Origin of the sequence: Metabacillus herbersteinensis, from assembly GCF_042433335.1 — a bacterium.
In the GTDB taxonomy this organism is placed as follows: Bacteria; Bacillota; Bacilli; order Bacillales; family Bacillaceae; genus Metabacillus; species Metabacillus herbersteinensis.
In genome coordinates, this window is record NZ_JBHLVO010000029.1 from 1 (window position 1) to 57671 (window position 57671).

Consider the following 57671-nt stretch of genomic DNA (forward strand, 5'->3'; position numbering starts at 1 on the left):
AAAGACTTACCCGTCACAAGAAAAAGGCAGAACATTTTCTAGGTAGAATTTCGGAACAAAATCCCAAACTCTTTAAACATTGGGATATAGGTATCAAACCTACGGCTGAATAATGGGAGCCGGATGAGCTGAGAGGTTCACGTCCGGTTCTGAGAGAGACTACTGGGGAGGTTCCTGTGGTCTACTTGCCTTTTCCCTGAGTTCTCTAAAGTAGAAAAAAAGGTTATTTACGGCAAAATAACAAATAAGATACAAGCAGATTTATATAAAGATGGTATATGGGAAGCTGATTATAAACGAATTAGAATTGTTGCGATTAAGAAAAGATAGTTACTGTTACAGTATGGTATGTTGAACAGACTTGGAATTATGTGATCTATCAAAAGTTGGTCGGCAACCCTCTTTTCCTTATTAAGCTAACATTGCAGTAAAGTTGAATAAAAGGTTACTACAAAAAGATGTAATGTTATACTTTGAGAAAGGGGGAGAATGTATGATATTGGAAGCTGTTATACTTCAAGTAAAACAAGGTATGGAAGAGGAATATGAAGAAGCATTTCGTCAGGCGTCAGAAATCATTTCTGCAATGAAAGGTTACATATCTCACGAATTACAGCGTTGTATGGAAGTTAAGGGGAAATATCTTTTATTGGTGAAGTGGGAAACATTAGAAGACCATACAGTTGGATTTAGACAATCAACCGAGTATCAAGATTGGAAAAAGCAATTACATCAATTCTATGACCCATTTCCAACAGTTGACCATTTTGAGAAGGTTCATCTTTCATAAGGCATTATTGTTTAAAAAGTGTTCGTTCCTATTTTACCAGGAACGAACACTTTTTCACTAAAGAGGCAGTTTCCTTAACCATGAAAGCCATTGTTAATATCGGTTAAAGGATATATTTGAAAACAACGTACCAGCCTTCAGATATTACTTGATTTCAGTATTCTCGTTATCATAAATGAGGGTACGATTCTTCTCCCCAAGTATAGGTAAATAAAAACTCCATGGCATCATTTATTTGCAACTTCAACAAATTGTTTTCATCTTGTATTGACACTCTTCGCTTTTATATAGAATTACTTTTATTACTCAAGGTTTATCGCCCTTGTTCATGGATTGGGATATTTTTTCCAAAGAAATCTATTTTTTACCGCTATTAGTGAACAGTTCGAGAATACTTTATTAAATTTAAACCACTCGCTGGCTCCATTTTTTTACATGTGTTTTTTACTAGAAAAATTTCACCTTTTGTAAAGGTTGATCAACAGGACGAATATTGATGGACAGCTTTAATGTAAGCAATGATGATTAGAGTTCTCAAATCAGGCAAAATAAGCACGGCAATCGAAACCGAATAAAACAAGTAAATTATCTTTGAACGACTGAAAAGGTAATGACGGTTAGATTCTTTTTGACTTAAATGCTCACACCCGCATTTATTAGTTAGGACCAGAAGTTTGACTACTAAAACATTGAATTGTTACGATAGCATAAACTAAGTATTTTGAAGTGACAGGATTGATATATATATAGCATAATAAGTTTATGGATGTTGCTCATTACATTGAATGAAACCAGGCAAATGATGTGAAACCTATGATTGTGTTTAGACTTTAGTACAATTAAATTCTAAATTAAATTGATAATAAAGGAGAAATATAAAATGAATTTTGTTACATTAAACAACGATTTAAAAATGCCACAGCTTGGATTTGGTGTTTGGCAAGTTGAAGATGATCAAGCAACCTCTGCAGTTGCTAAAGCACTTGAAGTAGGCTATACATCAATTGACACGGCGATGATATATAAGAATGAAAAAGGCGTTGGGAAAGCTATTAAAGAATCTTCTGTTCCACGCGAGGAGTTATTTATTACAACAAAAGTTTGGAATAGTGATCAAGGCTATGAAAATACATTACGAGCATTTGATGAAAGCTTAGAAAGATTAGGTCTTGAATATGTTGATCTTTATTTAATCCACTGGCCTACTCCTCAATTTGATGAGTATGTTGATACATATAAAGCATTAGAAAATCTTTATCATGAGGGGCGAGTTAAAGCTATTGGTGTTTGTAACTTTGAAATTGAACATTTAGAACGCATCATAAAGGAATGTGATGTTGTGCCTGTTTTAAACCAAATCGAGTGTCATCCATACCTTGTACAAAATGAGTTAAAAGAGTATTGTGCAAAACATGATATTTTTGTAGAAGCGTGGAGTCCACTTGACCAGGGTGGAGAAGTGTTAAAAGACATAGTTATTGAAAAGATAGCTGAGTCACATAGCAAAACTCCCGCTCAAGTTGTGTTGCGTTGGCATTTGCAAAATAAAACGATTGTCATTCCTAAATCTGTAACACCATCGAGAATAGAAGAGAACTTTAATGTATTTGATTTCGAACTAACTGCGGATGAATTGCAGGAAATTAATCATCTAAATCGCAATAGACGTAAAGGTTCACATCCAAACGAAATGAAAACTCGCTAAGTTTATATAAAAAACAGTGAGTTTCACTTTCTGTTTCAGTCTGTAGTCAAAGCCCATTCCAGCTATCAGCAGGTATGGGCTTTGACGGTTTTTGGGTTATTTGAATAGGTACATGGATGACTTGCCAAAAAGGATCCAGGTATGATCGTTGATAGCAAGAGAGATGACAGACGTCATGCTTTGATAGAATTACGTTAAAAAGAGGACTTTTTATAAGTTGGTTAAAGAATACGAAAGTGATTTAAAAAGTAGCAATATATAAAAGAGGAAACTCATGAAAAAGAAGCCTTTGCTCTATGGAGCAGAGGCTTCTTTAGGGATAGGACTATTTCATGCTAACTGGTTATCTCCGAGGAGTGCTTCTGTAGAATAATGGGAATGATAAATTTAACTAAACTAAAAAGGAGAGAGTTATATGGAGTTTTTAAGTAGAGAAGAGGTTGTTAGAGATTTAACGGATTCAATGCAGTCGATTATGGTTCAATATGATGTTGAAGATATTGGAGTATATGAGGAAGAGGGCGAAGGTAATCAATATTATATGGGGTATACGATTAGAAAAAATGGAAAGGTTTATATGATAAATACTCCATATGTAAAAAATGAAGATCATGAATTAGCTCAACAAAATCAGATATGGACCATTCAAGAGGGAACGGGAGAATCCAAGGGTTATCAGTCTCTTAGCGATGTTTTTAAGAAAATAAATGAAAGGAATTTGCACTAATCTGATTAAGGGATAATCATGTTCAAAAAATATAAAAAAGAAAAAAGGTCCTTTGAGATTAAAAGCGAAAAGGGGAAGAAATATCATGTAGCTAATAATTAATTTGAAAAGAATAAAATTAAAAAAGGTGGAGGTTTATTCACCTTTTTTTGCTATGTAAAAAAGTATATATAAATTTCATCTCAGTAGACCAAAACACCCCTTTTCAGAATAATCATTGACAATGAAAATCATTATCGTTTAATATTGTAATTGCTAATGAAAATCATTATCAATAAAAATGATTTTATAGGAGGATACGATATGTCTACTTTAATTAAACAACCCATTTCCAATAAAACATTGCTTTCCATGCAAAATATCCGTGAATCAAATGCAAGGTCTTACCCTAGACGTTTACCAATAGCGATTAAAAAAGCAGAAGGTGTCATCGTAACGGATATGGATGGAAAAGAATATATTGATTTTTTAGCAGGAGCAGGTACGTTAGCTCTTGGTCATAACCATGCTGTTGTTCATGAAGCGATTCAAGAGGTGCTAGCGAATTCGACTCCTTTACATACATTAGATTTTACGACGCCTGTAAAAGAAGCATTTGTCGATGAAGTATTTGCGATTTTACCAGAGGCATTTGCAAGAAAAGCCAAAATTCAATTTTGCGGACCAACAGGTGGAGATGCAATTGAAGCTGCACTTAAGCTCGTAAAAACAGCAACAGGTAATCGCACAATTTTATCCTTTCAAGGAGGGTATCATGGCTCTACGCACGGCACTTTAAGTATTAGCGGAACAACGAGTCCGAAAAAGCATATTCATGCGCTAGTGCCAGATACGCATTTTTTCCCTTATCCATATGAATATCGCTGCCCGTTTGGAATTGGCGAAAAAGGACATGAGTTTATTAGTACGTATCTTGAAAACACTTTAGATGATCCTGAAAGTGGAATCGTCACACCAGCAGGAATAGTCGTTGAAATTGTTCAAGGTGAAGGCGGATCCGTACCGGCGCCAGTTGAATGGTTAAAACAATTGCGACGCATTACAAAAGAAAGAAACATTCCCCTTATTATTGATGAAGTACAAACAGGCATCGGTCGCACAGGAAAGATGTTTGCATTTGAACATGCTGATATTGAGCCAGACGTGCTCGTATTATCAAAAGCAATTGGCGGAAGTCTACCCCTATCTGTTGTTATTTACGATAAACGTTTAGATCAATGGGAAGCAGGTGCTCATATCGGAACATTCCGAGGCAATCAACTTGCAATGGCAACAGGAAGAGCAACACTACAATTTGTCAAAGAACATCATTTACCCGAACATGCTCATAAACTTGGACAATATATTCAAACACAATTAAAAAACCTTCAGCAACGAGTGAAATCGATTGGTCATGTACGCGGTCGTGGTCTTATGCTTGGTGTTGAAATTGTTGATAAGACAAAGATTCCTAATTCAATCGGAAGTTACCCAGCGGACGGAGAACTTGCAAGAGCTATTCAAAAAGAATGTTTTGACCGCGGCGTCATTTTAGAAGTAGGTGGAAGGCATGGGGCAGTTATTCGCTTCTTGCCGCCGTTAATTGTGACAAAGCAACAAATAGACGAAGTTCTTTTTCGTTTTGAAGACGCGATAAAAGCTGCTGAAAATAAATGGGTGAACTAAAATATGAACTCGTTTAATAAATGGTTTTTATCATCAGCTTCAAATGGCTTAGAGAATTATCATCAGTTTATGACAGAAGCAGTAAAAATAGTTGAGACTCACTATAAAAGTCTTGGAAAGCCCTATGAACATATTGATACCTGTGACATCCAAAAGAATATAAAAAAGCATGTGAAATTTGAAAACGAAGGGAAATCATCGGATGCTGTTTTAACATCAATGCAGCATCTGGTGATGGATCATTCGCTGCATATTTCACATCCGGGTGCGATGGCTCATTTACATTGTCCGCCGATGATACCAGCACTTGCTGCTGAAGTAATCATATCTGCTTTAAATCAATCGATGGACTCATGGGATCAAAGTCCTGTAGCGACTTATATAGAAGACGGTGTCATTCAGGAGATGATTAAAGAAATAGATTATCCCAATGATGCTTCAGGTGTATTTACAAGTGGTGGAACACAATCAAACTATATGGCATTGTTGCTAGCGCGTAATGAATATTGTTCAAACCATTTTTCTATAAATGTAAGCAAACAAGGATTACCAATGGAAGCTAAAAAATTACGAATTTTTTGTTCAGAAAAAGCTCATTTTACGGTACAGCAATCTGCCGCTCAATTAGGGCTCGGTATGGACTCTGTTGTCAGTATAAAAACAAACGAACGCTATGAAATATGCACAGATGCTTTAGACGAAGAAATTGCAAAAGTAAAACAGCAAGGAAATCTCCCTTTTGCTGTGGTGGCAACGATTGGAACGACTGATTTTGGGAGTATAGATTCACTTGGTAAAATATGTAAATTAACCGATAGGGAGAATATATGGTTACATGCGGATGCTGCTTACGGAGGAGCCTTACTATTTTCAAATCAGTATAGTCATCTAATATCTCATCTGAAAAAAGCAGACTCAATTACCATGGATTTTCATAAATGGTTTTATCAGCCTGTTAGCTGCGGTGCATTTTTTGTGAAAAACACTTCTAGTTTTGAACATATCCAGTTGCACGCTGACTATTTAAACCCAGAAGAAGATACACATCTTCATTTAGTTGATCGCAGTATTCAAACGACGAAGAGATTTGATGCATTAAAAGTATGGATGACGTTTCAAACAGTCGGTAAACAAGAGTTTGGTGACATGATTGATCACACGATAAAAATGGCTAAACAAACGGCCGATTATTTACAAAAACGAACGGACATTGAAGCACTTAATAACCCGGTTATGAACGCGATTGTCTTTCGCTATCTTCCGAAGGTTATTTACACAGATAACCAAGAACAAAAATTATACGAAAATGACATAAATCAATCCATTCTGCAGTTGCTCTATGAACAAGGGCAATTGATTATGGCGAAAACAAAGTTTGAAGGAAAGTCCTATTTGAAACTAACGATGTTAAATCCGTTGATTACATTTGATGAAACTGTCAACCGGTTAGATGAAGTAATCAACCTTGGAAAAGAACTCGAAAAAAAGGAGGAGCAATTACGTGAACGCTCAGTTATCGGCTCATTTTAATACAATGCAAAATCTGATCAATTGCTATATTCGTGAAACAGGACAAGGTGTATGGCAATCGGTAAAAGAGAGAACTATTGAAGAAGAGTTAGTAATTAAATTGAAAAAGCAACCTGTCACTTTATATTTTCCCGTAAAATATCGCTCAGTAACAGGGCGTCACTTGTTCAAGCGAGAGTTAAGTTATCAAATTCATCATCATGAGATGCAAAAGCTTGATATTGTGACACTGCTATCACTTTTAATGAAAGAAGTAACGGATAATGTATTACAAGTAAATGATTTAATCGTACGTGTTCTTTTAAGTTATGAAAATATGAATCTATTTATTGAAAAAAGAAAGCAAGAGTTAGAAGAGTGCTACAAGTGGGATAAAACATTTTTACAGTCAGAGCAATCTTTATTAATCGGTCATCAACTTCATCCAACGCCAAAAAGTCGTCAAGGAATTTTACCTGAAGAAGAATCCTTATTTGCACCAGAATTAAAAGGGGGATTTCAACTTCATTACTTTAGAGCGCATGGTGCGCTCGTTAGGGAGCAATCGGCTTACAATCTGACTGCTACAAATATAATTAAAATGCAATTAATGCAAGATGATACGATACCAAAAGAATTTACCTTGCGATATTGTCAAAATGATGAGTATACGCTTATTCCGATGCATCCACTACAAGCTCGTTTTTTACTAGGAAAAGAAGAGGTGGGAAATTGGATTCAACAAGGACACCTCTCATACTTAGGTCCGCAAGGTGAACTGTTTTATCCAACTTCATCTGTTCGTACGTTGTACAGTCCTCGTGCTGATGTAATGTATAAGTTCTCAATTCCCGTTAAAATCACAAACTCTTTACGAGTAAATAAAGTGAAAGAATTGAATCGCGGTGTGGAAGTAACGAGATTACTTCAAGCGAGTATTGAAAGTGAGCTACATGCTCATCATCCTAATTTTCAAATTATCAAAGACCCAGCATACGTTACGTTAGGTGATGAAGAGCTTGGGTTTGAAGTGATGATTCGTGATAATCCGTTTAAAGAAAAAGATGGAAACAACACAACACTTTTAGCAAGTTTATGTCAAGACCACGTAAACGGTGAAGCATCTCAGCTAGCAAACATCATCAACAGGATTTCGAAAAGTGAAATCCTTACAACTGAACAAGTGAGCGAAATTTGGTTTAAGCGTTACATCGAGATTACGTTAAAACCAATGATGTGGCTCTATACGCAAAAAGGAATTGCATTAGAAGCACATCAACAAAATTCAATCATTAAACTAGATCAAGAGGGATATCCATTAACTTTTTATTATCGAGATAATCAAGGCTACTATTTTATGAAATCAAAAGAAGCGGAGTTGCGTGAACTGTTGTCATCATTAAATGGAGAAAGTGATACCGTATGTGAAGATGCTGTTGCTGAAGAGCGATTCCGTTATTACGTATTCTTTAATCATTTATTTGGGCTAGTTAATGCTTTTGGTGTGAGTGAACTTATAGATGAAAAGAAGCTTTTAACACTTTTAAGAGATGAACTTGAACAATATCTTTCTCAAGATCATACAAAGCTCGTTTCTTCGCTTCTTGAAAATAAAGAACTTCCGTGCAAAGCGAATTTATTAACGCGTGTACATGACATGGATGAATTAATTGGGTCTTTAGAAACACAATCGGTTTATGTGAATGTAGATAATCCATTGTATAAGATAGTTGCTGTGAAACAATGACAGCTATGTTACAAACCAATTATCCATATACAATAGAAGACTTTCAAGTGAAACAGGACATTACGTTTCGTCCTGTATCTTTAAAAGAAGATTTTGAACGTTTATACAAATGGATGCATGAACCGCATGTAATACCTTATTGGAAATTGAACATTGATAGAGATGCCTATCAACAGCATCTACAAACATTTTTAAAGGACTCTCATCAACAATTATTAATTGGTGAAATCCAAGGGGTGCCGATGAGCTACTGGGAGTCCTATACGGTCGAAGGAGATGTAATTAGCAAGTACTATTCATACGATCAAAACGATCAAGGGATTCACTTATTAATTGGTGAAACAAGCTATCTAGGTAAGGGCTATATTTATCCATTGCTTTTGACCATTTTGAAGCGGAAATTTGAACTAAACGATACGAAAAGAGTAGTTGCAGAACCGGATATTCGAAATAAAAAAATGATTGCGGTCTTTAAGAAATGCGGTTTTCAGCCTATAAAAGAAGTGAATTTATCTGATAAAACAGGATTACTGCTTAGTTGTGAAAGAAATGTGTTCGAAAGGAGGTGGAGTGAATGGAACAACGGCACATTTTAGACATTATTGGCGTAGGGGTTGGTCCATTTAATTTAGGATTAGCAGCCCTACTTGAAAAAACAGATTGTACATATATATGCTTTGAACAAAAGCCAAAGTTTGATTGGCATCCTGGTATGCTCCTTGAAGGAACGACCTTACAAGTTCCGTTTATGGCTGATATTGTCACAATGGTCGACCCCACAAGTCCATATAGTTTTTTAAATTATTTACATGAACATGAACGGTTGTATCAATTTTACTTTTTTGAGAAATTTCATATTCCTCGTAATGAATACAATCACTATTGTCAGTGGGTAGCTAACAATTTAAGCGGTTTGCAGTTTAGCAGTGAAGTGAAAAAAATAACGCTTCATACAGAAGAAGACACTTATTATGAAGTAACGATTCAACAAGGAGAGGTCACTAAATCTTATTACAGTCGTCATGTTGTGATGGGAGTTGGGACGAAACCAATGATTCCAAAGGACTTTCAATCGATGCAAAGCGATCAATTTTATCATTCTGCTCACTTTAAAATGAAGCGAGAGCAAACGTTACAAGCAAAAAGTATTACGGTTATCGGTTCGGGCCAAAGTGCAGCTGAAATTGTGTATGATTTATTACAGCAGCAAAGTGAGCTCAAATATGAGTTGAGTTGGTACACACGTTCCAAAGGATTTTATCCAATGGAATATTCTAAACTTGGTTTAGAGCATTTTTCACCGGACTATACCCGATACTTTTATCATTTGGAACACGAAAAAAAACAACGTGTGTTAAAAAATCAAGCGCTACTTTATAAAGGCATTAGTTTCGAAACGATTAGTGATATTTATGAACTTTTATATGAACGTACGGTTGGCGGTGGAAAAATACCCATTACGATGCAAGCACTAACTGAATTAACGAATATCGAACAAAAAGAAGATCGTCATGAATTAACATTGTATCAATATGAACAAGAGGCTTATCAAAAAACAGTGAGTGACGTGGTGATTATGGCAACCGGCTATCAAAATACCTTGCCTCCCTTTATGGATGAAGTGAAAAATCATTTGCAGTTTGACGGTAATGGTCAGTTAGAAATTGATGAACAATATAAAGTCAAAACAAGTGTTGATGGGGGTTCGTTGTTTATTCAAAATGGTGAACTTCATACGCACGGAGTAGGAGCACCTGATTTAGGGCTTGGTGCTTACCGAAACGCGGTTATTATTAATCAAATTGCCGGAAAAGAAGTTTATAAACTTTATAAGCGAACTGTCTTTCAGCAGTTTGGATTTTAACGAGTAAGGATATGAACGCATAGTCGTAGCCGTATGTGCAATGACGATACGTAACAAACCACTAGAACTTATAAACAAGTAAAGGAGAATGAAGGATGAATATTGTGAAAACCGATCTTTCTATGTTTACAAAACAGTCGTGGGAAAAAGCAAATCAACAGCTGCTTGCGAAAATGCTCCAAGAGTTTATGTATGAACAAATTATTGAACCAAAGGAAATACAAAAACAATTAGATGTGACGATGTATCAATGGGAAGATCAAAAAGGAGTGACGTACACGTATCAAGCAAAAGAAAAGTTATTTGATAGCTTTTATGTTCTTTCTGACACGATACAAGTAACAGCTGAAGGTCGAGAGATTGGACTTTCCAAAGCGCTACAGCTATTGATTGGATTGTCAGAAGAAAAGGGAATGAACAACTCGACAGCAGGACATTTAGCTAAAGAGTATTTTCATACATTAGTTGCAGACTTGCATTTGCAGAACCGAAAATCCGCAGATGAACTGGCTGAAATGGATTATGCCGAGTTGGAAGGTGAAATGACGGGCCATCCGTGGATTACATATAATAAGGGAAGAATTGGGTTTGGCTATGATGACTATGTTCGATTTGCTCCAGAACAGAAGAATCATATTCAGCTGTCATGGATTGCTGTTGCCAAACAAGTAAGTTCATTTCAATCAGTAGCTACGTTGTCATTTGAAAAAGTGATGAAACAAGAACTAAGCGAAAATACACTGAAATCATTTGCCAATCAATTGAATGAACGTCAACTAACACTGAATGATTACTATTACATACCTATTCATGAATGGCAATGGATGAATGTCATCGTTCCACTTTATGCAGAGTATATTTCCAATGACCTAATTGTACCGCTCGGAGAAAGTGTGGACAGTTATTTACCACAACAGTCAATCCGTACATTTGTGAATACGACTCACCGGGGAAAATATCATGTGAAGCTACCAATGAGTATATTAAATACACTTGTTTACCGTGGGTTGCCGAGTGAACGCACTGTTATTGCGCCTCAAGTAACAGAACATATTAAAGGAATTCGAGACCAAGATCCCTTTTTAAAAGATACGTGCAAGATTGGATTGCTTGGTGAAGTAGCAACGTTAAATGTAAGTCATCCAACGTTTACAGAAATAGAAAATGCTCCTTATCAATATTTAGAAATGCTTGGTGTTGTATGGAGAGAAAGTGTCTACGAAGATTTAGGAGAAGAAGAGCAAGCGATTACATTAGCCGCTCTTTTACATGTTGATCATTCAGGAAAAGCGCTTGTTTCAACATACATTCAAAAAGCTGGTTTGACACCACAAGAGTGGATAGATGCTTTGATGAATGCAATACTGCCGCCACTCTTACATTATTTATATCAATACGGTACTGTCTTTTCACCGCATGGTCAAAATACAGTGCTTGTGTTAAAGAACTTTAATCCAGTTCGGATTATTATGAAAGACTTTGTAGATGATGTGAATATAAGTGACCAGCCGTTTGACGAGTTACGTTCTTTATCTGAAGAGTTGAAAACTGTATTAAGAAGTGAGGAACCTGAAGGATTAACGCAGTTTATTTTAACCGGTCTATTTATTTGTCATTTTCGTTATTTAGCGACGATTTTAGAAGAGCAAGAAGGCGTAACCGAACAACAATTTTGGAGCAGTGTTCGTAATGAGATTTTACGTTATCAATCACAATTTCCACAGTTACGAAAGCGATTTGAGTTATTTGATTTACTTCGTCCTACAGTAAATAAATTAACGTTAAACCGAAATCGAATGTTTGACTATGGGTACGAAGATAACGGAGAACGCCCTCATGCAAGTAAATACGGTAAGGTGCGTAATGCGTTACATGAAGTTAGTATATTGGTGAAATAAATTTAAATGTTAAATTTCAAAAAAGGAGCTGTAAAAAAAGTATAAAAATGCCTTTTTTTACAGCCTTACTTTTCAGCCCCATTATTTAGTTGAAAAGAAGAAATATAATGAAAATAAAATTTTAACTATTATTAGGAGATAAAATGTTCAAAAAAATTAAGGCTTGGGCGATGAATCTAAAACGACAGATTTTTATCCTTTACTTTGCTTGTAAAGATGAAAGAGTGCCTTGGTATGCAAAAGTATTTACGGCTTGTGTTGTAGCTTATGCATTCAGTCCGATTGACCTAATACCAGATTTTATACCCATTTTTGGCTACTTAGACGATGTAATTCTCGTTCCAATAGGGATAATGATTGCATTAAAGCTGATACCAAAGAATATATTAACCGACTGTGAAGTTAAGGCAGAGGAAATGATGAGAAACGGTAAGCCAAAGAATTGGATAGTGGGCTCTATAGTAATATTGATTTGGGGCTTAATTATAATATGGGCTATTATTAATAGTTATCGCTTTTTCAACTAAGTGCATTACTTTAAGATGGAGCTGTCATTGCGACAGTTTTTATTTCCACACCCATGAAAATAAAATTCTTCTTAAACCAAAAAAGGCACAGAAAAGCCCAATAAACCAAATCTGGTTTATTGGGCTTTTTTAGTGAGTAAAGATTAATATTAATTTCTTATAAAAAAAGTTTTAACCGTTTTCCTGTAATTTGAAATAAAGTTTGATAATTTTGAAAAAGCTATACCTATAATGGGTTTTGCTAGAACCTCTCCTGATTCACCTAATTCCGTGGTAGAAAGGGTATTATCAACGTCATCAGTCGCCTTTTATGACTCAGCATACTTGTTTAATTTATCAACTTACATACTATATTTTGCATAAAGTGTCTGAGCAATCAAATCTTCGGATAGGGTGAAAAAATGATAATCAAACAACTTGCGTATAATATGCGATCAAAGTTTTGGTATTTGCCATCGATCTATAGTGTATTCGCTCTTCTTCTAGCAATTGGGAGTATGATAATCGATCGTTTCTTTGCTACTCATCCGTCACTATACGAGTTAATACCCTCAATCTTTTTATCTGATTTAAACCTGTCGCAAACGATTTTGAGCTCAATTTCTACTTCTTTACTAACAATGACGACAATTACCTTTTCTTCTATTTTATTAGTTTTAACGACCTTTTTATCACAATTTTCTCCTCGAGCTCTGCAGAACTTTATTACTGATCATCATACACAACGGGTTCTTGGTATTTTTGTTGGAGGGTTTATCTATTCGATCATTTTGTTGTTGCTTGTCAGAGATAACTCGGTAAGTAACTTATTCATTGTTCCTACATTCGCAATTATTGTGGCTATTGCCTGTCTTGGCGTCTTTGTTTTTTTTATCAACCACGTTACCACATGGATTAAAGTGAGTAACTTAATTTTTAACATCACAATAAAAACGACACGATCCATTGAAGAAACATTACGAGATAAAAATGTGACAGATACAGAATCTCCTTGGGAGGACTGGGAGAGTGAAGAAATCAAAACGATAGAACCATATGAGTGCAAAAGTTTGAAATCCGGTTATGTGCAATTTATCGAACTAGAAAAACTACTCAAACTGGCCACTGATGAAGATTGCATTATCCGAATTGAAAAGGATTTAGGAGACTACGTAGACCTAGATACACCACTGCTATCCATTTGGAGAGTTGAGAATGTAAGAAATCTTGATGACTACTACAATAAGATCTCAATTATCACAGATCAGGAGCCTGTAAAGGACATTGAGTTTGGGATTCAAAAGCTGGTTGAAATTGCTTTACGAGCGATTTCTCCAGCAATAAACGATCCGTATACCGCAATTAATAGCATTGAACATTTGGCTAGAATGCTTTCAAAACTGGGTAAGAAAGAACTTCAAACATCCTTTCATCACGATTCTTTAAATAATTTACGGATTATTTTTGATAAGCCTACCTTTGATGACTATTTATATGAAAGCTTTTTTCAAATTAGACATTATGGAAAGGAGGATATTTCCATTGTGGTATCCGTAATAAAAGCATTAACCTTTATTGCTGAAAGTAACACAAAAGAGATAAAAGAAAAGATTTGGAGTTTCTCTTCCTATATTATTGAAGGACTTGAACAGAATAACTGGCTAACTAGAGATAAAGCATTTATTAATACACATTTGCGTGTTTTGGCGAAAACCTGTAGTAAACAACGATTGCTAAAGGAAATATAATAGGTTTATCTCTCGCTGGTCCTTGCCTGCACAATAAAAAAGGGGTAAGATTTAGAAAAATGGAAAAGAGGGAATAAAATTGCTAATCGAAAATTTAAAACTCGGGATACGTTATGAAAACCTGGGGGCTGCCACAGTCGATAAGAGTCCGAGTGAATTGGTCATCACTGATAACAATGGGGAAACTTATTACATAGTAACACGGGAAGTATACCAGGATGGTCCACAACAACGAGGTTATAAAGTCATTGTTAACGAAGGAGAGTAATGCTACTCTCCTTTTTTTAATGAGCTAGAGCAATCATGAGATATAACGTTGATCGCTTTTTTCTTATTTAAGTACGAAGCAGTATAGTTCAATTGAATCAAATATAATTTCATAAATATTGGAGGAATTTCTTCAATAAAAGGTTATATATCGCACGAACTTCAACGTTTTATGGAATTTGAGGTGAGATATCCTAGTATTGGTAAAATAGGAAGCACTAAAAGACCATACAGTTGGTTTTAGGCAATCAGAAGAATATCAAGAATGGCAAAAACAATTACATCATTTCTATGCCCCATTTCCAACAGTTGAACATTTTGAAAGAATTCATCTTTCATAGAGACTTCTTCAACTACCAAGAGCATTACTGTATACTACGGTAATGCTCTTTTCTTCTTAAAGTAACGGTTCCTGAGGCACGTAACAAGGAGGGAGGGTAATCTTGATCTTTTCCACTTTGACGATCAACTCCTTTATAAAAGGTAAAGATAGATTAAAAGCGGGGTAATCAAGGTCATGAACAGTGCTGAAGTAATCATGGCGATGCTTCCCATGGCTCCTTCCAATTCACCCCACTCAAACGCGCGATTTGCTCCAATTGCTTGGGCCGAAGTACCTAATGCGAGTCCTTTTGCAATTTTGCTTCTGATACGACAGATTTTTAAAAGCAACGGACCAGTAACAAGAGAAAAAACAGCTGAAATGACTACAAATAATACAGTAAGAGACGGAATTCCACCCAGCGACTGAGAAATAGACAAGGCAATAGGGACAGTAACCGATTTCGGTATAAGAGAAAGCATCATTTCTTGATTCAAATGTACTACTTTAGCCAACAGTACAATGGAGATGACTCCTGTTAACGTACCTACCATCACGGCACAACCAATGATCAAGAGATATTTTTTGATTAATTTTATTTGTTTGTATAAAGGTACGGCTAGAGAAACAGTGGCTGTTCCTAAAAGTAGCGAGAAAATTCCAGTCCCAGATGTATAATATGAGAAGTCCACATGAAAAAAAGACAGTAGACAGATGATGGAAACCGTAACGGTATATAACGGATTTAGCCAAGATTTATTAAATCTTCGAAAAACCCTAATCCCAATCACATAACTTATAGAGGTGATAATGGTACATAAGAGAAGATTATCAATCAATGTTACCATTCTGTTTGCTCCTTTTACTTTTGACTTCGTAATACTCAGCGATATAAGCAGTAACAAGAAGTACTACCAAACTACTTGTTACCAAGATGGCAGCCAATTTTAATCCCTCCATTTGAAAACTACTTGTATAGTGCAAAACACCGACAGCAAAAGGAATAAAAAGAAGTGTAATATGTTTGATATGCAACTGAGCAACAGCTTCTACCCATCTTAGTTTACAAACACCCATCAACAATGCAATAAACAGTAATACCATACCGATGATGCTTCCAGGGATAGGAAGGTCTAATAGTATCACGAGACTATTACCGACAAGATAGATAAAAAGAATTGTGAAAAACTGAGCAATGAAATGCACCAATTGACTTACACCTCCAGTTATGGAATGACGACATCAAAAATTTTTATTTCTTAGAAATTCAGTATGCATCGTAATGGTCTAATGTCAGTATGTCATACAGTTAAAAGTCTTTCCTCTAATTTGTGAGATTTTATTACTTGGAATTTTCAATGATGGGTAAATTTTTGTTAGATTATATTACTCTTTCGTTAAGCTTTCCTATAAATATGAAATTGACGATGTTTGGACCGATAATGAGATATCACTCAATCTAAAACAAACGAAGCTATTAAAAATGCTAGAAATAGCAAAAAAGTACAGAAGTTAAAAAAATTCTGATTATTCAGTATTGGTAAAATAGAGTAGAAATGCTTAACATTGGTGATGAGATATCGCAAAAATGTAAGCGTTTATAAATTTAAAAAAGGGTGAGGGATATGTTAAAAAAAATGAAAAAGAAAAGAAGGCAGAAGGCATTAGCAATTGCACTTGCTTCTGGCGTAGTCATTTCGGGACTTAGCTTTGAATCTGTTATAACCGAAAATAGCGCATCCGCACAGATACACGGGATTACAAAAAATGGATATAAAAATGTGGAAGTACAGCAGGTTTCTACTCCTCAGCTAGTAGATGAAGCGTCAATTGATTCTGTTGTTGCAGAAATGACATTACAAGAAAAATCCTTTTTGGTTGTTGGTGGTAATAAAGGAGGGCTAACCGATGAAAATGGAGAAATAATTGGTGGACAAGCAACTAAGGTTCCAGGAGCTGCCGGACAAACCCAAGCAATACCTCGGTTAGGCATCCCTGCAATTGTAATGGCTGATGGACCTATGGGAGTTAGAATAAATGCTACTAGAACGAACGATGACAAAACCTATTACGCTACCAAATTCCCATCACCAACCGTTTTAGCCTCTACATGGGATACTAAATTGGTCAAAGAAGTTGGCGGTGCAACAAGCGATGAAATGAAGGCATATGGTATCGATCTACTTCTTGCCCCAGGAATGAATATTCAGAGTTACCTTCTAAACGGCAGAAATTTTGAGTATTTCTCAGAAGATCCTGTTGTTACTGGAAAAATGGCAACCGCATTCGTAAATGCTGTTGAAGATAATGGTGTAGGTACAACCATTAAGCATTTTGCTGCTTTTAACCAACGAACAAACAACAATGGAAATATGGTTGTCAGTCAAAGGGCCTTAAGAGAAATTTACCTAAAAGGTTTTGAAATGACTGTAAAAGAAGCTGATCCATGGACGATTATGGATTCCTACAATCAGGTAAATGGTACTTATGCAACGGAAAACAAAGAATTATTAACCGATGTATTGAGAAAAGATTTTGGTTTTACCGGCTTTGCTATGACGGATTGGGAATTTGGAGCAAGAAATATTGTTAAGCAGGTGGAAGCAGGAACAAACTTATTTATGCCTGGTAGTGCTGCTCAGTCACAAAGTATTATTGATTCTGTTAATAACGGTAGTTTGGATGAAGCTATTCTAGACCGAAATGTTAAAGAAATACTACGTATTGTGGTTAAAACACCTACTTTTAAAGGAGCAGTAGCTTCAAATAACCCTGATCTTGAAGCAGGTGCAAAAGTTGCACGAAAAGCTGCTGCTGATGGTATGGTCCTACTTCAAAATAAAAAATCAGCATTACCGATTCAAAATAATGTAAGTGCTTCCTTATTTGGCGTGCCAATCAGTGAAATTAATACAGGTGGAAGAGGAAGTGCACTAGTAAATGCTCAAAATCAAATTGGAATTACAAAAGGACTAAAAAATGCAGGGTTCACTTTAAATGAGTCACTTATCGAAAAATACGGTGAATATGTTTCAGACTTAAGAAGTCAAGATGCGTATAAAGGTACACCAGGTACATTTGGTTCAGTTGGACCCAAACTGCCTGAAATGGATATTAGTGAAGATGTCCTAGAAGCAGCTAAAAATACAGATGTTGGTATTGTAGTTATTGGAACAGCTCCTGGGTCTTATGCAAATGACCGTGCTCAAGAAGACTTCTACCTATCCGAATCTCAACAAGAAATGGTCGAAAATGTTTCAAATGCCTATCGTGCCAAAGGAAAGAAAGTCATTGCTGTATTAAATGTAGAAGGACCGATAGAAGTGGAAAGCTGGAAAGATAGAGTAGATGGAATTGTACTTGCGTGGCAGCCAGGTCAAGAACTAGGAAATGCAGTTGCTGATGTTTTAACTGGGAAAGTAAATCCATCTGGTAAACTCCCACAAACATTCCCAGTGGACTACAGCGATCTCCCTTATGCGGATCGATATCCTGGATCTGCCAGTGGCTTCCCGTATGAAGAAGATATCTATGTGGGATATCGTTACAATTCAACATTTAATGTAAAGCCTTCCTATGAATTTGGCTTTGGATTATCCTATACAACATTCGACTATAGTAAGGTAAGGGTGACAAATAACGGTAATTTTAAAAATAAAATTACTGTTCATGCTACAGTTAAAAATACAGGTGATACTACAGGAAGAGAAGCTGTTCAAGTTTATGTCTCTGCACCTGATGGTAAATTAGAGAAACCAGAGCTCGAATTAAAAACTTTTGCAAAAACTGAAAACCTTCGTCCAGGTAAAAAGGAAAATCTTAAGTTTGAATTAGATGCGAAAGATTTAGCATCATTTAATGAAGACTTATCAGCTTGGATTGTTGAAAAAGGTAGCTATGAAGTTAGAGTTGGTGCGTCCTCAGAAAACATAAAAGACATAGCAACTTTTAAAGTAGATAAAGATATTATCGTCGAAAAAGTTAGCGATGTATTAGAACCACAAGTTGAATTTGAACGTCTATCAAAATATTAATAAAGATGACATACATCACTCAAATTCAGTTTGATCACACAAGATAACGCGGAGCCTCTAAGGGGGCACGTCCTTAGCACAAGAAAGTTGGTGCAAATAATGCTGCTGACAAACACGCCCATCATACTTACCACTACCAGAAAGTGGTATATGGAATTTAGATGCTTATATGGGAGATAAACTATTCGGATCCGTATTTGTGAAAGTTCATTAGATAAATATCTGACTGAACAACGGGTTTTTCCAAGAAGGAACAATCTTTTTTAATACTCATTTAATTAGAGAGGATCTTCAAGAATTGGGCGCTTATCTGTTATAAGGTAAGTGTCTTTTTCATTGAAAAAATGATTGATAAAGGCCAATGTATTTGAAATAATTGGTATTAAGCAATCGTGGTATTTAATGAAATAAGGAATATTCGAAATTTACCCGATAAGGGATGAGAGAATGATAAAAGAGAGTTTGAAGTAATAAGTAAACAACCACCAAATATTAGATATGAATACTTTATAAAAATTGTTGTAGCTGCCATAACTGGTGGCTTTTCTTATACACGAAGGGGAGATTACTTATATAAGTAATTTAAGATTGTTTAAAAAGTTCAGTGGATTAACCTGAAGACCCTTAGATTAGAATCTAAGGGTCTTAACTAGCAACCTAAGTATGAGCCTTTTCTAGAGCCAGTTTTATACCAAAACCTATCAGTACAGTACCTGTTATTCCTTCAATAACCGTTTGGGTCTTAGGTTTTTTCATAAAAGCACTAATCTGGTTAAGTAAATAGATATAAAACAAAAACCATATGGCGGTTAATACGGTATAAGTTATTCCCATTAAAAGAAACGGAATAAAAGTGTGGCTCCCCGCATCCACGAACTGCGGAAAGAAGGTTAGGAAAAAGATAGCAACTTTTGGATTAACGATGTTGGTTAGGAAACCTTGTTTAAAACAAGACTTGCTTTCATACTTACTTTCGGGAGTCATTTCAGTACTTGCAGCTGCTTGTTTATTCCTTAATGCCCATAATGTCTTGATTCCTATATAAACTAGGTACACCGCACCGACATATTTGAAGATAGAAAATAATAAAGCAGATTTCACAATAATTGCTGAAAGTCCTATAACAGCAGCCAATGTATGAATTAGAAGTGCACAACAAGTACCAAACATAGTTTTAAAACCACCTGTTCTTCCAACAGCGAGTGTATTCTTTGTTGCGATGGCAGTATCTGGACCAGGTAAAATAATTAGAAAAATACACATAATCACAAATAAATAAAAGTTCTCCATTTTATAAACCACCTTTCCAAGTATGATTACTTTAAATAATTGTTAAACTTAATTTACCATAAACATTTTGACAAGTGGGTTTATTTAAAGAAAAACTATTCTTAGTTAACGTGTGCTTGAGCTTAAGATTGTGTTGATTGCGGCAACTCCTTTTCTTATTGTGCTAACGAAGCAGTATAGTTGTGCGGAAATGTTTCTAGTTTAGATGGAGGATGGTTACTCTCTCTGGTAAAGGTTAGACAGTTCCTTTTTGGAACTGAAGGATTATATCGAAGAGTCAAATAACAGAGTAACGTCTTGAAGGGCTCTCTCAAAGTCGAATAGCACCTTAATTTAGTAAGAATGAGAAAAGGCATGAGAATTTACCGTAACAGTTTAACTTTTAACTGTCGAAATCCTACCCGCGGTGTCAAAATAATTAGAAGGAAAACTCACACTGATTGAAGGGTTACTTTATCACACAATAATCTTTACAAATTTTGTTATCTTGCTATTACATTCTAATAGTCTTATTTTTTCTTATTTATGAGGGTATAGTGTGAATTATCTAGAATGCTAATTAGGAGGAGATAAAATTGGTCCAAGATATTCAAACACGTGTAAAAAGCTTAAATTGGGAATGCATTCAGAATGAATTAGATGCGCAAGGATTTGCAAAACTTTCCCCAATTTTAACAAAAGATGAATGCGATTACTTCATGGAACTTTATAGTGAGGAAGAGCCATACAGAACGACAATCAATATGACGAGATATCGCTTTGGAAATGGGGAGTACAAATATTTTTCATATCCATTACCTGAAATAATCCGAAGTTTAAGGGAATCCTTTTATCCTGAGTTAGCCAAAACAGCAAATAGATGGTTAGGTTATTTAAAGAAATCAGAACAGTATCCAGATAATCTTCAAGATTTTTTGGAAAAATGTGAAGAACATGAACAAACTAGACCAACAACCTTAATTTTAAAGTATGAAAAAGGCGGGTTTAATTGCTTGCACCAAGATTTATATGGTGACGTATTTTTCCCATTTCAAATCGTATTTATATTAAATCAAAGAGATAAAGACTTTTGCGGTGGAGAATCTCTATTGGTAGAACAAATTCCTCGTGCTCAGAGTAGAGGGCATGTGATTACCTTGGAACAAGGGTGTGCGCTTATCTTTCCTACTAACCATAGACCTGCTCTTGGCAAAAAAGGCTATTACAAAAATACAGTTCGTCATGGTGTAAGTACTGTTACCTCTGGAGAACGATATGGTCTTGGAATCATTTTTCATGATTCTAAATAAATTATAAATTCAATATCTTGCTATTTTATCCCTAAAATCATCATTCTGAATTTTTAAGGGGGATAATGTAAGGAGAGGTGAGGTAAATGACGGACAGTATCAATAATGGATTTCAAGAGAGTCATGATTATGGAGTGATTATCAGATGAAGAGTGGCAAGCAATCATAGACAATGATGCATCGTACAATGATCAATTTTTCTATGCTGTAAAGACCACGGGGATTTTCTGTAAACCGTCATGCAAATCCCGCGTTCCGAAAAAAGAGAATGTACATATTTTTCAAAACGCAGAACAAGCTCTTAATGCTAATTTTCGCCCTTGTAAACGTTGCAAGCCTACTAATGAGAGATTGCCTGATAGTGAATGGGTTTCTCTTATTACTGACTACATTGATAAGAATTTCACAGAAAAATTAAAACTAGAAACGTTAGCAGATATTGCTCACGGGAGTCCATATCATCTGCATCGAACGTTTAAAAAGATTAAGGGCATTACGCCAGTTGAATATATACAACAGGTTAGATTAAACTTGGCTAAAGATTTTTTGATTCAAACAAATAAAGCTATTTTGGATATCGCCATATGTGTAGGGATGCCTAACACGCCCTATTTCATTACTTTATTTAAAAAGAAAACCGGACATACGCCAGCACAATATCGTCAGTTACATCACCAAATGAATAAAACGGAGGGATTATAAATGGAATCAAAGAATAAGCCAACCCTTTATTGGTCTTTGCTAAAGTATAAAGATTGGAATTTTTATATTGCTTCAACATCTAATGGGCTTTGCTATGTTGGCTCCCAGAACATTACATTGGAGGAAATGTCCGAATGGGCTAAGAAAAGCTTTCCTGGGAGTCCTCTTGTTGAAGAACCTGAAAAGCTTGAACCCTATGCGGTTGAAATCATTGAGTATCTTGACGGAACACGGAAAACTTTTACTGTTCCATTTGATTACAATGGGACAGCATTCCAGCTTGCAGTCTGGAACGCACTTTGTGAGATTCCGTACGGACAGACAAAATCCTATACCGACATTGCAAACGTTATTAATAAACCAGCAGCTGTTCGTGCTGTAGGGGCGGCGATTGGTGCTAATCCAGTTTTAATTACTGTACCGTGTCATCGTGTAGTAGGTAAGAATGGCACATTAACTGGCTATCGCGGCGGATTAGAAATGAAGACTCAGCTTTTGGATCTGGAAAGACAAGGCTCATCTAGTAATGAGTGAATTTCTTGTACAATGAAGTATCTATAGATTCAAAAAGATCGATCTCATAGATTATCAATATAATTGTATAACATCTATTTAAACCTTATTAAACGGCCTAAAATGAACTTGTGGAGGTTATGTTCCTCAAGTTAAATTTTTTTTCATATTTAATTAAACACAGTTACTCTATATTTGAAAGTTTACAAATAATTTACAATCAATTCATAATCACTACATATAAGTGCTTTATTATATAAGTGTAATGTTATATAATGATATAGGAGGATGGTTATGCTTACCAAACCATGTGGAGAATTTGGAGAGTTTATCCGTTATAACCGAGAAAAAAACTTTATTTCGGAAGAAAGTATTGCCATGTTATTAAATACATTAATCTCTTTTATTAAGCGCATGGAACGTGGGGAAGTACATCCAACGGATACGTTTATCACAGAAATCTTAAAAATTCTTAGTATCCCTTTTGATGAACTGAAAGCAAAGATTTGGTGCGATCCTCCAAATAATCTCTGTTCATAATAAAGGAGTTAGTAAAGACAAGGAGGGATGTTAAATGGAAGTGACTTCAACTCTTGATATTCAAAAAGTTGCTCAAATTCTCAAATTGCTTGGGGATAAAACAAGGCTCACCATGATGAAATTGCTCGAAAGCAATGACTGCTGTGTTTGTGAATTTGTTGAGATTTTCAAAACAAGTCAGCCGGCAATTAGTCAGCATTTGCGTAAACTTCGTGATGCAGGATTGGTAAAAGAAAAACGAAAAGGTCAATGGATTTTTTATTCTACAAATAAAGAAAATGAGTATTATCCTTTCATCAAAGGATTATTAGCGTATTTACCTACACAAGATAACTTATTAACAGACTTAGAATCACAAGGATTAAGAATCTCTTGTGAATAGAGAGGGGAAGAAAGATTGACTTCAGTTATATTAGCATCAGTAATTTTCCTTTTAACTCTCATCTTGGTCATTTGGCAACCTAAAAACCTTTCCATAGGCTGGTCAGCCTGTGGTGGAGCTATTGTTGCTTTATTAGTTGGAGTAGTTGATTTTGGAGACGTAATTGATGTTACCTCAATTGTTTGGAATGCAACACTGGCATTTATTGCAATTATTATCATCTCTCTGATCTTAGATGAGATTGGTTTCTTTGAATGGTCTGCTTTACATACGGCTAGAGCAGCAAAAGGAAACGGCGTTAGAATGTTTATTTATGTGACAATATTAGGGGCACTTGTGGCGGCGTTCTTCGCGAATGACGGTGCCGCACTCATTTTAACTCCGATAGTTCTTGCAATGGTTCGAAACCTGAACTTTGAAGAAAAAATGGTGTTTCCATTTATCATTGCGAGTGGGTTTATAGCCGATACAACATCTCTACCTTTAGTGGTGAGTAACTTAGTTAATATTGTATCTGCTGATTACTTTGATATTGGTTTTATTGAATATGCTACACACATGATTGTTCCTAACTTTTTTGCGTTAGGAGCCAGTATTTTAGTTTTATTTTTATTTTTCCGAAAAAGCATTCCAAGAAATTATAATCTTGGCGACTTAAAAACACCTAAAGAAGCAATTAAGGACGAGAAAATGTTCCGCTTATCATGGGCTGTGTTAGCAATTTTACTCATTGGGTACTTTATTGGTGAGTTCTTACATATTCCGGTATCCATTGTTGCAGGGGTTGTCGCCCTCTTTTTCTTAGCCATGGCTAGACGAAGCCCAGCCGTTCAAACGAAAAAAGTTCTTAAAGGAGCTCCATGGGCGATCGTTTTCTTCTCAATTGGAATGTATGTCGTCGTGTACGGTCTCAGAAATGCCGGATTAACATCTGTTTTGGCTGATGTGATTCAAATGGCAGCTGATCAAGGATTGTTTGTTGCTACTATTTCAATGGGTTTCATCGCTGCAATCTTATCTTCAGTAATGAACAACATGCCAACGGTCATGATTGATGCATTAGCAATTTCAGATACAGATACTTCTGGCACCTTAAGAGAAGCTTTAATTTATGCAAACGTTATTGGTTCCGATTTAGGACCTAAGATTACTCCAATAGGCTCTCTCGCCACACTATTATGGCTCCACGTATTGAGCCTAAAAGGCGTTAAGATATCATGGGGCACTTACTTTAAAACAGGTATTATTTTAACAATTCCAACCTTGTTTATTACACTTGTTGGACTCTATTTATGGCTACTCATTATCTAAACATCAAACTCAACTTAAAAGGAGACAACAATTATGTCTAAAAAAACAATCTACTTCTTATGTACTGGAAACTCTTGCAGAAGCCAAATGGCTGAAGGTTGGGCTAAGAAACATTTGGGTGAAGAGTGGGATGTAAAAAGTGCTGGACTTGAAGCACATGGCTTGAACCCTAATGCTGTAAAAGCAATGAATGAGGTAGAAATTGATATTTCAAACCAAACATCAGACGTGATTGATCCCAAAATTTTAAACAGTGCCGACCTAATTGTTACACTATGCGGACATGCGGCGGATAATTGCCCAGTTACACCTCCATATATTAAACGCGTGCATTGGGGATTTGATGATCCTGCGAAAGCAGAGGGTACGGAAGAAGAGAAATGGGCGTTCTTCCAGCGCGTACGTGATGAAGTCGGTGAAAGAATTGAGCGTTTTGCTAAGACTGGTGAATAAATAAAACAGAAAAGCCGTGAGTTGATCTCCCGGCTTTCCTTCTGTCAGATGCATAAGCAAATCATTATATTTTAATAAAGGAGTTTAAAATTGATGAAAAAAGTAGAGATTTTTGATCCGGCTATGTGCTGTTCAACAGGAGTTTGCGGCCCAAGTGTCGATCCTGAATTAACTAGGGTCGCATCTGCAGTTTATTCTTTAAGTCAAAAGGGATATGAGATTGAACGTTACAATCTAGCAAACGATCCAGGTGCTTTCGCTGACAACCAAATGATCAATCAATTGCTTCATGAAAAAGGACCAGATGTGTTACCAATTACTCTTTTCGAGGGTGAAGTTGTAAAAGAGGGAACGTATCCTTCAACAGAAGAATTTTCAGCGTGGTTCAACTTAAGTAAGGAGGAATTAAAGCAAAAGCCAAAGAAGAGACTGTCCATTAGTTTAAATCAATTGTAATGAGGAGTAGGTGAACAAATGTATCCGCCTTTTAATCCGAAAAATGAAATCGAAACTCCTTTCTTATTTTTTACTGGGAAAGGTGGAGTTGGGAAGACATCAACAGCGTGTGCAACGGCTGTTTCACTGGCAGATCAAGGGAAAAAGGTTTTATTAGTCAGTACAGATCCTGCCTCAAATCTGCAAGATGTCCTCGAGATTGATTTAACAAATCAAATCGTATCAGTCCCAACTGTCAAACATTTATATGCATGTAATCTTGATCCAGAAGAGGCAGCATCTGCTTACCGGGAGCAGGTTGTTGGTCCTTATCGTGGAAAGCTACCTGACACTGTTGTAGCTACTATGGAAGAACAATTATCAGGAGCCTGCACTGTAGAAATTGCAGCTTTTGATGAGTTTACAAGATTGCTGGGTGATTCTACCGTTGTCGAAGATTATGATCACATCATTTTTGATACGGCCCCAACTGGACATACCCTCAGACTTTTACAGCTTCCTACTGCATGGAGTGGTTTTTTAGAGGAAAGCACTCATGGGGCATCATGTCTTGGACCATTATCTGGTTTGGGAGATAAAAAAGATTTGTACTCAAAAACAGTTGATGCTTTATCAGATTCTAAAAAAACGACCTTAATCTTAGTGTCTCGACCTGATTCATCCTCTTTATTTGAGGCAAATCGAGCATCACTTGAGTTAAGAGAAATTGGGATAAACAATCAGATTCTTCTGATCAATGGTCTGCTACAAACGCACTTATCTGAAGACGAGATTTCAGCTGCATTTTATCACCGTCAACGTAACGCTTTACAAGAAATGTCGGATTCTTTAAAACAAGTGATTACCTATTCCCTGCCTTTTGTTTCGTATTCGCTGACAGGTATTCAAAATCTGCGTTACTTATTTAAACAATACACATTGTCTGTTTCAGAAATACAAGCTAAACGTGAAGGTTCTTTATCATTACCTGGATTAAGTAAAGTCGTTCAAAACTTCTCGAACAACCAGACACGTATCATTTTTACAATGGGTAAAGGCGGTGTCGGCAAAACAACGGTTGCATCTGCCATAGCCGTAGGTTTAGCCGAAAAGGGTCATAAGGTTCATTTAACAACAACCGATCCTGCCGCACATTTAGAGTATATGTTTGAGCAAGGTACTGGGAAGGAATCTCTGTCTATCAGTAGTATCAATCCAGGTGAAGAAGTCGAAAAATACAAACGTGAAGTACTTTTAAATGCCGGTAGAGAACTGGATGAAGAAGGACTTGCCTACCTTCAAGAAGACTTAAATTCACCTTGTACGGAAGAAATTGCTGTATTTAGGGCATTTGCGGATGTTGTCGACCGATCGGAACAAGAGATTGTCGTTATTGACACAGCTCCAACAGGTCACACCTTGTTACTACTTGATTCTGCAGAGGCTTATCATAAAGAAATGACACGAGCAACAGGTGAAGTTCCTAAGAGTGTGAAAAAGCTGCTTCCTCGACTAAGAGACCCAAAAGAAACTGGGGTTGTAATTGTAACTTTGGCAGAAGCAACACCCGTGCTTGAAGCAGGAAGATTACAAGAGGACTTGAAACGGGCGCAGATTGAGCCAAAATGGTGGGTCATTAATCAAAGTTTATATGCAACAGATACTAAAGATACTGTTTTAAAGGGAAGAGCGATTTCAGAAAAGTCTTGGATTCAAAAAGTGACACTAGACTTTTCTTCTCATACAGCCATTATTCCATGGATGAAGGAAGAAAAACTGGGCTATGAAAAATTAATGGATTATTTATCTGCTTATTGACAAGGTGATAAAAAACGGGCAACACATGTAGAAGGAGCAAGTACACTACTGGGGTCAAACATTATAAAAAGGTGGAATATAATATGACAACGAAAAACTATCACGAATTAATCAAAAACCGAATTTATATTGGTGGTGCAGACGATGCTCAAGAAATGATAGCTAACGAAAAAGCTGACGTTGTTTTTGATTTAAGAGCAGAAGCACCTCTTCATAGACCTGAATATAATCGTATTCATAGCCCGATTGTTGACGATGCTGATCCACAAGATGAATCTGTAAAGAAAGCCATTGATCATGTGGTAAAAGCGTACAACGAGGGAAAAAAGGTGTATTTCCATTGTGCAGGTGGGAGTAACCGTACAGGTACAGTCGCAATTGGTACACTTTTAGAACTTGATCAAGCTAGAACAATTGAGGAAGCTGAGGGAATTGCTAAAACAGTTCGTCCAAAAATCAATGTAAAGCCTGAAATGAAAGAATCATTAAAGAGAATTTACCCTCACGCATAAATAAAGGAAAAAGGAGACCGAAAACATGAAAATTACTGATGAGGCTAAACAGATATTAGAAAATATTTTCAAAGAACGCAATACTGACAGCATAAGAGTTTATTCTCTAGGTTCAGGATGCTGCGGTCCGCAGATCGGTTTATCTTTAGATGTTCCGCAAGAAACAGATGTTATTCAAGAAGTAAATGGTGTGAAGGTTGCACTAGATCCACAAATCACTTCTTCTGTTGAAGAAGTGACGTTAGACAAAGAGGACACCGCAGAAGGTGCTGGTTTCGTATTAATAGGCGGCAGCGAGTGCTGTTAAAGATTAGCAAGTCTCAGAATTCCTGAGACTTTTTTTATTTCGATGATACAACTGATTTAAATTTCATGGGGGATTTAAAGGATTACAATTTAGATTTGAAGAACTTATTAAAATCACATAGATAGAAGGTGTATGAGTTGGATTATCAATTAGAAAAAATGGTAGACAGTGATTGGGATCAAGTCATATCTATTTACCTTGAAGGGATTGCGACAGGCAATGCTACATTTGAAACAGATGCTCCTTCTTGGGAAAGCTGGGATAGAAGTCATTCTAAAACATGTCGAGTGGTTGCTAAAGCTGAAAATATTGTCCTTGGCTGGGTAGCATTAAGTCCTGTCTCGGGAAGATGCGTATACGCAGGAGTAGCCGATGTAAGCATTTATATTCGTTCTACAAACAAAGGACTTGGTATTGGGAGTGCCTTACTTCGAACAATTATAGATTTAAGTGAGAAAGAAGGTTTTTGGACACTTCAATCAGGAATTTTCCCAGAAAACATTCCTAGTTTAAAAATACATAAAAAAGAAGGCTTCCGAGTAGTTGGTGTGAGAGAAAGTATTGGTAAACCGAATGGTGTTTGGAGAGATGTTGTACTCTTAGAGAGACGAAATCATATTAAATAGTATTTTTTATAAGGTCAAGGTAAAATATTAACGTTCCAAGATAGCTATACTATGCTGGTAAGAATAAGTTCTGAAACCAATTAAAACTACTAATTATGAAGATTGAGGCTTTAAAAAAGAGGTTAAATTTATAAACAATATAATTCAGTTAACTCTGAAGATCTAGTAATTAGAAATTTACTAACTAGGTACAGTATTTAGAGTGGTAGGTTTCATAAATGGATCAGAAAAGTGGCTTTTCCTATGGGAGGTCGTAAATATTGCAAATATACGCTATATAAATATTGAAAAGTTACTTCTTCGAAAAAATCCGATCATTCCAAAAGATAGGAAAGATCGGATTCAATGATCATATGTCATTAATTTATACCAAGAATTATTGGTACGCTTATCTTTTTTCTAGTTAACATAATATATATTATAAACAGTTGAATATTAATAATTAAACCAGGTCTCAATACTAAAGTAAACTCAAGTGATTGAGACAAAATATCGTTTTTATTAATTTATTAAAAATTGACTGATAAAATTTTAATCAGTATTAATTAGAATTTTTATATTTTATATCACTTCAGAATTCTCTTTTTAAAAAAAATTAACAAAAAACCACCATTTTAAATTAAAATGGTGATTTTTACATTTATCATTAATTCAGTTCCTTGTGCCCAGGAATTACACTGTCTTTGAAAACTGAATCTTTTCCTTCTTTTCGTTGTTTTCCATAGTTTTTTAGCACCGCTACTGCGATTCCTAATTGCAATGTGATAGCGATTAGTTTGTTACGGCCATTGCACACATATATCTTTTTAAAAATATATTTCCTGCTGATACTACTTGATCTAAAAAACTCCATATACAACACCAAATATGTAAAATATCTCTATAAAGCCGACAAGTTATTGTGCCATAATTTAATGATATTAAAATCAAAATACATAACTTATAGGTTTCACCCTTATTGAAACTGTATTTACTCATCTATAATTGGAACAAGTGTTCCTCAATAATTTAGTACAACAAAAAGAGAACTGATCTTATTTTGATCAGTTCTCCCCTTTTTACTCTTTACCTTTTTGATCAATTGCCATCCAAACTTTAATTACCGGACCAGCGTCTTGTTCATCTACGAAGAATGAGCCATTGCTGTATCTGTCATTTGGGCGCAAATTAGAAGCTGGAATGCTTTCTATAATTCCTTTTTTTGTCTCGATATAGATTGTTTCATCATTCGTAACTACTTCGGCACCGACAATTCGATGTGAGTTATTTTTCAACTCTCTTAACATTATTAATCCGCGTTTTGCGCGAGATGACTTTTCAAATTCTGAAAGCGCCATTTTTTTTACAGCACCACGTTGCGTGACAATCATGATTTGTTGCTTCTCATTAGCACGTATAACTTTCCCGCTTACAACGTAATCATCTGGCTTAAGATTAATCCCCTTTACACCAGCAGCACGAGGGCCAACTAGATTTACTTCTTCTTCCGAAAACCATAATCCGTATCCAAAGTTTGTGGTAAGAAATAAATCTTCCTGACCGGATGTAAGATGGACATCAATTACTTCATCTTCACCTTTTACATTTACACCAACTAGTGGTTTAGTGTAGCGCTGTGCTTTATAGTGACTTAGCTCAGTCTTCTTGACCATTCCACTTTTCGTTACAAAAACCAAATACTGAGATGCAGTGAATTCTTTAATTGGGATCGCTTTTATCAGTTGTTCACGTTCAATGGGAATGATGTTTGCAATATGCTGTCCTAGATCTTTCCACCTGATATCTGGTAATTGATGGACTGGACAATATAAGTAGTTCCCTTTGTTGGTGAATAAAAGAAGCACATCGGTTGTATTCATTTCATGAAGTGCTAACAATCGGTCACTATCTTTCATTCCAAAGTCCTTGCCGTTGGAAGCTGCATAAGAACGTTGACTTGTTCTTTTTACATAACCCTCATTTGTTACTGTAACAAAGACATCTTCTGATGCAATCATGACTTCAAGATTAATTTTGATTTCTTCAATTTCGGCTTCAATTACTGAACGACGTTCATCAGCATATGTTTTTTTGATTTTCTTTAAGCTCGTTTTAATGACTGTAAACAATGTTTTTTCATCGTTTAGTATAGATGATAGTTCGTTTATTTTGTCTGCAAGCTCTTTTGCTTCAGATTGCAATGCCGTAATATCTGTATTTGTTAGACGGTAAAGTTGCAAGGAAACAATTGCTTCTGCTTGTGCTTCTGTAAACGTATATTCCCTGATTAAGTTGTCTTTTGCGTCTCTTTTGTCTTTAGATGAACGGATCGTTGCAATGACTTGATCTAAAATTGATAACGCTTTGATAAGACCCTCAACAATATGTTGTCGTTCACGAGCTTTTCTTAACTCATAATTGGAGCGATTTGTGATAACTTCCTTCTGATGATGAATATAAGCATCTAAAATATTCGGTAAGCTCATCAGCTTAGGACGGCGGTTATGAATGGCAACCATGTTGAAGTTGTAAGTAACTTGAAGATCACTGTTTTTATAAAGATAGTTTAAAACACCTTGAGCATTTGCTTCTTTTTTTAACTCAATGACGATACGAAGACCAGTACGATCTGTTTCATCACGAACTTCAGCGATTCCTTCTACTTTTCGTTCAATTCGGAACTCATCCATACGCTTAACTAAGTTCGCCTTGTTTACTTCAAAAGGAACTTCAGTGATCACGATTTGCTGTTTTCCACCGCGAATATCCTCAATCGCAGCTTTAGAACGGATGATGATTTTACCCTTACCTGTTTCGTATGCTTTTTTAATTCCATCAATACCTTGGATGATACCACCAGTTGGAAAATCAGGTCCTTTTAAAACGGTCATAAGCTCATCTACTGTACATGTAGGCTTGTCTATACGCTTGATGACAGCATTAATCACTTCGCCTAAGTGGTGAGGTGGTAGTTCTGTTGCATAACCAGCAGAGATACCTGTTGAACCATTCACAAGCAAATTCGGGTACGCTGCAGGTAAAACGAGTGGTTCTTGGCTTGTATCATCAAAGTTAGATACAAAGTCGACTGTTTCTTTATCTATATCTCTTAAAAGCTCAGAGGCAATGGATGATAGTCTGGCTTCTGTATAACGCATCGCAGCTGGAGGATCTCCATCAATACTTCCGTTGTTTCCATGCATCTGGATGAGAAGATTACGGACTTTCCAGTCTTGACTCATCCTCACCATTGCATCATAAACAGAGGTGTCACCATGGGGATGGTAGTTACCGATAACATTTCCGACTGTTTTAGCAGATTTACGGTACCCTTTTTCTTGAGTATTTCCCTCGTGATGCATTGCATATAAAATTCTACGTTGTACCGGCTTTAGACCGTCACGTGCATCTGGCAGTGCACGATCTTGGATAATGTATTTACTATATCGACCGAAACGATCACCGATCACATCCTCTAGAGGTAAATCGCGAAATTTTTCTACATGTTGTGTCAATTACTTTACCTCCTCTGTGACCGATAAATGCTCATTTTCTAATATGTTTGTTTCTTCATCTAAACCAAAGGCCACATTGTTTTCTATCCACTTTCTACGTGGTTCAACTTTATCACCCATAAGGGTTGTAACGCGACGTTCTGCACGGGCAGCGTCGTCTATTTTTACTCGGATAAGCGCTCTAGTTTCAGGATTCATCGTTGTTTCCCAAAGCTGATCCGCATTCATCTCACCTAATCCTTTATAACGCTGAATCATATATCCTTTACCAATCTTTTTGATGGCACCAGCTAACTCATCATCAGACCATGCATACTCAACTACTTCTTTCTTTCCATTTCCTTTACTAACCTTATATAGAGGAGGCAATGCAATGAACACTTTACCTGCTTCAATAAGTGGCTTCATGTAACGATAAAAGAAAGTTAAAAGTAAGACTTGAATGTGTGCACCATCTGTATCAGCATCTGTCATAATAATTACTTTTTCGTAATTCACATCTTCAACGAGAAATTCAGCTCCCACTCCAGCCCCAATTGCATGAATGATCGTATTAATTTCTTCGTTTTTAAAGATATCTACGAGCTTTGCTTTTTCAGTGTTGATGACTTTTCCTCTTAGTGGAAGAATAGCCTGGAATCGTCGATCACGACCTTGTTTCGCTGACCCACCGGCAGAATCTCCCTCCACTAAGTAAAGTTCGTTTTTAAGAGGGTTTCGTGATTGAGCAGGAGTAAGCTTACCACTAAGATTGGTCTCGGAACGCTTTCTTTTCTTCCCGCTTCTTGCTTCCTCACGTGCCTTTCTTGCCGCTTCTCTTGCTTGAAAAGCTTTGACAGCTTTTTTTATTAATAAAGTGCTCGTTTCAGGATTCTCGGCGAAGAAGTAAGCGAGGTTTTCTGAAATAATGGCATCAACAGATGAACGTGCTTCACTTGTTCCAAGCTTTCCCTTTGTTTGTCCTTCAAATTGAAGAAGATCCTCTGGAATTCGAACAGAAATGACAGCTGCAAGCCCTTCTCGAATATCTGATCCTTCTAGATTTTTATCTTTTTCCTTAAGAGTCCCTATTTTACGTGCATATTCATTGAACGCTCTCGTCATAGCCGTTTTAGCACCAGCTTCATGTGTTCCGCCATCTTTTGTACGGACATTATTTACGAAAGAAAGAATGTTTTCCGAATATCCATCGTTAAATTGAAAGGCGAAATCAACTTCGATGCCATTTTGTTCTCCTTCAAACGATACAACTGGAAGAAGGGTATCCTTTTCTTCATTCAGGTAAGAAACAAACGCTTCGATCCCTGTTTCATATTGATACACTTCATGTGCCTGAGTCCGTTCATCGATTAATTCGATTTTCAAGCCTTTTAAGAGAAACGCAGACTCACGTAGCCTCTCACTTAATGTTTCGAAGTTATATGTGGTTGCACTAAAGATCGTTGTATCAGGCTTAAAATGAATCGTTGTTCCTGATTTATTCGTTTTGCCTATTTTCTCAAGTGTTGTTGCAGGCTTCCCACCATATTCAAATTCTTGCTTATATATAAACCCGTCACGGTATATCGTTACGATTAGCCACTCCGACAAAGCATTTACAACAGAGGCACCTACACCATGTAGTCCCCCACTTGTTTTGTAACCACCTTGACCAAATTTCCCACCTGCGTGTAGTACAGTAAGGATAACTTCAGGTGTTGGTTTCCCAAGTTTGTGCATACCTGTAGGCATTCCGCGTCCTTTATCCTGAACCGAAATGCTGTTATCTTTATGTATTTTTATGATGATTTGGTCACCGTGTCCTGCTAATGCCTCATCAACAGAGTTATCGACAATCTCATATACTAAATGATGCAAACCGCGTATATCAGTACTCCCGATATACATCCCAGGACGTTTTCGGACAGCCTCTAGGCCTTCTAATACTTGTATCGCATCATCATTATATTCAAACTGTTGTTGCTTACTCAAACGACTAAACCCCTTTCACTGACAAACCATACAAAAATTGCGTGCTAGTAAGAACGTATGTTTTAGTATTTTAAACAAAAATTTTAAAGACTGCAAGATAATAATCATTTAAATAATAGATAGTCCATGCTTTATTGTATATGTTAAATGGCGTTTCGCAAACATAATTCTTGTAGAAAAATAAAAAACCCCTGATGAAACAAGGATTTTTTACTTTATTACTTCATTATTTTGTTAAGGCATGCTCTACTTTTATACATCTGTTCATAATGACCGTTACATTTTTATTTTTCAATAACTCGTACGCTTCTTCGTTCTCAAGACCTAACTGTGCCCAGTACACATCCGCATCTATTTCTAAGAAGTCTTTGGCCACATCTAGTAATTGTTCAGATCGTCTAAATACATTAACTATATCTACGTGTCCTTGAATTTCTTTTAACGAAGCTACAGCAGGTACACCGAGGACTTCTTTGATGGTTGGATTAACCGGTATAATTTCATAGCCTGCTTGTTGCATTACTTGACTCACCATGTAGGACGTTTTTTCAGGGTTGTCTGATAAGCCTACAACAGCGATACGTTTACTTTTTTTTAGTATCTTACCTATTTCGTCTCTAGAAGGATATTTCAATGCCATTTATACCACTCCTTTTTGTCATTTTATCAACTATAGATTTTATTAACAATGAATATGCACTAGGAATTTTTTCTAATACTCCTTGTAAAAGGAACGATTCATACATAGTATAGAATGAGGCTTGACACAAAAAAATATTCTTGCATAGAGTTTAAGAGCAAATACGTGATAAAATAGTTTATACACTTATAAAAAGGAGATCCGATATGATTGAGGTCATTATTCTTGTTTTAGCTTATTTACTTGGATCCATTCCCTCTGGTTTAATTGTGGGTAAAATTGGTTACGGAATTGATATTAGAGAGCATGGTAGTGGAAACTTAGGTGGAACGAACACGTTTCGAACACTCGGTGTAAAAGCAGGACTAATCGTGACACTTGCTGATATTTTAAAAGGGACACTTGCTGCTGCATTGCCATTATTGTTTCAAGCTGATCTTAATCCTTTACTAGTCGGCACGATTGGTGTATTGGGTCATATGTATCCTATATTTGCTAAGTTTCGTGGTGGTAAAGCAGTTGCTACCTCAGGGGGAGTGTTATTATTTGCAGCTCCTGTTATGTTTGTAACGATGCTAGCTGTTTTCTTCATTCTCTTATACATAACAAAATATGTTTCACTCTCATCCATGTTGACTGGGATCTACGGACTCATTTTTAGTCTTTTTACTGGAGAACTCCCTCTCATCATTGTTCTCGCTTTACTAACAACCTTTGTAATTTACAGACACAGAGCGAATATAAGTCGTATTATGAATAAAACCGAGCCGAAAGTGAAATGGCTATAGAAAGAACCACTTTAAATAGTGGTTTTTTTTATATAGGTTTTTTTAAAAACATTTCCTCACCCCTTTTTACAAATTCTGTTCTTTTTCTACATCTTTCTTCAAAGTGTGTTTTAATCTTCTTGAATTTCCATTAAGATATAGTAAAACCAACACTAGGAGGTTACCTATGAAAAGAGTCTTACTTCCTCTTACTTTTCTACTTTTCATTGCTCTTTTTTTATTTTTAGCATTTGGACAAGCTACGCCTCCACAGGAAAAAGTAATTGGAACAACTCATGCTCCTAAACTTCTTTATAACAATTCATACAAAAAGTTCCAAACAACTGCATCCTTTTCCGCGGTCGGAGATATCTTGTTACATAGTTATGTTTATAAAGATGCGAAAACAAATGAAGGTAGCTATAACTTCTCCCCAATGTTTTCAGACGTAAAAGATCGAATGTCATCTGCAGATCTTACCTTTGCTAACCAAGAAACGATGATCGGCGGGACGGAACTTGGTCTGTCCACCTATCCCTCTTTCAATAGTCCTTATGAAGCAGCAGATGCTCTAAAAAGTGCCGGAGTAGACATTGTTGGAATTGCAAATAATCATACGTTAGACAGAGGGGAAGCTGCTATATTAAATGCAACAAATTATTATGACAAAATCAAGTTGCCTTACGTTGGATCGTACAAAAGTCAGAAAGATCAAGAAACCGTAAGAGTACTGAATGTAAATGGAATACGAGTTGGTTTTCTTGCATACACGTATGGTACAAATGGGATTCCCATTCCTGAAGGAAAAAACCACTTCGTAAACTTGATTGATATGGAGAAAATGAAACAAGATATAAAAGTGATAAAAAAATCCTCTGATGTTATTGCTGTTAGTATGCATTGGGGTACTGAGTATCAACGACAACCGAACGAACAACAAAAGGAATTAGCACAGTTTTTAGCGGATGAAGGAGTCCATCTTGTTATTGGCCATCATCCTCATGTTTTGCAACCAATGGAATGGAGAAAAGGCAAAAATGGAAATGAAACCTTTGTAATCTACTCATTAGGAAACTTTCTTTCTGCTCAAGAAAAAGATTATAAAGATATAGGTGGGATTTTCAATCTTCAAATAACGAAAAAATTAGATGGAGAAAAAACAGAAATACTTCTCCATGACCCATCCTTTTCACCAACGATTGTTTTAAACAAGCAAAAAAGTGAGTATCAAATTAAGTTATTAAACACGGTTAACAAACAACAAAACACCGAGATTGAAAAGCATATGTTTCAATATCTGAATAAAAAGGAAAATGAAAACTAGATCAGATCATTGGTAAGAAGTAAAATGGAAAGATATACTTGAAGTCGATAGGTAAGGAGTGTGCAGGAGATGAATATTACAATAAAAGACAAAGCAGCCAATTGGTACAGAAATGAATTAAACTTAAAACCTGGAGATTCTCTTCGGTTTTTTGTCCGTTACGGTGGAAATAGCACCATTCAAAGTGGTTTTTCTCTAGGAGTTGCGAAAGATCAACCCCAGAATAGTGGTGGAAACACCGAGGCTGATGGAGTGAACTTTTTTGTAGAAGAACAAGATTTATGGTACTTTGATGAACACAACTTACACGTGATTTTAATGAAAAAGCTGATGAGCCACGGTTTCATTATGAAAAAGCTGCTGATTAATAGATATCAGCAGCTTTTTTATGTTACTTAATTTATTCGACTTGTGACAAAATGGGACCTTATTTATTGAGCTTAAAACGTAGGATATGGTTTTCAAGGCGTTGTTTTCTTAAAACTTTAAGCTGAATTTCCCCCATGAGGTCATAGTGAGGAAAACGTTGATCGAAGTGAATCCACTCTCGTTTTAGCCCATATTCTTTTCCCCAGCACGCTAATTTTTCAACATCTGAGCAGCCCACTTTCGTGACACAGTGGGAGCCTGGAAAACGGTCATCTAGCCAAAAATGTGTTAAAAAAGCAATTTCACCTTTTTGTACAGATTCTTTCCATTGAAGTAATTCCGCTCTTTTTAGTCCAAATGCCATTTATTTTTTAGCCTCTTCATATGCTCTATGCCACTCAGGGTAATGTTTACGAAATTGGATTGGCTTAAAGCTATCTTTTTTTACACAAACATGTGTGGATACTGCCTCTACAGCCACTTCCCCTGCTGGAGTAAAAATTTTATAACCATAACCTACTTTAAAGCCGTTATATTCCTCTATCCAAGTATGTACTAGAGCAGTATCTCCATATTTAAGCGGTTTTTTATACTTAATTTGTAAATCAACAACAGGCGAAATAATTCCTTCCTGCTCCATTTCTGCATAAGAAAATCCTAAGTCCTTAATAAGTGCAGTTCGACCTACTTCCATCCAAATTAAATAATTCGCATGATATACAACACCCATTTGATCTGTTTCTGCATAACGTACTTCTATTTCTTTCTTTGAAATTAGCATGTTTCTCTCTCCCTCTTACTTGTCCACAATTTACCCTACATGATAGCATAATTTGAATTGTGATCAAAATAATAAGAAGCTGTTGTAATTAGTTAAAAAAAGAGACTGACCCCATAACACATTGCAAGGCTTACTAACTGCAATGTGTTTTGAGGGAGCCAGGCTCTTATACCTTTGCTTATTCAGTTTTATATCCATTTTCGCGAGCTTGTGCTTCGTCTTTTATCTCACCTCTAAAGGCATTAATGCTTTCTTCACGTCGGTGATTTTTCGCTTCAATCTTCTCTCGTTCTTCTCCAGATGCAAATTCAAGAGTTTCCTCAGCCTCTTCGATGTTTTCAATGGTGTTTTGAACCATATCTTGAAGCTTTTCTACGTTATCAGAGCGATTATCACGGTTTGGTTTGTTTGCCATTACTAACCCCTTCTTTCTAAAGATATGGTGTGAATCAACTATAGTCTGTTCAAATGAAGCGACTTCAACCAAGTTAATTTTTACTATAAAATCCGAAAAAAATAAGACGATTTCTCGCCCTATTCTCCTTTGGTTTGAATCACTTGTGCATGCTCCCCAGATTTGTCCTGCATCTGTTTGCCTTTATTTCCTGAAAAGCCACGTGGTTGAGTTCCAAGATGGCTCGGATGCATATGCTTTTCTACGTTATTAGGTTTTGTCATGTTTTTCGCCTCCTTAAAAAGTAGGTTACCCTTCTTTTATTGGATCATGACTAGTAAAGGTTGGATTAGTCCAATTTAGCCGACAACCTTTGCTCCATTCGTTCTTCAATTCGGTTAAGTGCTTCTTTATCTTCAAGAAGCTCCTTTTTGTTTTCTAAAACAAGTTCCTCAAATGATCTTTTTCTAGTCTTTCTCACAAAATCACCTCCGACATATTATTTTAAGTTTTACCAAAATAGAAAGAAAATAGTACAATTTTTAGAAAATAGACGAAAATTAGATAATATTATAAAAATAAGCATAAAAAAAGAACCGCAAAGGTCCCTTTTTTATGCTATAAACGGCATTTCCTCTTTTATTTCTTCACTAAGCTTTCCATTGTCTCATAAGACATCGCACCTGCGAATTTTGTTTGTATCCTACCTTCTTCATCTAGAATGTAAGATGTAGGATAAGACAGTACTTCATATTTAGTATTAATCGCCCCCTCTTCATCTATTGCAATTGGAAAAGATAAATTTAGCTCTTTTACAAACGCATCCACTGATTCCACACTTTTTTCTGTGTTTGTTAAGTTTACAGCTAGGACGACAACATTACCCTCGTATTTATCATAAAGCTTCTGCATATCAGGCATTTCAGCTCGACAAGGTCCACACCATGTAGCCCAAAAGTTTAATAAAACTTTCTTTCCTTGATAATCTGCTAATTGAACTGTTTCTCCACTTAACGTCTGTAGTTCAAAGTTAGGAGCGGCATTACCTTTTGCTAAACCCTCTCGTGGCTCTTTCGGACTAATTGCAGTCCATACGGCATATCCAATTAAAAAAACGAGTAAAGTAACTGCTAGAATTCTTTTCATACGTACCTCCTAAGACGAACGTTAATTAACGTTACAAATCAGTGTTAAAAATTTTTGTACGTTAGACCTAGTATCAAGTTAAGTCCCACTAAACTGTTTATACTTAATTTAACCATGGACAGATGAAAAGAACAATGGATCTGATTCTACAGAATTGTGAACAAAAAAAAAGAAACGGCAAAGCCGCTTCTTTTTTTGATCATTATCATCATTAATTTTTAAGCTTATCACGTAATACCATTGGTAGAATTCCGCCATGACGATAGTAGTCAATTTCAACATCACTATCAAAACGTACTAAAACTTCGAATTCTTTGACTTTACCATCTTGATCTGTAGCACGAACTTTCAAGAAGTCACGTGGTTTAACAGACTCATCGATTTGAACATCAAGTGATTCTGTACCAGTTAATCCAAGAACTTCTGCACTTTCGCCCGTTTTAAATTGAAGTGGTAAAACCCCCATTAAGACAAGGTTACTTCTGTGAATACGTTCAAAGCTCTCAGCAATAACTGTTTTAATACCGAGTAGGGTTGTTCCTTTTGCTGCCCAATCACGTGAGCTACCCATCCCATAATCCTTGCCTGCTAATACAATAAGATCTGTTCCATCTTGTTTGTATTTCATACAAGCATCATAAATCGATGTAACATCACCAGTTGGCCAGTAGGTCGTATAGCCACCCTCTGTTCCTGGAGCAACTTGGTTCTTAATACGAATATTTGCAAATGTACCTCTCATCATAACCTCATGGTTACCGCGACGAGATCCATATGAGTTGAAGTCTCTAGGAGATACACCATTTTCTTGGAGATAGCGGCCGGCTGGCGTATCTTTTCCAATTGATCCAGCTGGTGAAATATGATCTGTTGTCACTGAATCACCGAATTTAGCTACGACACGTAATGCCTTAAGTGGTTCAACTTTTCTAATTTCAGCTGTTAGCCCTTCAAAGAAAGGTGGATTTTGAATGTAAGTTGACTGATCATCCCATACGTATAACGCTTCATCAGTTGTTTCAATTTCATTCCAACGAGCATTATCATCAAATACTGTATCATACTCTTTTCGGAATAACTCTGGTGTAACAGTTTTCTGCACGATTTCATTAATTTCTTCTGTTGTTGGCCAGATATCTTTAAAGAATACATCATTCCCGTCCTTATCTTTACCTAAGGAATCTGTTCTTAGCTCAACATTAACTGTTCCTGCAAGTGCATAGGCAACAACTAGAGGTGGTGAAGCTAAGTAGTTTCCTTTAACAAGTGGATGAATACGTCCTTCAAAGTTACGGTTACCTGACAAAACAGCTGAAACTAATAAATCGTTTTTAGCAACTGCCTCTTCGATCTCTTCTAGAAGTGGTCCAGAGTTACCAATACATGTTGTACAACCGTATCCAACAAGGTTGAAACCTAATTGCTCTAAATATGGAAGTAAACCTGAATTTTCCAAGTAACCCGTTACAACTTTAGAACCAGGTGCTAATGATGTTTTCACATAGCTAGGCACCTTCAATCCCTTTTCAATCGCTTTTTTCGCAACTAATCCAGCACCAACTAATACATAAGGATTTGACGTATTTGTACAGCTAGTAATTGCCGCAATTGCGATTGCACCAGTTTTCATTGTCGTTTCTTCACCGTTACTCAATTTAACCGTTATTTCTTTGTTAATTTCTGTTGGCTCAAGTCCGAAGCCTTGGTTACCAGCAGGAGCAACTAAATGTTTGTGGAAAGTTTCCTTCATAACCGATAACGGAATTAAATCTTGTGGACGTTTAGGCCCAGACAAGTTCGCTTCAATTTCTGAAAGATCAATTTCTACAACCTTAGTGAAGATTGGATCTTCTAGGTCAGGTGTATAGAATAAACTATTTTCTTTGCAGTATTGACCCACCACATTGATTTGCTCTTCATCACGGCCTGTTAGACGCATGTAAGCTAATGCTTCATCATCAACTGGGAAGAATCCGCAAGTAGCACCATACTCAGGAGCCATGTTTGCAATTGTTGCACGATCTGCAAGTGGTAACTGAGCAACACCTGGTCCGAAAAACTCAACAAATTTGCCAACAACACCTTGTTGACGCAATACTTGTGTTACTTTAAGCGCTAAGTCAGTTGCGGTTGTACCATTCGGTAAATCCCCCACTAATTTAGCCCCAATTACTTCTGGTACAGGAAAATAAGATGGTTGTCCTAGCATTCCAGCTTCCGCTTCAATGCCACCAACACCCCATCCAAGAACACCAATACCATTAATCATCGTAGTATGAGAGTCTGTTCCTACTAACGAATCTGGGAAAGCTTCAAACTCTCCATTTTCGTTTTCAACTGCATGAACAACATTTGCCAAGTATTCCAAGTTCACTTGGTGAACGATACCAGTTGCAGGAGGTACTGCACGGTAATTGTCAAATGATTTCCTTGCCCAGCTCAAAAACTTATAACGCTCTGCATTACGCTCAAACTCTAAGTCCATATTAAATTGAAGTGCATCTGCTGAGCCGGCACGGTCAACTTGAACAGAGTGGTCAATAACTAAATCTACTGGAATTTCCGGGTTAATTTTATCTGGATCTCCACCCATATCAGCCATTGCTTTTCTTAATGAAGCTAAATCTACAACTGCGGGTACTCCGGTAAAATCTTGTAAAATTACGCGAGAAGGTTTAAAAGGTACATCAATTTCTTTTTGCTCACTAGTTCCCCATTTTGCAAGGTTTTCAACATGTTCTTTTGTAATAACTCTTCCGTCGACTTGACGTAAAACAGATTCTAAAAGAACTTTAATAGAAAATGGTAAACGTGTTGCTTCACCAATTCCTGCATCTTCTAATGCTTTTAATGAATAGTAATTGTACGTTTTTCCATTTACGTCAAAGCTTTTACGTGCTTGAAAAACATCATTCTTTGTCAATTGTTGTTGCTTAGTCACTAATTTTCTCCCCCTTTAAAGGATCAAGATCGACTCTTGTCGAAGGAACTCTTCCTCTAATAGTAAATATCTCACAATTCAATCTTAATACAACTATTAATATAAGTAAATAACAATGATGTTATTGATAAACATAAGTTTTTCTTATAGATAAAACACTTGTTTACTTTTCTACAATATGAAATTTATAAGCAACTATTTTTTGTTTATTTCACATGAAATTTATAATTCGTAACACACTATTCTCATGGGGGTGAGTTAAATTGGCAAAACGTAAAGCAAACCACGTAAAAAACGGGATGAATGACGCGAGTGCACAAGGAGTGGGAGCGGGTTACAACGAAGAATTCCAAAACGAACCACTTACTGAAGAACAAAGACAGAATAATAAAAAGAGAAAGAAGAATCAGTAGTGCTAAATTACTCGAATTAAGACAAAAAATGACGGGAATCCCGTCATTTTTTATTCGGTTTGATTTACTTCGCTAACAATCCGTTGTAAGTCCGATTGATATTGCTCAAGTCGCTGTCTTTGAGTTTCAGATGAATTCTCGAGAGCATTAGTGATTTGTTGATATGCCTCATTCACTTCTTCTTTAAGATGTTTTAATTGTGAGCCATAATCAGCACGGTCTTTTACAATGTTCTCATACACATCAAAAGCTTGTGTTGCGCCTTGCTGTGCTGCTTGAAACGATTGTTGCTTATCTTTGTTGTATGGCATCTAAAACCACATTCCTTTCAAAATCCTACTAAATAAAGCCATTAAACATCGTTAGTATGGCATTTGGACTTAAAAAATATTCATACAAAAAGAAAGAATGATTTCTTATACTTTTCCTAACTCTATATAGAGAAGGTAGGTGATTTTAATGACGAACAAGAACACAGGCAAAGATATCCGAAAAAACGCACCTAAAGGAGAAAATCCTGGGCAACCAGAACCTTTGAGTGGTTCCAAAAAAGTAAAAAATCGCAACCATACACGACAAAAGCACAATTCTAATCATGATATGTAAGTGGGACGGATTTTCCGTTCCTTTTTCAGGTGGAGTACTTACTACACTCATTCAGATATCATTTAAAGAATTGGCAATGATCGTGAGTTCAACCCTTGTGACAGTTCTAAAGTCTAAAAGCACCCTTTCTTGTTTAATTCGAACAATGATAGGGATCGCTTGCTCCCTTAGCTTTTTGGCTAAAGTTTCAGAATTAACTTCTTTGTGTTTTACAGAAACAACAACTGTAGGCAATTCCACATCTGGCATTGTACCTCCACCAACCTGGGAAACGTCATCAAGTAAAGCGAAAGTATATTTATTAGAGATTGGTTCAACTGCAGATAAAAATAATTTTGCCTTTAACATAATTTCTTCTTTTGTTAATAAAATATCTCTAACAGTGGGAATGCGTTTAAGGGACTTTTCCCCTTTTAAGTACTGCATTAGAGTTACTTCTAAAGCAGCTAGTGTCATTTTGTCAACTCTCAGAACTCTTGCCATCTGATGCTTTTTTAAACAATCAATCCACTTCTTTTTGCCGACAATAATACCTGCCTGCGGTCCTCCTAAAAGTTTATCTCCACTAAATGAAACTAGATCTGCTCCAGTATCAATTACTTGAGAAACAACAGGTTCGTCCCCTATTCCGTGCTTTCTAAAGTCGAACAATACACCACTTCCTAAATCTTCATAAAGGAGGAGTTGCTTATGGTTAACGGCTAATGCAGCAAGTTCATCTGTTCCAACTGTCTTCGTAAATCCAACCATTTTAAAATTACTTGTATGTATCTTCATAATCATCGCTGTTTGTTCACTAATCGCTCGTTCGTAGTCATGCAAATGTGTTTTATTTGTTGTCCCTATCTCTACTAACGTTGCACCACTTTCTTCCATAATCGAAGAAATACGAAACGAACCTCCAATCTCCACCAGTTAACCTCTAGAAACAATGACTTCTTTTTTATTTGCTAATGCCTTTAGAATAAGATAAACCGCAGCTGCATTATTGTTTACAACCATAGCCGATTCAGCACACGTTAATTTTTTTAACAAATCTTCGACTAAATCATGTCTAGAACCCCGCTTGCCATTTAAGAGGCTATATTCTAAGTTTGAGTAGTTTTTAGCGGTATCAATAACATGTGCGATTGCCTCTTTACTTAGTCTTGCTCGTCCAAGATTTGTATGAAGTACAGTGCCTGTTGCGTTTATTACTTTTTTTAGGGAAGGATCAATAAAATCGTTGAGTTTAACTTCCACCATTCTAAACAGTTTTTCCGATATTTCTTTGGTATCGTCCTTTTTAAACGAACCCTGCTTCATTTCTTCCCTCAACTGTTCAATTTCACCTTTTAGTACATTTGTAACGACATCTTTATTTAATTTCATAGACAATACGAGCTCTGTAAATCGTTTATCATGCTGCAACACATGTACAGCTGGTATTTTTCTTAATATAAGTTATTCATTTTCAACCTCCAAAAATCAGGTTCTATTAATAAAAATACCTAATTTCACGTATTTGGACAAATTATCTCGTGTTTAAGAATCACGAAAAATACACTATTTGAATAATCTATTTTTTATAGGGGTCATTGCGTTTCACTTTCTCCTGAGGAAGCACAATGAGAAAAAGTAGAGACAAAGAAAAAGCTTAAGTCTTGGAGGTCAATTTCCATGAGCAAGAAGAAAAAGTCAAATCCTGCCGATATAAATGGAATCGAAGAGTGGATGACACAATTTTTTTCAGATCCATTTACAAACTTTCTAGATCAGTATACGTTTCGAATTGATTTGTTTGAAACAAGTGAAGAATATATTGTTGAGGCTGAGTTGGATCAAATCAAAGCTGAAGACATTACAATAGAAATAAGTGATGAACATTTAAAGATTCTCATCTCAAGAAATGTTAAATCCGCTGAACATGATTGTGTCGAAAGATCTGTAATCCTTCCATTCATGCTAGAACAAAAAGTAATCAAGGCACAATTTGAGAATGGCATTCTTGAGATCATGATATCGAAAGAAGAAACTTGTAAAAGGAAAAACTGTAAAGTTCCAATACAAGTAAAATGAGATTACCTTTTGCTATGTGTAACTAAAAGAGAGGGTCAATCCCTCTCTTTAGACAATTGCATCATTTGCTTTATTACTTCCTGATGATTTGGAAACACACCGGTTTCCTTCTTTGAATATATTCTTTCTCCATTAACAGTTACTTCGAAGACACCTCCTGAACTTGGAATTAATTTAAGTTCTATGATGTTTAATCGAAAATGATTAAATAGGTCTTCCGCGAGACTCGCGGCTTTTGGTGCGAAGTTTCACATCATGCAAAATTCTACTGATACTTGATAGTTCATACTACATACCTCCCAAGATTAATTTTTTTAGATTTAGTTTGTTTTTTGGACAATCTTTCTTTTATTTTAATACATCCTCAATCTTGGTGCAAAAAGACAATTTTATGGCTAAACTCTCAAGAAGTGCTTTATACTTGTACCAAAGGAGGGATCATGTATGAGTGAACACGAAAAAATCCGTCTAACTTCATTTTCTTCAAAAGCTGGCTGAGGCTGCAAAATTGGTCCTGAGGACTTAGCGCAAGTTTTGCGTTACATACCAAAAAATACCCATGATGAGAATTTACTCGTTGATCATGAAACCTCTGACGATGCTGGTGTATATCTGCTCACAGATGAGTTAGCAATGATTCAAACAGTCGATTATTTCACGCCGATTGTGGATGATCCATACCAATTTGGACAAATTGCCGCAGCCAATGCATTAAGTGACATCTATGCAATGGGTGGTACTCCTAAAACTGTTCTCAATATTGTCGGATTCCCAATAAAAAAATTAGGTCATGAAATACTGGCTGAAATTTTAAAGGGTGCGGCTTCAAAGGTGGAAGAAGCAGGGGCAGTTATCGTAGGTGGACATTCCATTGATGACCAAGAGCCGAAATTTGGACTTTCCGTTACTGGATTTGCTCATCCGAAACACATTTGGAAAAATAACGGTGCACAACCTGGAGACGTAGTTGTTTTAACAAAACCGATTGGCGTTGGAATCCTTACGACAGGAATAAAACGTGAAAAAGTAAGTCCGGTACAAGTTGAAGAAGTTACTTCCTTAATGAGCACTTTGAATAAAGCGTCTGCTGAAGCACTGAGAGATTTTTCTCCACATGCAGTAACAGATGTAACAGGTTTCGGATTGCTTGGTCATGCTAGTGAGATGGCAATTGGAAGCAATGTGACCATAAACATTCACTATGACAAGGTTCCAATCTTAAACGGGACGATGTCATTAGCTTTGGACGGAATTGTACCTGGAGGATCCAAGGCAAATCATAGCTGGCTGGATTCAAAAGTAAACTATGATCGATGTCTTAGTTTTGAACAACAACTTATCTTATGCGACGCGATTACATCCGGAGGCCTTCTGGTCAGTATGTCACCAAGTGATGCACGAGGGTATGTAGAGACCTTAAAAAGATTAGGAAACCGATCTGTTGCCATTATCGGGACTGTTAGTGAGAAGAAGGAAAAATGCATTTATGCTTACTAAGATAGAGGCCAAAACCGGCCTCTATCAACTTACACTTTTCCACTTGCGAATGTCTTTCAAACGTACTGTTTGATTTGTTTTATCAAGCAATTCAAGGAATGGAACTAAATGTTTTCGACTTACTTTAAGAAGTTCCTTGGCATCTTTTATGGTGAAATTTTCTTCTGTACCTTCTTTTAATTGATGAACAGCTAATTCGTATGCTTCTTTTGAGACGATACTTTTTTCATCTAAGGTAAATGCGAACTCGTTTTCAAGTAAAAACTGTTTTAATTCAGTGGCAATGGCAGCTGGTATCCCTACTTTTTCATAATACTCGCGCCAAGATTTAACAGATAACTGATCAGCAGATAAGATAGATAGCAATTGTTCCATTTTTTTTCGCCATGTACTAGGAAAATGCGGTTTAAAGGAAGACAAATAAACATACTGCTCTCTTTTTAAGAAAGTAGATTTGTGCTCTGAATGAGTAAGTGTGTATTCTAACAGTTCATCTGTACAATAAAACAAAATCGCATCTTTAAGCTCTTTTTTATTCAAGCCCTTACGTAATGGATGTGTTTGATGGTATTGGGATAAATGACTTTTAAGTAGCTCTGATAATTGTTTAACTACTAGCTGTAAGGTGACCCATTTCTCTTTCACAACCACTATGTCAGTATGTTTCTTTACTAATTGTTGAAAGAGATCCTCTTGAATAGCTAAGTGCTTACAAATTTCCTCTATTTCCCTAATTTTTTCTCTTAAAAGAAAATCGCAAAGCCTCTCATATGGACTTCCATCCTTTTTTGAGCGCAAGTTCTCAATTGTCTTTGTACCAAATAAATAGTTCTCACCTTTAGGATCAATAACCCAGCCACCTCCGATTGTTTCAGCTGGTGTTGGACGCCTTAATACATAGCGATCGCCTCTTTTTGTAATTACTGGTTCATCTAATCGAAGTTGGCAGAGAATTTCATCTTTCCCATTAGCTATTTCGTTACGATCGAAAAAGATAATCTTTCCATAGACCTCTGCTGTTCCGATATGTAATTTAACTCGAGCTCGTTGTTTAATACAATGGTTTAAATTATCAATTGTTTTAAAGACGATGTCGAGGATATTCGTAGTTATTGTACTCGTTCCCGTTACCAGTACGTTCCCTCTTTTCATTTCACTTAAAGAGATCCCCGATAAATTGATTGCTGCTCGTTGACCTGCACCTATTTCAGAGACAGCGTGATTATGTACTTGCATTTGTCGAATCTTTATCTTTTTGTTTTGAGGCAAAATAAGTGCCTCTTCTGTATAACGAAGGCTTCCTTCGTAAACCGTTCCTCTCACCACTGCTCCATGGCCTTTCAATACAAATACTTGATCAATAGGTAATCGAAAATCTCCTATTCTTTCTTTGTCTATTACTTTTTCTAATCTTTCAGTCAGGATGCTTTTTAAAGTGTCGAGTCCATTTCCTGATAAACTATCTATAAAAAGAACTGGAGAATGTTCAAAAATGCTGTCTTGAAGTTCATCGACGATTTCTTCTTTGACAAGATCTCTCATTTCTTCATCAACACGATCAATCTTTGAAACTGCTACGATTCCATTCTTTATCCCAAGGAAGGATAGAATTTCTAGATGTTCCTTTGTTTGCGGCATCACACCTTCATCTGCTGCAACTACTAAAATAACTAAATCAATTCCAGCTACTCCTGCAATCATTTGCCTAATAAACCTCTCATGTCCAGGCACATCAACAATCGAAACATCCCAATCATCTTTCAGATTTAAAGGTGCAATCCCTGGCTCAATGGTAATCTTGCGTTCTATTTCTTCTTTCAAGGTGTCAGTGTTAATGTGGGTTAAAGCTTTTGTTAAACTTGTTTTCCCATGATCAATATGACCTGCCATTCCAATTGTAAAAAAACGTTTCATTTTCATCACCTTCTACTTTGCTTATTAATGGTTCTATTGTACTTCAAAATAATAGACAGTTTAAGTCGAAAGCTAGTTAGTAGCTTATACATTCTTTCTATCTTTTCATATAAATATTGAAAAGAAATGTAAGGGTGAGGAATGAATGGGTGTATTTATCAAATCTTTAGTCATTAATGAAATCTCTGGTGGGATTGTGCATTTTGGTAACTCAGTATATGTAGGCGATAAACAGCAAGTTAAAAGCGCACCACAAACAGAATCCACTTCTTCCGATTCTGAAGAAAATATTGATGCCATGCAGGGGGTTGCTCCTTTACAAAGAACTTGATCCAGTTCAAGGGTTAGATCAGTGATTACCCTTGAAAAATACAGAAAAGACGACCACACTTGGCCGTCTTTTCTGCATTTCAATTGTTAAGGCGACTGCTCGCCAATAAATTTTGTTGCTTGTTTTTGAACCTCTATGATAATTGGCTTCACATCATCTTTGCCACACCAAAAACAAACAGAAAAATTATCTAATAACTGCATACAACTAGTACAATAATACTTCTCCATCCAATATCCCCCGTTATTTTTTATAACAGTGTATGATCAATGAAGGTAATTGTTTCATGAATATTTCTATTCTACTAAATGGTCAAAACTATTATGATAGATTTTATCAAGGGTATCTATTTTATAGATAAAAACTCATGATCAGAATATTCATCAAGACGATTTCTCTTTTTATAATCTTCTAATGATTGCTTAGCAATTTCTAATGATGTAAAAATACCTAATACATTCGAGCTCTCTCCACATTCGGAACACCCAATGTCAAGAACTACATAATACATGATGTCACCTTCCACATTTTGTTTTTTTTACTATATCATGTAGAAGGATTTGAAAGCCACTGAAAATACTTGCATACTTTACTCCCCTTAAATTATTTGTTTTTAGTATGAAGGTATTGAAAAACATTAGTTATTCCTTTTGAGAATAGCGTAATAATTATATATCCAATAAATATGTGAAAGTAATTTGCACCTTTATTTAAATGTAATAGGTGGTGTGCAGCAGTTAATGGTCTGAAAATGAATGAGATAAAGCCAATTAACACTAATGAATATAAGTAGAAATTCTTATTTTTACTTAATGTCCATTGATATAACAATATAAATGATACTGGAACCAGAGCGGTATCAACTCCGAAATTAATAGGAATAAAGGGTATCGCTTTATAAGGATATTCTAAATAATTATGTCTGGTAGCAATTGCATCTAAATATGCCGACCAAACATGGATGTTAAGTCCAAAAAAACCTAAAATGAATATTTTTTTTCTATCAATTAAGAAATAGAGGATAATTAGTGGAATAATAATTAAACCGACATTTACCCAAAATTGCCATGTGTCTATAGATGAATAATCATTCCAATAATCTATCCATTGTGTTGAAAGTTTTTCTTGAGTGTCCTTCAACTCTTCAAGTCGATTACTTTGTTCAGTTGGAATCGAAGACTTCATCGCTTCACCTCTTACATATTTTGCTATTGGTCCTGTTCTTATATATTGAGCATTATTAAATATTATATTCAACAAGTGCATGAACAGCTGTTGAAATACTTGTAAAACTACCATCAATATATGATAATTAAAACCGAACAAACTAGGAGTAAAATGAGTAAAAGCTAAAAGACGTTGATATACTTGAATCCTCGGGGCTGATTGCACGTCTGGTGAGTGTCTCGGTCTTCAAAACCGCTTGTGAGGCGCGTGTCGTCTCAGGTGGGTTCGATTCCCACGCAGTCCCGCCAATGAACTTTGAATGATTATCTCAACCTCTTACTTAACTCATGGACCTCTAAGTTTCCGAATGGTTTCATCTCTAATAGATCTAAGGGTTCACCTTATCACTCAATCTCTTCTTACGGATGATTTGGTTAATGACTTCAGAAAAGACTAATCCTATTGCGATCGAGCCTGAAATCATAAATGCCTTTGCTGCTAAGTTAATCGCTACATTATAATCATTTTCGACGAAATTCCTCATTGCATCATACGCTAACCCACCTGGCACAAGGGGTATAATCCCAGCGACACTAAAAATGATGATTGGCGTTTTATACATTCTTGAGAAAAATTGGCTTGTTACCGCTACGAAAAAAGAAGCAGTAACTGTAGCCATGACAGCATCAATTCCACTAGATGACATTACAAGATAGATCATCCAGCCTAACATTCCAACAAATCCACATTTTATAAGAGATTCTTTCGGAGCATTAAAGATAATGCCAAACGCAGCCGATGAGATAAAACTAGTTATGATTTGTTCAATAATCATCACAGTTCTTCCTGCCTCCTTCTCCTTCTATAAAAATGTAAATACTATCGCAATTCCAGATCCAATCGCAAAAGCTGTTAAGAAGGCCTCTGCACCCTTCGATAAGCCCGAAACAAGATGACCCGCCATTAAATCTCTCACTGCATTTGTAATGAGTAATCCCGGTACTAACGGCATCACAGAACCAATAATAATTTTATCTAGCTCATTTCCTACCCCCATATAAACAAAGACAAATGATAACATTCCAATAACAAAGGATGCTAAAAATTCAGCAAAAAACTTAATGGGTACTAGTTGGTGAAAATAAATCAAGCTTAAAAAACCAAGACCTCCTGAGATAATTGCAGCAATAAAGTCATGCCACTCTCCTTCAAACATGATTAAAAAACACCCACTTGCAATCGCAGCTGCAGCCACTTGAATAGAAAATGGGAATGTCAGGTTCGATGATTCTATCTCTTTTAGCTGTTGATATGCCTCATCAACGGTAAGCTCACCTACACTAATACGGCGTGAAATACTATTAACCATCGTAACCTTCTTTAAGTCCGTAGTACGCTCTGAAATTCTTATGAGCTTTGTTTTCGTGGGTTCGTCTGTTTCAATTGAAAAAATAATTCCTGTAGGTGTTACATAGCTATGTGATTGTTTTATCCCATAAGATGCTGCAATTCTCATCATCGTATCTTCAACTCGATACGTCTCTGCCCCACTTTGCAGCATTATTTTCCCGGCTAAAAGACAAACTTCCATAATGTCATATTCTACTATCGTCTTTTTATTCATTCACATCTCTCCAACTGAAAAAACTTATAATAATCTACGATTTTGATTGCTATCCTACAGTTTATATGAAAAGTAAGTACGGAACAATGAATTCACTAAAAACAGTTCAACATACTTCAGCTACTTTTTTCATACTCCACTAAATTAAGCAATCGAACAAAATAAAGAATAAAATCCACCATTTGGAGTTTTTTTAGGTATTTCTTCTCACATTTACATTCTTTTAATAAAAGTAATCATATATACTTAATATATTTCTAGTAAAATACGGGAATATAAGATTGTATTTATGGGAGGTTATGTGATAAAAGTCTTAGTGTTAATCCATGTATTATCTGCTATTATTGGGGTTGGTCCTACATTTTTCGCACATGTTTTAACACGTAAAAAGCAAAGCGTTGAACAATTGAGGCATCTTTATCATTAGCAAAGAAATTAGAGTACTTTCCTAAGATCGGTGGAACAATCGCTGTTGTAACCGGTCTAATTTTATACTTTGTCGGAAATTATGGAGCGTTCACTCAACTTTGGTTTCTTGGATCATTAGTGTGCTATATTATTTTCCAAATTATTGTGATTTGTTTGATTACACCGAATAATAAAAAGCTATCGCAGTGGGTTTTCAATGAAGAAAACCAGTCTGAAAAGGAATTACCTCTACTAGAACAAAGCTATTTATCGCGTGTAAACGGTCTATTTTATGTTGCATCAACATTTGGTGTGCTTTTATTTATTTTAATGATTATCAAACCTTAATTTGCTTTTGTAGCTATAGGAGGAGTACGAATGGTTGATACATATGAAGTTCTCTACTTACCCACTGATGCAGGAACGATTCGTCTCGATATCTATTTTAAGCACTCTATCTATCATGTTCAAGCAGAGCTAGATATTTTGCTAACGTCTTCTCATCATCGAGAAAAAAAAGTAGCAGTAAAAAAAGCCTTACTTCTATTAGCGACTGATCATAAATCTCATAAAGGTCTTTAATTTAGCTTCAATGTTTCCATCTGTTCCGGCGTTGTGTATAATAGAATAAGATTTGGCTGTTACAGAGGTGATAGAAATGCTAGAAGGTTGGTTTTTATGGTTCATTCTTTTTTGGGTTGTTTTTTTAATGACAATGTTAGGTATTGGCGGTTTCTTCATGTTTCGGAAATTCTTAAAACGACTACCAAAAGAAGATGGAAAGTCTGATCTTGATTGGCAGGACTACTATTTAGACCAAACAAGACATTTGTGGAAGCAAGAGGAAAAAAATTTATTAGAAGATTTAGTTGAGCCTGTTCCTGAGTTATTCAGAGATATAGCGCGCTCGAAGATTGCTGGAAAGATTGGCGAGCTTGCAATTGAAGAACACACTTCTTCGATTACTCAAGATCTAGTAATTCGTGGCTATATACTTGCTACTCCGAAGCGCGATCACAAGTTTTTAGTGAAACGTTTAAAAGAAAAACAGATCGATTATTCTCAATATAAAGCTTTGTTTTGAGAATAAAACATATACGCTAAAATGCTTCAAACAAAAAACCTCGAAATTTTCGAGGTTTTTTATGTTGCTGGAATATTAGGAGGGTTCAGTTGATTTTCTAACTTTTTAAATGATATAAACATGGCTATTCTCCACGGCACGATCATTCCAAATGCTAATATCCAAAACATTCCACTTAGCTCACCAAGGTCTATACTATTACTCAAATAAGACTTCATTATAATTCTGATAATAAGTAAGCCCACTAAAATAAACGCAAATGCTTTTGATCTCTTTAAGTAAATTTTACTCTCACGCACTTCAAAGTTTGATGTTTTAATTAGAAAGATAGAAAAAATCATGCCCACAGTAATTGCCTCTATAAATTCTAAAGATGTAACGCGAAACATTGGGTGTAAAAACATTAGAGCTCCTGTACTCATAAAAACAGGAGGCAATATAATTTTCCTGGCTGTTGCTGGTTTTTTCGCTGCTTTAGAACGTATGAACATAACAATCATTGCCATAACTAAAGCTACTATTGTTGAAACTGTTGCCACTATAATCAACCCTTTTCTAGATAGAGAGCTACTACTATTATATACGTTTTATTTTTTTGAACAAGGAAGACCAAACTAAAAAAGTCAATAAGATAGACGTGCACTCTTAATTGACTTTATGTATACATTAACCTAGTACACGAGTAATCGCTTCAATCACACGATTTTCATCAAATGGCTTCACAATAAAATCCTTCGCCCCTGCTTCAATCGCTTCAACAACCATTTTTTGCTGACCCATCGCAGAGCACATGATAATTTTGGCATGTGGAAATTCTAGTTTAATTTCTTTTAATGCTTCCACACCGTTTTTTTCTGGCATTGTAATGTCCATCGTTACTAAATCTGGTTGCAAATCTCGGAAAAGAGAAATGGCCTCTAGTCCATTTTCAGCTTCACCAACGACTTCATAATCTGCCTTCATTAATATATTCGTTAGCGTAATTCGCATAAACTTCGCATCATCAACAATTAAAATTCTTGCCATGCCTTGTTCCTCCCCAGAAATGATAAAGGAAACTTGGGCTAGCCAAGTGCCTCTATGTGAAGGCGATTGCTTAGTTGATTGTCTTTCCAATTCAAATAAGCAATTTCTATCACTCTAATTCTCATTATAACAAATGATTCAGTTTAATATAGTAAATTAGACTTAATACTAGATGCTTTTTTTATGAAATTAGGACTAAAATCCTGTAAAACCACCAAAAACACTAGACAAGAATGTAATAATTGTCGTCATCATGTCAAAAAACAGTAGGATCCCCATCACAATCATGAGTATACCTCCGATTTTCATAATTTTAAGGTTATGCTTTTTTATCCATCCTAGCTTTCCAATAAAAAATGAAAGGATGAAAAATGGAATGGCAAATCCTAAAATATAAGCAATCATATAAAGCATTGCTGAACCTGGGTTACTTGCAGCTAACCATATGACCGCGGAAAGAATAGGTCCTGTACAAGGTGTCCACCCTGCGGCGAAGGCCATTCCTATCAAGATAGAACCAAGATAACCGGAGGGACGATTTTTAAACTCAAAACGGTGTTCTTTCATGAGAAATTCGGGTTTAAAAATACCTAATACCATAAATCCAAATAGCACGATAAGAATAGCTCCGATCTGACGAATTAAATCTTGATAATCATAAAACAAATCACCAATTAAAGAAGTACTAAACCCAAGTGCTATAAAAATAACAGAAAATCCAATTAAAAAAAAGATTGTATGTAACAATGTTCTTTTTTGAAGTAGTTTATTATCGGATTTAAGTTCACCAACTGAAACACCTGTTATGTAAGACAAAAATGCCGGATAAAGTGGTAAGCAACATGGAGAAATAAACGAAAGAAAACCTGCTCCAAAAGCTAAAAATATATTTACATCAGTCATTGTTCTCCTCCTAAAAGAGAAACGTTTTCTTATATTCTAGCAAAACAACATTTGAATTCCTATGTTTCAAACTATGACATTTTTATGTCATTCTACTAACAAGTATACTAATGGGGTTTTCAGAATGGTCGACTCAATATTATAATATATAAAGAAGAAGTTTCAGAAAAACCTTTTTGGATTTATTCCCATAAAAGGGTATAATAGAACTATATTTAGAAACTCAGAAAAAAATTCGACTTCCATGTAGAAAGGACAAGTTTCTGTGTCTAAACATGAAATGCTTAAAATCATCGAACAGAAAAGAGCTGAACTCATTGACATTGTCCTAAAAACTGGACTTAGCTCGTCACTTTCAATTAAATATAGTCAAGACTTAGATCGGTTATTAAATAACTATAATGACTATGAACCCACCAAAAAAAATGCAAATTGTTTATAAAAATATGCAAAAAAGCACGCTATTGCGTGCTTTATTGCATTTGTCCGTTCATTGATTTTAGCATTTGGTTTATTTTCTTTTGAGAAGGCTTCATACCCATTTGCATCAAACCCTTGATATATCAACGTTTATCTAACTTTTTCAACCACTCTTTCTGTTAAGAGAAATATACCAAACTTCTTTATTGCTGTCTATATTTTATGAAAATAGTTTATAAAAATGCTTAATTACTCTTCCTCAAATACAGCTTCAATTCCATCTGGCGTTTCCCAATTATGTACTTTAGGTGAAATGATCTCTCCATTATTCAGCATTAAAGTAAGATAAACTTGAGCAATTGCATATTCATCTAGTTGTGACATTGCTTTGTTGAATGCTTCTTGATAATTTTCACCTTTAACTTTAATTGAAATCGGTAGTTGAATTGTTGTAAATACTTCAAATTCCTTTTCATTTACCTTTGTTTGAGTTTTTATCATTATAAAATCTCTCCCTTTGGACAATTGTCCATATATTTTTTATTTAACTTCCACAAATTTGTAACCAAGTATAATCATCATTAAGTTGATGTGATCTCTAACAATTTTTCCTATAATATCATCGCCAATTTCATCATTAAAATGCTGTTCTAAGTCCGTTATTTCCTGTTGGTTAAAAGCAATAGCATCTTCATCATATTTAATTAACTTGAAATTTTTAGGAAACATGATTCAATTCCTCTCTATTATTGAAATAAAACAAGTAATATCAAACAATCAAAGGACAGCAAGAACAACCCACAATAAGCTATATTACTTTTCACCCTTCCACTCCTTTACTCGATAACCACCATTTTTAATTAACCCAAGATTACAATCATCTTCCCACTGATATACCAGTGTAAGGAACTCATAAAAGGACATATTCAGAATCATTTTTTTCAACTCTTTAAGCAAATCTTCTTCATTCACTACGTTTATCTCATCGGCAATTACTGCTTTGATTTCTTTTTGAACAAACAGTGTACATGTTTGATCAGTTGGAACAATTTCAGATAGATAAACCGTGTTACCAGAAATGTGAATTGCGTGTTTCCCATCAATTTTTTCAGCTTTTACTGCGATGTACTGGTCATCATCATTTACTAACAATTTTGTGAAAATCATTTTTGTTCCCTCCTTTTTTTACACTTAGGTGTTTAAAATGTTTATTATTTGGTTAAAATATACACCTTAGTGTTAACTTCTTAATTACATAATATACACTACAGTGTGCATTGTCAACAACCAATTGAAAAAATGTTCATTAGAGTATATAATTTAACCAAGGAGTTAACTGAGAGGGCGGTTTATTAAGATGATAAAAGTAAATTTATCAAGAATTATGGGAGAAAAAAGACTAAAGATTAGTGATGTTGCTACCATGACTGGTT

65 protein-coding genes, 1 tRNA gene and 5 pseudogenes (1 of these 71 running past the window's edge) are annotated in these 57671 nt (G+C 35.8%); 41 read left to right on the plus strand and 30 right to left on the minus strand.

All coding sequences use genetic code 11. From position 1 onward, the window contains the following. Nucleotides 1-493: 493 nt before the first annotated feature. The 13 genes and pseudogenes from ACFFIX_RS22110 to ACFFIX_RS22170 form a co-directional block, all read left to right on the plus strand. The gene (locus tag ACFFIX_RS22110; RefSeq protein ID WP_378937885.1) at nt 494-790 is read left to right on the plus strand and encodes an antibiotic biosynthesis monooxygenase family protein; all 297 of its coding nucleotides are present in this window, start codon (nt 494-496) and stop codon (nt 788-790) included. A gap of 880 nt (nt 791-1670) precedes the next feature. After that, nucleotides 1671-2495: an aldo/keto reductase gene (locus ACFFIX_RS22115; protein ID WP_378937887.1), complete on the plus strand. Its 825-nt coding sequence runs from the start codon at nt 1671-1673 to the stop codon at nt 2493-2495. A 415-nt stretch (nt 2496-2910) separates the two neighbouring features. Further along, nucleotides 2911-3222 (plus strand): DUF5634 family protein, encoded by a 312-nt coding sequence (locus ACFFIX_RS22120; protein WP_378937889.1) that lies wholly within the window; start codon nt 2911-2913, stop codon nt 3220-3222. A gap of 303 nt (nt 3223-3525) precedes the next feature. After that, nucleotides 3526-4887, plus strand: coding sequence for an aspartate aminotransferase family protein (locus ACFFIX_RS22125; RefSeq protein WP_378937891.1), 1362 nt, complete (start codon nt 3526-3528; stop codon nt 4885-4887). 3 nt (nt 4888-4890) lie between these two features. After that, complete coding sequence (locus ACFFIX_RS22130; RefSeq protein ID WP_378937893.1) at nt 4891-6417, plus strand: pyridoxal phosphate-dependent decarboxylase family protein; 1527 nt, start codon at nt 4891-4893, stop codon at nt 6415-6417. Next, a complete protein-coding gene (locus ACFFIX_RS22135; RefSeq protein WP_378937894.1) occupies nt 6389-8143 on the plus strand; it encodes an IucA/IucC family protein in 1755 nt (584 codons plus the stop codon). The genes ACFFIX_RS22130 and ACFFIX_RS22135 overlap by 29 nt, the downstream gene beginning before the upstream one ends. Further along, complete coding sequence (locus tag ACFFIX_RS22140; RefSeq protein ID WP_378937896.1) at nt 8140-8739, plus strand: GNAT family N-acetyltransferase; 600 nt, start codon at nt 8140-8142, stop codon at nt 8737-8739. Before ACFFIX_RS22135 ends, ACFFIX_RS22140 begins: the two co-directional genes overlap by 4 nt. Further along, nucleotides 8718-10007: a lysine N(6)-hydroxylase/L-ornithine N(5)-oxygenase family protein gene (locus tag ACFFIX_RS22145; protein ID WP_378937898.1), complete on the plus strand. Its 1290-nt coding sequence runs from the start codon at nt 8718-8720 to the stop codon at nt 10005-10007. The genes ACFFIX_RS22140 and ACFFIX_RS22145 overlap by 22 nt, the downstream gene beginning before the upstream one ends. Nucleotides 10008-10102: 95 nt before the next feature. Further along, complete coding sequence (locus tag ACFFIX_RS22150; RefSeq protein ID WP_378937900.1) at nt 10103-11905, plus strand: IucA/IucC family protein; 1803 nt, start codon at nt 10103-10105, stop codon at nt 11903-11905. Between the two features lie 143 nt (nt 11906-12048). Beyond that, the gene (locus ACFFIX_RS22155; RefSeq protein ID WP_378937902.1) at nt 12049-12432 is read left to right on the plus strand and encodes a YkvA family protein; all 384 of its coding nucleotides are present in this window, start codon (nt 12049-12051) and stop codon (nt 12430-12432) included. Nucleotides 12433-12833: 401 nt separating this feature from the next. Further along, nucleotides 12834-14159 carry a DUF2254 domain-containing protein gene (locus ACFFIX_RS22160; RefSeq protein WP_378937904.1) on the plus strand — a complete coding sequence of 442 codons (1326 nt, stop codon included), beginning with the start codon at nt 12834-12836 and terminating at the stop codon, nt 14157-14159. 79 nt (nt 14160-14238) lie between these two features. Then, complete coding sequence (locus tag ACFFIX_RS22165; protein WP_378937906.1) at nt 14239-14427, plus strand: hypothetical protein; 189 nt, start codon at nt 14239-14241, stop codon at nt 14425-14427. Nucleotides 14428-14553: 126 nt separating this feature from the next. Next, nucleotides 14554-14767, plus strand: a pseudogene (locus ACFFIX_RS22170) (antibiotic biosynthesis monooxygenase family protein); the annotation flags it as partial. A gap of 133 nt (nt 14768-14900) precedes the next feature. On the opposite strand, the gene ACFFIX_RS22175 reads toward ACFFIX_RS22170, so the two are convergent. Next, nucleotides 14901-15596 (minus strand): LrgB family protein, encoded by a 696-nt coding sequence (locus ACFFIX_RS22175; RefSeq protein ID WP_378937908.1) that lies wholly within the window; start codon nt 15594-15596, stop codon nt 14901-14903. Beyond that, a complete protein-coding gene (locus ACFFIX_RS22180) occupies nt 15580-15954 on the minus strand; it encodes a CidA/LrgA family protein (protein WP_378938025.1) in 375 nt (124 codons plus the stop codon). Before ACFFIX_RS22180 ends, ACFFIX_RS22175 begins: the two co-directional genes overlap by 17 nt. 419 nt (nt 15955-16373) lie before the next feature. Here ACFFIX_RS22180 and ACFFIX_RS22185 point away from each other — a divergent pair, with 419 nt between their 5' ends. Then, the gene (locus tag ACFFIX_RS22185; RefSeq protein ID WP_378937910.1) at nt 16374-18782 is read left to right on the plus strand and encodes a beta-glucosidase; all 2409 of its coding nucleotides are present in this window, start codon (nt 16374-16376) and stop codon (nt 18780-18782) included. 657 nt (nt 18783-19439) lie between these two features. Here the strand turns inward: ACFFIX_RS22185 and ACFFIX_RS22190 are convergent. Next, entirely contained in the window at nt 19440-20072 is a 633-nt protein-coding gene (locus ACFFIX_RS22190; protein ID WP_378937912.1) for a LysE family translocator, read from the minus strand. Nucleotides 20073-20647: 575 nt separating this feature from the next. Here ACFFIX_RS22190 and ACFFIX_RS22195 point away from each other — a divergent pair. The 12 genes and pseudogenes from ACFFIX_RS22195 to ACFFIX_RS22250 all read left to right on the plus strand — a co-directional run bounded on the left by ACFFIX_RS22195 (nt 20648) and on the right by ACFFIX_RS22250 (nt 28960). Next, on the plus strand, nt 20648-21361 hold the full coding sequence (locus tag ACFFIX_RS22195) for a 2OG-Fe(II) oxygenase (protein ID WP_378937914.1): 714 nt from the start codon (nt 20648-20650) through the stop codon (nt 21359-21361). A gap of 86 nt (nt 21362-21447) precedes the next feature. Continuing rightward, nucleotides 21448-22063 (plus strand): annotated as a pseudogene (locus ACFFIX_RS22200) (bifunctional transcriptional activator/DNA repair enzyme AdaA). Then, nucleotides 22064-22597: a methylated-DNA--[protein]-cysteine S-methyltransferase gene (locus tag ACFFIX_RS22205; protein ID WP_378937916.1), complete on the plus strand. Its 534-nt coding sequence runs from the start codon at nt 22064-22066 to the stop codon at nt 22595-22597. Between the two features lie 273 nt (nt 22598-22870). Next, a complete protein-coding gene (locus ACFFIX_RS22210) occupies nt 22871-23116 on the plus strand; it encodes a helix-turn-helix domain-containing protein (protein WP_378937918.1) in 246 nt (81 codons plus the stop codon). Nucleotides 23117-23150: 34 nt separating this feature from the next. Then, nucleotides 23151-23498, plus strand: a complete 348-nt coding sequence (locus ACFFIX_RS22215; RefSeq protein ID WP_378937920.1) for an ArsR/SmtB family transcription factor — start codon at nt 23151-23153, stop codon at nt 23496-23498. A gap of 15 nt (nt 23499-23513) precedes the next feature. After that, entirely contained in the window at nt 23514-24809 is a 1296-nt protein-coding gene (locus tag ACFFIX_RS22220) for an arsenic transporter (RefSeq protein WP_378937922.1), read from the plus strand. Between the two features lie 33 nt (nt 24810-24842). Next, a complete protein-coding gene (gene arsC / locus ACFFIX_RS22225; protein WP_378937925.1) occupies nt 24843-25262 on the plus strand; it encodes an arsenate reductase (thioredoxin) in 420 nt (139 codons plus the stop codon). Between the two features lie 93 nt (nt 25263-25355). Next, nucleotides 25356-25718, plus strand: coding sequence for an arsenite efflux transporter metallochaperone ArsD (gene arsD / locus ACFFIX_RS22230; RefSeq protein WP_378937927.1), 363 nt, complete (start codon nt 25356-25358; stop codon nt 25716-25718). An 18-nt stretch (nt 25719-25736) separates the two neighbouring features. After that, nucleotides 25737-27515: an arsenical pump-driving ATPase gene (gene arsA, locus ACFFIX_RS22235; protein ID WP_378937929.1), complete on the plus strand. Its 1779-nt coding sequence runs from the start codon at nt 25737-25739 to the stop codon at nt 27513-27515. A gap of 83 nt (nt 27516-27598) precedes the next feature. Further along, a complete protein-coding gene (locus tag ACFFIX_RS22240; protein ID WP_378937931.1) occupies nt 27599-28027 on the plus strand; it encodes a protein-tyrosine phosphatase family protein in 429 nt (142 codons plus the stop codon). 25 nt (nt 28028-28052) lie between these two features. Next, complete coding sequence (locus tag ACFFIX_RS22245; protein WP_378937932.1) at nt 28053-28334, plus strand: adhesin; 282 nt, start codon at nt 28053-28055, stop codon at nt 28332-28334. A gap of 137 nt (nt 28335-28471) precedes the next feature. Next, nucleotides 28472-28960, plus strand: coding sequence for a GNAT family N-acetyltransferase (locus ACFFIX_RS22250; RefSeq protein ID WP_378937934.1), 489 nt, complete (start codon nt 28472-28474; stop codon nt 28958-28960). Nucleotides 28961-29606: 646 nt separating this feature from the next. On the opposite strand, the gene ACFFIX_RS22255 is transcribed toward ACFFIX_RS22250, so the two are convergent. The 4 genes from ACFFIX_RS22255 to ACFFIX_RS22270 all read right to left on the minus strand — a co-directional run bounded on the left by ACFFIX_RS22255 (nt 29607) and on the right by ACFFIX_RS22270 (nt 35065). Beyond that, on the minus strand, nt 29607-29756 hold the full coding sequence (locus ACFFIX_RS22255) for a hypothetical protein (RefSeq protein WP_378937936.1): 150 nt from the start codon (nt 29754-29756) through the stop codon (nt 29607-29609). Between the two features lie 262 nt (nt 29757-30018). Further along, nucleotides 30019-32454, minus strand: a complete 2436-nt coding sequence (parC, locus tag ACFFIX_RS22260; RefSeq protein WP_378937938.1) for a DNA topoisomerase IV subunit A — start codon at nt 32452-32454, stop codon at nt 30019-30021. Next, complete coding sequence (gene parE / locus ACFFIX_RS22265) at nt 32455-34425, minus strand: DNA topoisomerase IV subunit B (RefSeq protein WP_378937941.1); 1971 nt, start codon at nt 34423-34425, stop codon at nt 32455-32457. 226 nt (nt 34426-34651) lie between these two features. Then, complete coding sequence (locus ACFFIX_RS22270; RefSeq protein ID WP_378937943.1) at nt 34652-35065, minus strand: CoA-binding protein; 414 nt, start codon at nt 35063-35065, stop codon at nt 34652-34654. Between the two features lie 206 nt (nt 35066-35271). Between ACFFIX_RS22270 and plsY the strand changes: the two genes are divergently transcribed. The 3 genes and pseudogenes from plsY (at nt 35272) to ACFFIX_RS22285 (ending at nt 37524) form a co-directional block, all read left to right on the plus strand. Continuing rightward, nucleotides 35272-35853: a glycerol-3-phosphate 1-O-acyltransferase PlsY gene (gene plsY, locus ACFFIX_RS22275; protein ID WP_378937945.1), complete on the plus strand. Its 582-nt coding sequence runs from the start codon at nt 35272-35274 to the stop codon at nt 35851-35853. A 166-nt stretch (nt 35854-36019) separates the two neighbouring features. Further along, nucleotides 36020-37156: a CapA family protein gene (locus ACFFIX_RS22280; RefSeq protein ID WP_378937947.1), complete on the plus strand. Its 1137-nt coding sequence runs from the start codon at nt 36020-36022 to the stop codon at nt 37154-37156. Nucleotides 37157-37225: 69 nt separating this feature from the next. Then, nucleotides 37226-37524, plus strand: a pseudogene (locus ACFFIX_RS22285) (HesB/YadR/YfhF family protein). Nucleotides 37525-37583: 59 nt separating this feature from the next. On the opposite strand, the gene ACFFIX_RS22290 reads toward ACFFIX_RS22285, so the two are convergent. The 7 genes from ACFFIX_RS22290 to acnA all read right to left on the minus strand — a co-directional run bounded on the left by ACFFIX_RS22290 (nt 37584) and on the right by acnA (nt 42787). Then, nucleotides 37584-37889 (minus strand): hypothetical protein, encoded by a 306-nt coding sequence (locus ACFFIX_RS22290; protein ID WP_378937949.1) that lies wholly within the window; start codon nt 37887-37889, stop codon nt 37584-37586. Next, complete coding sequence (locus tag ACFFIX_RS22295; protein WP_378937951.1) at nt 37890-38306, minus strand: acyl-CoA thioesterase; 417 nt, start codon at nt 38304-38306, stop codon at nt 37890-37892. It abuts the gene before it with no gap. A 178-nt stretch (nt 38307-38484) separates the two neighbouring features. Next, entirely contained in the window at nt 38485-38721 is a 237-nt protein-coding gene (gene tlp / locus ACFFIX_RS22300) for a small acid-soluble spore protein Tlp (RefSeq protein WP_378937953.1), read from the minus strand. A gap of 119 nt (nt 38722-38840) precedes the next feature. Continuing rightward, nucleotides 38841-38984, minus strand: a complete 144-nt coding sequence (locus tag ACFFIX_RS22305) for an acid-soluble spore protein N (RefSeq protein ID WP_378937956.1) — start codon at nt 38982-38984, stop codon at nt 38841-38843. Between the two features lie 65 nt (nt 38985-39049). After that, nucleotides 39050-39181, minus strand: a complete 132-nt coding sequence (locus tag ACFFIX_RS22310) for an FbpB family small basic protein (protein WP_378937958.1) — start codon at nt 39179-39181, stop codon at nt 39050-39052. A gap of 158 nt (nt 39182-39339) precedes the next feature. After that, a complete protein-coding gene (locus ACFFIX_RS22315) occupies nt 39340-39846 on the minus strand; it encodes a TlpA family protein disulfide reductase (RefSeq protein ID WP_378937960.1) in 507 nt (168 codons plus the stop codon). Between the two features lie 211 nt (nt 39847-40057). After that, nucleotides 40058-42787 (minus strand): aconitate hydratase AcnA, encoded by a 2730-nt coding sequence (acnA, locus tag ACFFIX_RS22320; RefSeq protein WP_378937962.1) that lies wholly within the window; start codon nt 42785-42787, stop codon nt 40058-40060. A 263-nt stretch (nt 42788-43050) separates the two neighbouring features. Here acnA and sspO point away from each other — a divergent pair, with 263 nt between their 5' ends. Continuing rightward, a complete protein-coding gene (gene sspO / locus ACFFIX_RS22325; protein ID WP_378937964.1) occupies nt 43051-43200 on the plus strand; it encodes a small acid-soluble spore protein SspO in 150 nt (49 codons plus the stop codon). A 50-nt stretch (nt 43201-43250) separates the two neighbouring features. On the opposite strand, the gene ACFFIX_RS22330 is transcribed toward sspO, so the two are convergent. After that, entirely contained in the window at nt 43251-43511 is a 261-nt protein-coding gene (locus tag ACFFIX_RS22330) for a hypothetical protein (protein ID WP_378937966.1), read from the minus strand. Nucleotides 43512-43659: 148 nt separating this feature from the next. On the opposite strand from ACFFIX_RS22330, the gene ACFFIX_RS22335 reads away from it, so the two are divergent. Next, on the plus strand, nt 43660-43806 hold the full coding sequence (locus ACFFIX_RS22335) for a small acid-soluble spore protein P (RefSeq protein WP_378937968.1): 147 nt from the start codon (nt 43660-43662) through the stop codon (nt 43804-43806). A gap of 51 nt (nt 43807-43857) precedes the next feature. On the opposite strand, the pseudogene selA reads toward ACFFIX_RS22335, so the two are convergent. Then, a pseudogene (gene selA / locus ACFFIX_RS22340) lies at nt 43858-45177 on the minus strand (L-seryl-tRNA(Sec) selenium transferase). A 288-nt stretch (nt 45178-45465) separates the two neighbouring features. Here selA and ACFFIX_RS22345 point away from each other — a divergent pair. Continuing rightward, the gene (locus tag ACFFIX_RS22345; protein WP_378937970.1) at nt 45466-45864 is read left to right on the plus strand and encodes an Hsp20/alpha crystallin family protein; all 399 of its coding nucleotides are present in this window, start codon (nt 45466-45468) and stop codon (nt 45862-45864) included. Nucleotides 45865-45899: 35 nt separating this feature from the next. On the opposite strand, the pseudogene ACFFIX_RS22350 reads toward ACFFIX_RS22345, so the two are convergent. Next, nucleotides 45900-46097 (minus strand): annotated as a pseudogene (locus ACFFIX_RS22350) (SelT/SelW/SelH family protein); the annotation flags it as partial. 211 nt (nt 46098-46308) lie between these two features. On the opposite strand from ACFFIX_RS22350, the gene selD reads away from it, so the two are divergent. Next, nucleotides 46309-47361 carry a selenide, water dikinase SelD gene (gene selD / locus ACFFIX_RS22355; protein ID WP_378937972.1) on the plus strand — a complete coding sequence of 351 codons (1053 nt, stop codon included), beginning with the start codon at nt 46309-46311 and terminating at the stop codon, nt 47359-47361. 24 nt (nt 47362-47385) lie between these two features. On the opposite strand, the gene selB is transcribed toward selD, so the two are convergent. Next, nucleotides 47386-49275, minus strand: coding sequence for a selenocysteine-specific translation elongation factor (selB, locus tag ACFFIX_RS22360; RefSeq protein ID WP_378937974.1), 1890 nt, complete (start codon nt 49273-49275; stop codon nt 47386-47388). 145 nt (nt 49276-49420) lie between these two features. On the opposite strand from selB, the gene ACFFIX_RS22365 reads away from it, so the two are divergent. Beyond that, on the plus strand, nt 49421-49606 hold the full coding sequence (locus ACFFIX_RS22365) for a hypothetical protein (RefSeq protein WP_378937976.1): 186 nt from the start codon (nt 49421-49423) through the stop codon (nt 49604-49606). Between the two features lie 86 nt (nt 49607-49692). On the opposite strand, the gene ACFFIX_RS22370 is transcribed toward ACFFIX_RS22365, so the two are convergent. The 3 genes from ACFFIX_RS22370 to ACFFIX_RS22380 all read right to left on the minus strand — a co-directional run bounded on the left by ACFFIX_RS22370 (nt 49693) and on the right by ACFFIX_RS22380 (nt 50791). After that, on the minus strand, nt 49693-49836 hold the full coding sequence (locus ACFFIX_RS22370; protein ID WP_378937978.1) for a hypothetical protein: 144 nt from the start codon (nt 49834-49836) through the stop codon (nt 49693-49695). A 116-nt stretch (nt 49837-49952) separates the two neighbouring features. Next, nucleotides 49953-50117, minus strand: coding sequence for a hypothetical protein (locus ACFFIX_RS22375; protein WP_378937981.1), 165 nt, complete (start codon nt 50115-50117; stop codon nt 49953-49955). Between the two features lie 92 nt (nt 50118-50209). After that, a complete protein-coding gene (locus ACFFIX_RS22380) occupies nt 50210-50791 on the minus strand; it encodes a CBO0543 family protein (protein ID WP_378937984.1) in 582 nt (193 codons plus the stop codon). A 193-nt stretch (nt 50792-50984) separates the two neighbouring features. On the opposite strand from ACFFIX_RS22380, the gene ACFFIX_RS22385 reads away from it, so the two are divergent. Continuing rightward, nucleotides 50985-51081 (plus strand) — tRNA-Sec (locus ACFFIX_RS22385). Nucleotides 51082-51161: 80 nt separating this feature from the next. Here the strand turns inward: ACFFIX_RS22385 and ACFFIX_RS22390 are convergent. Both ACFFIX_RS22390 and ACFFIX_RS22395 read right to left on the minus strand, forming a co-directional pair. Further along, nucleotides 51162-51611, minus strand: a complete 450-nt coding sequence (locus tag ACFFIX_RS22390; RefSeq protein WP_378937987.1) for a threonine/serine exporter family protein — start codon at nt 51609-51611, stop codon at nt 51162-51164. Between the two features lie 24 nt (nt 51612-51635). Beyond that, the gene (locus ACFFIX_RS22395; protein ID WP_378937989.1) at nt 51636-52397 is read right to left on the minus strand and encodes a threonine/serine exporter family protein; all 762 of its coding nucleotides are present in this window, start codon (nt 52395-52397) and stop codon (nt 51636-51638) included. Nucleotides 52398-52698: 301 nt separating this feature from the next. Between ACFFIX_RS22395 and ACFFIX_RS22400 the strand changes: the two genes are divergently transcribed. From ACFFIX_RS22400 to ACFFIX_RS22415, 4 genes are all read left to right on the plus strand, one after another. Continuing rightward, nucleotides 52699-52824 (plus strand): hypothetical protein, encoded by a 126-nt coding sequence (locus tag ACFFIX_RS22400; protein WP_378937991.1) that lies wholly within the window; start codon nt 52699-52701, stop codon nt 52822-52824. A 59-nt stretch (nt 52825-52883) separates the two neighbouring features. Next, nucleotides 52884-53153, plus strand: a complete 270-nt coding sequence (locus ACFFIX_RS22405; RefSeq protein WP_378938027.1) for a DUF2269 family protein — start codon at nt 52884-52886, stop codon at nt 53151-53153. 30 nt (nt 53154-53183) lie between these two features. Continuing rightward, complete coding sequence (locus ACFFIX_RS22410) at nt 53184-53387, plus strand: hypothetical protein (RefSeq protein ID WP_378937993.1); 204 nt, start codon at nt 53184-53186, stop codon at nt 53385-53387. A 76-nt stretch (nt 53388-53463) separates the two neighbouring features. Then, nucleotides 53464-53889: a DUF2621 domain-containing protein gene (locus tag ACFFIX_RS22415; RefSeq protein ID WP_378937995.1), complete on the plus strand. Its 426-nt coding sequence runs from the start codon at nt 53464-53466 to the stop codon at nt 53887-53889. Nucleotides 53890-53948: 59 nt separating this feature from the next. Here the strand turns inward: ACFFIX_RS22415 and ACFFIX_RS22420 are convergent, their stop codons facing one another. The 3 genes from ACFFIX_RS22420 to ACFFIX_RS22430 form a co-directional block, all read right to left on the minus strand. After that, nucleotides 53949-54431, minus strand: coding sequence for a CcdC family protein (locus ACFFIX_RS22420; protein ID WP_378938029.1), 483 nt, complete (start codon nt 54429-54431; stop codon nt 53949-53951). 124 nt (nt 54432-54555) lie between these two features. Next, a complete protein-coding gene (locus tag ACFFIX_RS22425; protein WP_378937997.1) occupies nt 54556-54915 on the minus strand; it encodes a response regulator in 360 nt (119 codons plus the stop codon). Nucleotides 54916-55110: 195 nt separating this feature from the next. Continuing rightward, nucleotides 55111-55818 carry a cytochrome c biogenesis protein CcdA gene (locus ACFFIX_RS22430; protein WP_378937999.1) on the minus strand — a complete coding sequence of 236 codons (708 nt, stop codon included), beginning with the start codon at nt 55816-55818 and terminating at the stop codon, nt 55111-55113. 265 nt (nt 55819-56083) lie between these two features. Between ACFFIX_RS22430 and ACFFIX_RS22435 the strand changes: the two genes are divergently transcribed. Continuing rightward, nucleotides 56084-56260 (plus strand): Spo0E family sporulation regulatory protein-aspartic acid phosphatase, encoded by a 177-nt coding sequence (locus ACFFIX_RS22435; protein ID WP_378938002.1) that lies wholly within the window; start codon nt 56084-56086, stop codon nt 56258-56260. A gap of 31 nt (nt 56261-56291) precedes the next feature. Here ACFFIX_RS22435 and ACFFIX_RS22440 read toward each other — a convergent pair whose 3' ends face one another. The 4 genes from ACFFIX_RS22440 to ACFFIX_RS22455 form a co-directional block, all read right to left on the minus strand. Continuing rightward, entirely contained in the window at nt 56292-56366 is a 75-nt protein-coding gene (locus ACFFIX_RS22440; protein WP_378938031.1) for a YneF family protein, read from the minus strand. Nucleotides 56367-56487: 121 nt separating this feature from the next. Beyond that, a complete protein-coding gene (locus ACFFIX_RS22445) occupies nt 56488-56739 on the minus strand; it encodes a hypothetical protein (RefSeq protein ID WP_378938004.1) in 252 nt (83 codons plus the stop codon). 39 nt (nt 56740-56778) lie between these two features. Beyond that, nucleotides 56779-56967, minus strand: coding sequence for a hypothetical protein (locus ACFFIX_RS22450; protein ID WP_378938006.1), 189 nt, complete (start codon nt 56965-56967; stop codon nt 56779-56781). An 84-nt stretch (nt 56968-57051) separates the two neighbouring features. Beyond that, the gene (locus ACFFIX_RS22455) at nt 57052-57405 is read right to left on the minus strand and encodes a hypothetical protein (protein WP_378938008.1); all 354 of its coding nucleotides are present in this window, start codon (nt 57403-57405) and stop codon (nt 57052-57054) included. Nucleotides 57406-57595: 190 nt separating this feature from the next. Between ACFFIX_RS22455 and ACFFIX_RS22460 the strand changes: the two genes are divergently transcribed. Next, nucleotides 57596-57671: the 5' end (the start) of a helix-turn-helix domain-containing protein gene (locus ACFFIX_RS22460; RefSeq protein ID WP_378938010.1), read on the plus strand. The gene runs 149 nt beyond the window's last position; only the first 76 of its 225 coding nucleotides appear in the window; the start codon lies at nt 57596-57598; the stop codon falls past the right edge of the window.

Excerpts from the sequence above, each read along its gene's own strand:
- ACFFIX_RS22430 (WP_378937999.1), bottom strand. The coding sequence starts at position 55,818 with ATGACTGATGTAAATATATTTTTAGCTTTTGGAGCAGGTTTTCTTTCG.
- ACFFIX_RS22175 (WP_378937908.1), bottom strand. The coding sequence starts at position 15,596 with ATGGTAACATTGATTGATAATCTTCTCTTATGTACCATTATCACCTCT.
- plsY (WP_378937945.1), top strand. The coding sequence starts at position 35,272 with ATGATTGAGGTCATTATTCTTGTTTTAGCTTATTTACTTGGATCCATT.
- ACFFIX_RS22370 (WP_378937978.1), bottom strand. The coding sequence starts at position 49,836 with ATGGAGAAGTATTATTGTACTAGTTGTATGCAGTTATTAGATAATTTT.
- ACFFIX_RS22450 (WP_378938006.1), bottom strand. The coding sequence starts at position 56,967 with ATGTTTCCTAAAAATTTCAAGTTAATTAAATATGATGAAGATGCTATT.
- ACFFIX_RS22270 (WP_378937943.1), bottom strand. The coding sequence starts at position 35,065 with ATGGCATTGAAATATCCTTCTAGAGACGAAATAGGTAAGATACTAAAA.
- ACFFIX_RS22115 (WP_378937887.1), top strand. The coding sequence starts at position 1,671 with ATGAATTTTGTTACATTAAACAACGATTTAAAAATGCCACAGCTTGGA.
- ACFFIX_RS22155 (WP_378937902.1), top strand. The coding sequence starts at position 12,049 with ATGTTCAAAAAAATTAAGGCTTGGGCGATGAATCTAAAACGACAGATT.
- ACFFIX_RS22315 (WP_378937960.1), bottom strand. The coding sequence starts at position 39,846 with ATGAAAAGAATTCTAGCAGTTACTTTACTCGTTTTTTTAATTGGATAT.
- tlp (WP_378937953.1), bottom strand. The coding sequence starts at position 38,721 with ATGGCAAACAAACCAAACCGTGATAATCGCTCTGATAACGTAGAAAAG.
- ACFFIX_RS22190 (WP_378937912.1), bottom strand. The coding sequence starts at position 20,072 with ATGGAGAACTTTTATTTATTTGTGATTATGTGTATTTTTCTAATTATT.
- arsC (WP_378937925.1), top strand. The coding sequence starts at position 24,843 with ATGTCTAAAAAAACAATCTACTTCTTATGTACTGGAAACTCTTGCAGA.
- ACFFIX_RS22455 (WP_378938008.1), bottom strand. The coding sequence starts at position 57,405 with ATGATTTTCACAAAATTGTTAGTAAATGATGATGACCAGTACATCGCA.
- ACFFIX_RS22345 (WP_378937970.1), top strand. The coding sequence starts at position 45,466 with ATGAGCAAGAAGAAAAAGTCAAATCCTGCCGATATAAATGGAATCGAA.
- ACFFIX_RS22290 (WP_378937949.1), bottom strand. The coding sequence starts at position 37,889 with ATGGCATTTGGACTAAAAAGAGCGGAATTACTTCAATGGAAAGAATCT.
- ACFFIX_RS22305 (WP_378937956.1), bottom strand. The coding sequence starts at position 38,984 with ATGACAAAACCTAATAACGTAGAAAAGCATATGCATCCGAGCCATCTT.
- ACFFIX_RS22210 (WP_378937918.1), top strand. The coding sequence starts at position 22,871 with ATGCTTACCAAACCATGTGGAGAATTTGGAGAGTTTATCCGTTATAAC.
- ACFFIX_RS22395 (WP_378937989.1), bottom strand. The coding sequence starts at position 52,397 with ATGAATAAAAAGACGATAGTAGAATATGACATTATGGAAGTTTGTCTT.
- ACFFIX_RS22445 (WP_378938004.1), bottom strand. The coding sequence starts at position 56,739 with ATGATAAAAACTCAAACAAAGGTAAATGAAAAGGAATTTGAAGTATTT.
- ACFFIX_RS22215 (WP_378937920.1), top strand. The coding sequence starts at position 23,151 with ATGGAAGTGACTTCAACTCTTGATATTCAAAAAGTTGCTCAAATTCTC.
- ACFFIX_RS22295 (WP_378937951.1), bottom strand. The coding sequence starts at position 38,306 with ATGCTAATTTCAAAGAAAGAAATAGAAGTACGTTATGCAGAAACAGAT.
- ACFFIX_RS22185 (WP_378937910.1), top strand. The coding sequence starts at position 16,374 with ATGTTAAAAAAAATGAAAAAGAAAAGAAGGCAGAAGGCATTAGCAATT.
- ACFFIX_RS22245 (WP_378937932.1), top strand. The coding sequence starts at position 28,053 with ATGAAAATTACTGATGAGGCTAAACAGATATTAGAAAATATTTTCAAA.
- ACFFIX_RS22130 (WP_378937893.1), top strand. The coding sequence starts at position 4,891 with ATGAACTCGTTTAATAAATGGTTTTTATCATCAGCTTCAAATGGCTTA.
- arsD (WP_378937927.1), top strand. The coding sequence starts at position 25,356 with ATGAAAAAAGTAGAGATTTTTGATCCGGCTATGTGCTGTTCAACAGGA.
- ACFFIX_RS22120 (WP_378937889.1), top strand. The coding sequence starts at position 2,911 with ATGGAGTTTTTAAGTAGAGAAGAGGTTGTTAGAGATTTAACGGATTCA.
- ACFFIX_RS22280 (WP_378937947.1), top strand. The coding sequence starts at position 36,020 with ATGAAAAGAGTCTTACTTCCTCTTACTTTTCTACTTTTCATTGCTCTT.
- ACFFIX_RS22145 (WP_378937898.1), top strand. The coding sequence starts at position 8,718 with ATGGAACAACGGCACATTTTAGACATTATTGGCGTAGGGGTTGGTCCA.
- ACFFIX_RS22330 (WP_378937966.1), bottom strand. The coding sequence starts at position 43,511 with ATGCCATACAACAAAGATAAGCAACAATCGTTTCAAGCAGCACAGCAA.
- ACFFIX_RS22380 (WP_378937984.1), bottom strand. The coding sequence starts at position 50,791 with ATGAAGTCTTCGATTCCAACTGAACAAAGTAATCGACTTGAAGAGTTG.
- ACFFIX_RS22335 (WP_378937968.1), top strand. The coding sequence starts at position 43,660 with ATGACGAACAAGAACACAGGCAAAGATATCCGAAAAAACGCACCTAAA.
- ACFFIX_RS22205 (WP_378937916.1), top strand. The coding sequence starts at position 22,064 with ATGGAATCAAAGAATAAGCCAACCCTTTATTGGTCTTTGCTAAAGTAT.
- ACFFIX_RS22410 (WP_378937993.1), top strand. The coding sequence starts at position 53,184 with ATGGTTGATACATATGAAGTTCTCTACTTACCCACTGATGCAGGAACG.
- selB (WP_378937974.1), bottom strand. The coding sequence starts at position 49,275 with ATGAAACGTTTTTTTACAATTGGAATGGCAGGTCATATTGATCATGGG.
- ACFFIX_RS22110 (WP_378937885.1), top strand. The coding sequence starts at position 494 with ATGATATTGGAAGCTGTTATACTTCAAGTAAAACAAGGTATGGAAGAG.
- ACFFIX_RS22125 (WP_378937891.1), top strand. The coding sequence starts at position 3,526 with ATGTCTACTTTAATTAAACAACCCATTTCCAATAAAACATTGCTTTCC.
- ACFFIX_RS22240 (WP_378937931.1), top strand. The coding sequence starts at position 27,599 with ATGACAACGAAAAACTATCACGAATTAATCAAAAACCGAATTTATATT.
- ACFFIX_RS22365 (WP_378937976.1), top strand. The coding sequence starts at position 49,421 with ATGGGTGTATTTATCAAATCTTTAGTCATTAATGAAATCTCTGGTGGG.
- ACFFIX_RS22375 (WP_378937981.1), bottom strand. The coding sequence starts at position 50,117 with ATGTATTATGTAGTTCTTGACATTGGGTGTTCCGAATGTGGAGAGAGC.
- ACFFIX_RS22140 (WP_378937896.1), top strand. The coding sequence starts at position 8,140 with ATGACAGCTATGTTACAAACCAATTATCCATATACAATAGAAGACTTT.
- ACFFIX_RS22160 (WP_378937904.1), top strand. The coding sequence starts at position 12,834 with ATGATAATCAAACAACTTGCGTATAATATGCGATCAAAGTTTTGGTAT.
- ACFFIX_RS22425 (WP_378937997.1), bottom strand. The coding sequence starts at position 54,915 with ATGGCAAGAATTTTAATTGTTGATGATGCGAAGTTTATGCGAATTACG.
- ACFFIX_RS22415 (WP_378937995.1), top strand. The coding sequence starts at position 53,464 with ATGCTAGAAGGTTGGTTTTTATGGTTCATTCTTTTTTGGGTTGTTTTT.
- ACFFIX_RS22150 (WP_378937900.1), top strand. The coding sequence starts at position 10,103 with ATGAATATTGTGAAAACCGATCTTTCTATGTTTACAAAACAGTCGTGG.
- arsA (WP_378937929.1), top strand. The coding sequence starts at position 25,737 with ATGTATCCGCCTTTTAATCCGAAAAATGAAATCGAAACTCCTTTCTTA.